The sequence below is a fragment of the Blastococcus sp. TML/C7B genome (assembly GCF_016612845.1).
In the GTDB taxonomy this organism is placed as follows: domain Bacteria; phylum Actinomycetota; class Actinomycetes; order Mycobacteriales; family Geodermatophilaceae; genus Blastococcus.
Genome location: NZ_JAEOAA010000002.1, coordinates 1 through 57,671, shown reverse-complemented (window position 1 = coordinate 57,671; position 57,671 = coordinate 1). Strand labels below are relative to the sequence as shown.

The 57,671-nt window shown below is 73.3% G+C and carries 49 protein-coding genes and 1 pseudogene; 18 read left to right on the top strand and 32 right to left on the bottom strand.

Features of this window, described 5'->3' with window-relative positions; all coding sequences use genetic code 11:
- Positions 1-107 precede the first annotated feature (107 nt).
- Genes JKP76_RS13290 through JKP76_RS13280 form a run of 3 tightly spaced genes read right to left on the bottom strand, consistent with a single transcriptional unit; the run spans position 108 to position 3,095 of the window.
- Positions 108-761 (bottom strand): methyltransferase, encoded by a 654-nt coding sequence (locus tag JKP76_RS13290; protein WP_200491480.1) that lies wholly within the window; start codon positions 759-761, stop codon positions 108-110.
- A 4-nt stretch (positions 762-765) separates the two neighbouring features.
- On the bottom strand, positions 766-1,614 hold the full coding sequence (locus JKP76_RS13285) for an SDR family oxidoreductase (RefSeq protein ID WP_242471936.1): 849 nt from the start codon (positions 1,612-1,614) through the stop codon (positions 766-768).
- Positions 1,614-3,095 (bottom strand): NAD(P)/FAD-dependent oxidoreductase, encoded by a 1,482-nt coding sequence (locus JKP76_RS13280; protein WP_200491479.1) that lies wholly within the window; start codon positions 3,093-3,095, stop codon positions 1,614-1,616. The genes JKP76_RS13285 and JKP76_RS13280 overlap by 1 nt, the downstream gene beginning before the upstream one ends.
- 163 nt (positions 3,096-3,258) lie before the next feature.
- On the opposite strand from JKP76_RS13280, the gene JKP76_RS13275 reads away from it, so the two are divergent.
- Positions 3,259-3,903 carry a TetR/AcrR family transcriptional regulator gene (locus JKP76_RS13275; protein WP_200491478.1) on the top strand — a complete coding sequence of 215 codons (645 nt, stop codon included), beginning with the start codon at positions 3,259-3,261 and terminating at the stop codon, positions 3,901-3,903.
- Between the two features lie 4 nt (positions 3,904-3,907).
- Here JKP76_RS13275 and JKP76_RS13270 read toward each other — a convergent pair whose 3' ends face one another.
- Both JKP76_RS13270 and JKP76_RS13265 read right to left on the bottom strand, forming a co-directional pair.
- Entirely contained in the window at positions 3,908-4,420 is a 513-nt protein-coding gene (locus JKP76_RS13270) for a universal stress protein (protein WP_200491477.1), read from the bottom strand.
- Between the two features lie 108 nt (positions 4,421-4,528).
- Entirely contained in the window at positions 4,529-5,314 is a 786-nt protein-coding gene (locus JKP76_RS13265) for a DivIVA domain-containing protein (protein ID WP_200491476.1), read from the bottom strand.
- Positions 5,315-5,607: 293 nt separating this feature from the next.
- Here JKP76_RS13265 and JKP76_RS13260 point away from each other — a divergent pair, with 293 nt between their 5' ends.
- Entirely contained in the window at positions 5,608-6,768 is a 1,161-nt protein-coding gene (locus JKP76_RS13260; protein ID WP_200491475.1) for an LLM class flavin-dependent oxidoreductase, read from the top strand.
- Positions 6,765-7,385: an FMN reductase gene (locus JKP76_RS13255; protein WP_200491474.1), complete on the top strand. Its 621-nt coding sequence runs from the start codon at positions 6,765-6,767 to the stop codon at positions 7,383-7,385. The genes JKP76_RS13260 and JKP76_RS13255 overlap by 4 nt, the downstream gene beginning before the upstream one ends.
- Before the next feature lie 70 nt (positions 7,386-7,455).
- On the opposite strand, the gene JKP76_RS13250 is transcribed toward JKP76_RS13255, so the two are convergent.
- From JKP76_RS13250 to JKP76_RS13225, 6 genes are all read right to left on the bottom strand, one after another.
- Positions 7,456-9,030, bottom strand: a complete 1,575-nt coding sequence (locus JKP76_RS13250; protein ID WP_200491473.1) for an FMN-binding glutamate synthase family protein — start codon at positions 9,028-9,030, stop codon at positions 7,456-7,458.
- 52 nt (positions 9,031-9,082) lie between these two features.
- Entirely contained in the window at positions 9,083-10,147 is a 1,065-nt protein-coding gene (locus tag JKP76_RS13245; protein ID WP_242471935.1) for a nitrate/nitrite transporter, read from the bottom strand.
- Between the two features lie 356 nt (positions 10,148-10,503).
- Positions 10,504-11,727, bottom strand: coding sequence for a DUF4185 domain-containing protein (locus JKP76_RS23500; protein WP_200491472.1), 1,224 nt, complete (start codon positions 11,725-11,727; stop codon positions 10,504-10,506).
- A gap of 28 nt (positions 11,728-11,755) precedes the next feature.
- The gene (locus JKP76_RS13235; RefSeq protein WP_200491471.1) at positions 11,756-16,012 is read right to left on the bottom strand and encodes an alpha-(1->3)-arabinofuranosyltransferase; all 4,257 of its coding nucleotides are present in this window, start codon (positions 16,010-16,012) and stop codon (positions 11,756-11,758) included.
- Between the two features lie 12 nt (positions 16,013-16,024).
- Positions 16,025-16,996, bottom strand: coding sequence for a DUF3068 domain-containing protein (locus JKP76_RS13230; protein ID WP_200491470.1), 972 nt, complete (start codon positions 16,994-16,996; stop codon positions 16,025-16,027).
- A 111-nt stretch (positions 16,997-17,107) separates the two neighbouring features.
- Entirely contained in the window at positions 17,108-17,836 is a 729-nt protein-coding gene (locus tag JKP76_RS13225) for a bifunctional 2-polyprenyl-6-hydroxyphenol methylase/3-demethylubiquinol 3-O-methyltransferase UbiG (protein WP_242471934.1), read from the bottom strand.
- Between the two features lie 110 nt (positions 17,837-17,946).
- On the opposite strand from JKP76_RS13225, the gene JKP76_RS13220 reads away from it, so the two are divergent.
- On the top strand, positions 17,947-19,176 hold the full coding sequence (locus tag JKP76_RS13220; RefSeq protein WP_200491468.1) for a glycosyltransferase family 4 protein: 1,230 nt from the start codon (positions 17,947-17,949) through the stop codon (positions 19,174-19,176).
- A 177-nt stretch (positions 19,177-19,353) separates the two neighbouring features.
- Here JKP76_RS13220 and JKP76_RS22525 read toward each other — a convergent pair whose 3' ends face one another.
- Positions 19,354-19,482, bottom strand: a complete 129-nt coding sequence (locus tag JKP76_RS22525) for a hypothetical protein (RefSeq protein WP_255522683.1) — start codon at positions 19,480-19,482, stop codon at positions 19,354-19,356.
- Positions 19,483-19,632: 150 nt separating this feature from the next.
- Here JKP76_RS22525 and JKP76_RS13215 point away from each other — a divergent pair, with 150 nt between their 5' ends.
- Complete coding sequence (locus JKP76_RS13215; RefSeq protein WP_200491467.1) at positions 19,633-20,523, top strand: hypothetical protein; 891 nt, start codon at positions 19,633-19,635, stop codon at positions 20,521-20,523.
- A 104-nt stretch (positions 20,524-20,627) separates the two neighbouring features.
- Here JKP76_RS13215 and JKP76_RS13210 read toward each other — a convergent pair whose 3' ends face one another.
- Positions 20,628-21,359, bottom strand: a complete 732-nt coding sequence (locus JKP76_RS13210; protein ID WP_200491466.1) for a class I SAM-dependent methyltransferase — start codon at positions 21,357-21,359, stop codon at positions 20,628-20,630.
- Between the two features lie 268 nt (positions 21,360-21,627).
- Between JKP76_RS13210 and JKP76_RS13205 the strand changes: the two genes are divergently transcribed.
- The gene (locus JKP76_RS13205; RefSeq protein ID WP_200491465.1) at positions 21,628-22,029 is read left to right on the top strand and encodes a cupin domain-containing protein; all 402 of its coding nucleotides are present in this window, start codon (positions 21,628-21,630) and stop codon (positions 22,027-22,029) included.
- 85 nt (positions 22,030-22,114) lie between these two features.
- Here the strand turns inward: JKP76_RS13205 and JKP76_RS13200 are convergent, their stop codons facing one another.
- Positions 22,115-23,089 carry a universal stress protein gene (locus JKP76_RS13200; protein WP_200491464.1) on the bottom strand — a complete coding sequence of 325 codons (975 nt, stop codon included), beginning with the start codon at positions 23,087-23,089 and terminating at the stop codon, positions 22,115-22,117.
- A gap of 136 nt (positions 23,090-23,225) precedes the next feature.
- Here JKP76_RS13200 and JKP76_RS13195 point away from each other — a divergent pair, with 136 nt between their 5' ends.
- The 5 genes from JKP76_RS13195 to JKP76_RS13175 all read left to right on the top strand — a co-directional run bounded on the left by JKP76_RS13195 (position 23,226) and on the right by JKP76_RS13175 (position 28,716).
- Positions 23,226-23,675, top strand: coding sequence for a universal stress protein (locus JKP76_RS13195; RefSeq protein ID WP_200491463.1), 450 nt, complete (start codon positions 23,226-23,228; stop codon positions 23,673-23,675).
- Positions 23,668-24,084, top strand: coding sequence for a universal stress protein (locus tag JKP76_RS13190; RefSeq protein WP_200491462.1), 417 nt, complete (start codon positions 23,668-23,670; stop codon positions 24,082-24,084). The genes JKP76_RS13195 and JKP76_RS13190 overlap by 8 nt, the downstream gene beginning before the upstream one ends.
- Positions 24,085-24,186: 102 nt before the next feature.
- Entirely contained in the window at positions 24,187-27,039 is a 2,853-nt protein-coding gene (locus JKP76_RS13185) for an FAD-binding and (Fe-S)-binding domain-containing protein (RefSeq protein ID WP_200491461.1), read from the top strand.
- Positions 27,040-27,062: 23 nt separating this feature from the next.
- Entirely contained in the window at positions 27,063-27,548 is a 486-nt protein-coding gene (locus tag JKP76_RS13180; protein ID WP_200491460.1) for a cation:proton antiporter regulatory subunit, read from the top strand.
- Between the two features lie 4 nt (positions 27,549-27,552).
- Positions 27,553-28,716 (top strand): cation:proton antiporter, encoded by a 1,164-nt coding sequence (locus tag JKP76_RS13175; RefSeq protein WP_200491459.1) that lies wholly within the window; start codon positions 27,553-27,555, stop codon positions 28,714-28,716.
- A gap of 85 nt (positions 28,717-28,801) precedes the next feature.
- Here JKP76_RS13175 and fabG read toward each other — a convergent pair whose 3' ends face one another.
- The 3 genes from fabG to JKP76_RS13160 form a co-directional block, all read right to left on the bottom strand.
- Complete coding sequence (gene fabG / locus JKP76_RS13170) at positions 28,802-29,569, bottom strand: 3-oxoacyl-ACP reductase FabG (RefSeq protein ID WP_200491458.1); 768 nt, start codon at positions 29,567-29,569, stop codon at positions 28,802-28,804.
- A gap of 115 nt (positions 29,570-29,684) precedes the next feature.
- Positions 29,685-30,104 (bottom strand): DUF350 domain-containing protein, encoded by a 420-nt coding sequence (locus JKP76_RS13165; protein ID WP_200491457.1) that lies wholly within the window; start codon positions 30,102-30,104, stop codon positions 29,685-29,687.
- An 87-nt stretch (positions 30,105-30,191) separates the two neighbouring features.
- Positions 30,192-31,538 (bottom strand): AI-2E family transporter, encoded by a 1,347-nt coding sequence (locus JKP76_RS13160; protein ID WP_309232980.1) that lies wholly within the window; start codon positions 31,536-31,538, stop codon positions 30,192-30,194.
- 238 nt (positions 31,539-31,776) lie between these two features.
- Between JKP76_RS13160 and JKP76_RS13155 the strand changes: the two genes are divergently transcribed.
- Positions 31,777-32,469 (top strand): DUF222 domain-containing protein, encoded by a 693-nt coding sequence (locus JKP76_RS13155; RefSeq protein ID WP_200491455.1) that lies wholly within the window; start codon positions 31,777-31,779, stop codon positions 32,467-32,469.
- Positions 32,470-32,474: 5 nt separating this feature from the next.
- On the opposite strand, the gene JKP76_RS13150 is transcribed toward JKP76_RS13155, so the two are convergent.
- Entirely contained in the window at positions 32,475-33,842 is a 1,368-nt protein-coding gene (locus JKP76_RS13150) for an IS256 family transposase (protein WP_375335624.1), read from the bottom strand.
- 69 nt (positions 33,843-33,911) lie between these two features.
- Between JKP76_RS13150 and JKP76_RS13145 the strand changes: the two genes are divergently transcribed.
- Positions 33,912-34,772 carry an HNH endonuclease signature motif containing protein gene (locus tag JKP76_RS13145; protein ID WP_200491454.1) on the top strand — a complete coding sequence of 287 codons (861 nt, stop codon included), beginning with the start codon at positions 33,912-33,914 and terminating at the stop codon, positions 34,770-34,772.
- A gap of 250 nt (positions 34,773-35,022) precedes the next feature.
- On the opposite strand, the gene JKP76_RS13140 is transcribed toward JKP76_RS13145, so the two are convergent.
- Genes JKP76_RS13140 through JKP76_RS13130 form a run of 3 tightly spaced genes read right to left on the bottom strand, consistent with a single transcriptional unit; the run spans position 35,023 to position 36,849 of the window.
- The gene (locus tag JKP76_RS13140; RefSeq protein ID WP_200491453.1) at positions 35,023-35,421 is read right to left on the bottom strand and encodes an ankyrin repeat domain-containing protein; all 399 of its coding nucleotides are present in this window, start codon (positions 35,419-35,421) and stop codon (positions 35,023-35,025) included.
- A 51-nt stretch (positions 35,422-35,472) separates the two neighbouring features.
- Complete coding sequence (locus JKP76_RS13135) at positions 35,473-35,868, bottom strand: ankyrin repeat domain-containing protein (RefSeq protein ID WP_200491452.1); 396 nt, start codon at positions 35,866-35,868, stop codon at positions 35,473-35,475.
- Positions 35,869-35,928: 60 nt separating this feature from the next.
- Entirely contained in the window at positions 35,929-36,849 is a 921-nt protein-coding gene (locus JKP76_RS13130; RefSeq protein WP_200491451.1) for an SDR family oxidoreductase, read from the bottom strand.
- Between the two features lie 108 nt (positions 36,850-36,957).
- On the opposite strand from JKP76_RS13130, the gene JKP76_RS13125 reads away from it, so the two are divergent.
- Positions 36,958-38,523, top strand: coding sequence for an MFS transporter (locus JKP76_RS13125; protein WP_200491450.1), 1,566 nt, complete (start codon positions 36,958-36,960; stop codon positions 38,521-38,523).
- Here JKP76_RS13125 and JKP76_RS13120 read toward each other — a convergent pair.
- Positions 38,492-39,109 (bottom strand): TetR/AcrR family transcriptional regulator, encoded by a 618-nt coding sequence (locus JKP76_RS13120; protein WP_200491449.1) that lies wholly within the window; start codon positions 39,107-39,109, stop codon positions 38,492-38,494. The two genes, JKP76_RS13125 and JKP76_RS13120, sit on opposite strands and share 32 nt — an antisense overlap.
- A 151-nt stretch (positions 39,110-39,260) precedes the next feature.
- Between JKP76_RS13120 and JKP76_RS13115 the strand changes: the two genes are divergently transcribed.
- The 4 genes from JKP76_RS13115 (at position 39,261) to JKP76_RS13100 (ending at position 44,670) form a co-directional block, all read left to right on the top strand.
- Complete coding sequence (locus JKP76_RS13115) at positions 39,261-41,345, top strand: AMP-binding protein (RefSeq protein WP_200491448.1); 2,085 nt, start codon at positions 39,261-39,263, stop codon at positions 41,343-41,345.
- 13 nt (positions 41,346-41,358) lie between these two features.
- Positions 41,359-42,621 carry an acyl-CoA dehydrogenase family protein gene (locus JKP76_RS13110; RefSeq protein ID WP_200491447.1) on the top strand — a complete coding sequence of 421 codons (1,263 nt, stop codon included), beginning with the start codon at positions 41,359-41,361 and terminating at the stop codon, positions 42,619-42,621.
- Between the two features lie 70 nt (positions 42,622-42,691).
- Positions 42,692-43,804, top strand: a complete 1,113-nt coding sequence (locus JKP76_RS13105) for an acyl-CoA dehydrogenase family protein (protein WP_200491446.1) — start codon at positions 42,692-42,694, stop codon at positions 43,802-43,804.
- A 164-nt stretch (positions 43,805-43,968) separates the two neighbouring features.
- Positions 43,969-44,670 carry a dienelactone hydrolase family protein gene (locus JKP76_RS13100; protein ID WP_309229749.1) on the top strand — a complete coding sequence of 234 codons (702 nt, stop codon included), beginning with the start codon at positions 43,969-43,971 and terminating at the stop codon, positions 44,668-44,670.
- Positions 44,671-44,755: 85 nt separating this feature from the next.
- Here JKP76_RS13100 and JKP76_RS13095 read toward each other — a convergent pair whose 3' ends face one another.
- The 10 genes and pseudogenes from JKP76_RS13095 to JKP76_RS13050 all read right to left on the bottom strand — a co-directional run.
- Entirely contained in the window at positions 44,756-45,787 is a 1,032-nt protein-coding gene (locus JKP76_RS13095; RefSeq protein ID WP_200491444.1) for an ABC transporter ATP-binding protein, read from the bottom strand.
- Entirely contained in the window at positions 45,787-46,713 is a 927-nt protein-coding gene (locus JKP76_RS13090) for an ABC transporter ATP-binding protein (RefSeq protein WP_309232979.1), read from the bottom strand. Before JKP76_RS13090 ends, JKP76_RS13095 begins: the two co-directional genes overlap by 1 nt.
- A 171-nt stretch (positions 46,714-46,884) precedes the next feature.
- The gene (locus JKP76_RS13085; protein WP_200491188.1) at positions 46,885-47,832 is read right to left on the bottom strand and encodes an ABC transporter permease; all 948 of its coding nucleotides are present in this window, start codon (positions 47,830-47,832) and stop codon (positions 46,885-46,887) included.
- Between the two features lie 42 nt (positions 47,833-47,874).
- Positions 47,875-48,834: an ABC transporter permease gene (locus JKP76_RS13080; protein WP_309229751.1), complete on the bottom strand. Its 960-nt coding sequence runs from the start codon at positions 48,832-48,834 to the stop codon at positions 47,875-47,877.
- A gap of 6 nt (positions 48,835-48,840) precedes the next feature.
- A complete protein-coding gene (locus JKP76_RS13075; RefSeq protein ID WP_200491443.1) occupies positions 48,841-50,460 on the bottom strand; it encodes an ABC transporter substrate-binding protein in 1,620 nt (539 codons plus the stop codon).
- A 285-nt stretch (positions 50,461-50,745) separates the two neighbouring features.
- A pseudogene (locus tag JKP76_RS21115) lies at positions 50,746-52,043 on the bottom strand (ABC transporter substrate-binding protein).
- Positions 52,044-52,763: 720 nt separating this feature from the next.
- Positions 52,764-54,389, bottom strand: coding sequence for an ABC transporter substrate-binding protein (locus JKP76_RS13065; RefSeq protein ID WP_200491185.1), 1,626 nt, complete (start codon positions 54,387-54,389; stop codon positions 52,764-52,766).
- A 302-nt stretch (positions 54,390-54,691) separates the two neighbouring features.
- Positions 54,692-56,368 carry an ABC transporter substrate-binding protein gene (locus JKP76_RS13060; protein ID WP_200491184.1) on the bottom strand — a complete coding sequence of 559 codons (1,677 nt, stop codon included), beginning with the start codon at positions 56,366-56,368 and terminating at the stop codon, positions 54,692-54,694.
- Between the two features lie 371 nt (positions 56,369-56,739).
- On the bottom strand, positions 56,740-57,108 hold the full coding sequence (locus tag JKP76_RS13055) for a hypothetical protein (RefSeq protein ID WP_200491183.1): 369 nt from the start codon (positions 57,106-57,108) through the stop codon (positions 56,740-56,742).
- On the bottom strand, positions 57,095-57,671 hold a 577-nt coding region (locus JKP76_RS13050), incomplete at its 5' end, for an ABC transporter substrate-binding protein (RefSeq protein WP_242471931.1). The genes JKP76_RS13055 and JKP76_RS13050, both read right to left, overlap by 14 nt.

Sequence of the window (57,671 nt, the reverse complement as noted above, 5' to 3'; positions counted from 1 at the left end):
GGGGGCCGCCTTCCGGACCGGTCCAACGTAACCGGCGTTATCGCGCCGTGACAAACGCTGGCGCGAATTCCTCGCGTGACGCATGTCAAATGCGTGAGGTGTTCCCGTCAGGGCAGGCGCCACACCGTGGTCCTCCGCACACGGGCCGGACCGGCCGCCGAGGCGTCCCCGTCGGGGATGTCGTGCACGGCGGCCTCGGTGAGCCGGTCGTGCGGCAGGTAGGGCCGGCCGGGGTCACCGACGAGCACCTCGGCGCCGGCGGCGCGGGCCGCCTCCAGGAAGGGCAGCACCTGCTCGGTCATGGTCCGGTCGTAGCAGACGTCCCCGGCCAGGACGACGTCCACGGCCGGTGGCGCCTCCCCCAGCAGGTCGCCGACCGGTTCGATCCCCGACACCCCGTTGAGCGCCGCGTTCTCCGGGATGGCCGCCCGGCCGAAGGGGTCGATCTCGCTCGCGATCACCCGGCCGGCACCGGCCACGACCGCGGCGACCGCCACCAGGCCGCTGCCGGCGCCGAGGTCGAGCACGGTGCGGCCGGCGACCAGCTCCGGGTGGTCGAGCACGTACCGCGCCAGCGCCTGGCCACCCGGCCAGGCCGCGGCCCAGAACGGCGGCTCCTGCGCCGTGCGGCCCTGCTCGACCGCCATCGCCTCCCAGAGCGCGACGACGTCGGCGGCGACCAGCAGCTGCACCTCCGGCACCAGCGAGGGCCGCTCGGGCCGGGTGTGGGCGCGGATGAAGGAGGCGGGGACCGACGTCACCCGGTCAGTCTCGCGCGGCCGCCGCGCGGCGCGCGCCGATCCCCCGGGCGACCAGCCGCCAGTAGGCGCCCGGCCGGAGCCGCACCAGCACGTCGGGCACCGTCGCGCTCAGGCCGATGAGCAGCCGGGGTCGGCGTCGCTCGATGGCGGTGACGATCCGGGCGGCCGCCTTCTCGGGCGGCATGCGCAGCAGCCGGGCCATCTGCTCGCGGCCGGCCGCGACCTCCTCGGGGTCCACCCCGGAGCCCAGCCGCGCGGTCTCGGCGATCCGCGTGCGGATGCCGCCGGGGTGGACGACGGTCACCCCGACGCCGTCGTCGGCGAGCTCGTGCCGCAGCGACTCGCTGAAGCCGCGGACGGCGAACTTGCTGGCGGCGTAGGCGGCCTGCCCGGGCGGGGCGAAGATGCCGAAGATGCTGGAGACGTTGACCAGGTGCGAGCCGGGGTTGGCCTTGAGCACCGGCAGCAGCGCCGCGGTCAGCCGGACGACGGCGCGGAAGTTGATCGCCAGGACCCAGTCGAACTCCTCGAGCGTCACCTGGTCGAAGCGCCCGCCGAGGGCGACGCCGGCGTTGTTGACCAGCAGCGTCGTCCCGGGGTGGGCGGCCGCGAGCTGCGCGCCCAGGGCGTCGGTGGCCGCCTCGTCCACGAGGTCGGCGACATAGGTCTCGACCTCGAGTCGAGGGTGAGACCGGCGGATCCTGTCGGCCACGCCGGCCAGCCGTTCGGCGTCCCGATCGACCAGCACGAGAGCGCTGCCGCGGTCGGCGAGCTGGACGGCGAGGGCCTCGCCGATGCCGCTGGCCGCGCCGGTGACGATCGCGGTGCCGCCGGCGAACTCGTAGCCGCGCATCAGGCGGCCGCCCGCTCGGCCCGGGCAGGAGCGGCGCTGAAGGTGATGCCCTCGTCCTCGAGCGGGCCGCGGCGCATGAGCTGCACGTCGCGGATGTAGTTCTGGTGCAGCCGCCACGGGGTGCGCCGCCCCTGCTTGGGCAGCTGGGCGAGGCTGCGCTGCACGTAGCCCGCCGCCAGGTCCAGGAAGGGCAGGTCCGCGCCCTCCGGCGGGGCGAGCGGGGTGGCGACGGCCAGGCCGCGGCGGTCCAGGTGCTGGAGCAGCCGGCAGACGTAGCGGTTCACCAGGTCGGCCTTGAGCGTCCAGGAGGCGTTCGTGTAGCCGATGACCATGGAGAAGTTCGGGACGCCGGAGAGCATCATCCCCTTGTAGGAGACCGTCTCCGAGACGTCGACGGGCTCGCCGTCGAGGCGCAGCTCCATGCCGCCCATCGCCAGCAGGTTGAGCCCGGTGGCGGTGATGACGACGTCGGCGTCGAGGTGCCCGCCGGACGCCAGCTCGATACCGGTCTCGGTGAAGGTCGCGATCCGGTCGGTGACGATCGAGGCCGAGCCCTCGCGCAGGCTGCGGAACAGGTCGCCGTCGGGGACGAGGCACAGCCGCTGGTCCCACGGGTCGTAGGGCGGGTTGAAGTGCTCGTCGACCGCGAAGCCGGCCGGCAGCTGCTTCTCGGTGAGCCGGCGGATCAGCTTCCGGACGCCGTTCGGCCAGCGCCGGCTGGCCTGGAACAGCGCGGTGGACGTGAGCACGTTCTTCCACCGCACGATCGGATAGGCGACCTTCGCGGGCAGCCGGCTGCGCAGGAGCTCGGCCAGCGGGTCCTTGCCGGGCAGCGACAGGATGTAGCTCGGCGTCCGCTGCAGCATGGTGACCGAGGCGGCGTCCTCGGCGAGGTTGGGCACCAGGGTGACCGCGGTGGCGCCGCTGCCGATGACGACGACGCGCTTGCCGGTGGCGTCGAAGTCCTCCGGCCAGTGCTGCGGGTGGATCAGCTCGCCGGCGAAGCGCTCCTCGCCGGGGAACTCCGGCCGGAAGCCCTCGTCGTAGCGGTAGTAGCCGGAGCAGACCGACAGCCAGGAGCAGGTCAGCTGCACCGTCTCCCCCGTGTCGGTGCGCCGGGCGGTGACCGTCCACCGCGCGTCGGCGCTCGACCAGTCGGCGGAGAGCACCTCGTGGTGGAAGCGGATCTTCTCCTCGACACCGTGTTCCCGGGCGGTCTCGACGATGTACTCGCGGATCGACTCACCGTCGGCGATCGACTTCGGGCCGGTCCAGGGCTTGAAGGCGTAGCCGAGGGTGAACATGTCGGAGTCCGAGCGGATGCCGGGGTAGCGGAAGAGGTCCCACGTGCCGCCGATGGCCCCGCGCGACTCCAGCACCGCGTAGGTCTTGCCGGGGCACTCGGCCTGCAGGTGGCAGGCGGCGCCGATGCCGGACAGGCCGGCGCCGATGATCAGGACGTCCACGTGCTCGGGACTCATGTCCACACTCCAGGAACGGGCCGGCCGCGGGGGTCGGCGGTTCGGGCTCGGGCGTCGGGCGTCCGGCGGCCGCGGAACTGCGCACCGCGGACGCTATCGACGCTCTGTCGAACGAGTCAACAGGGTGTCGAGTTACGCGTCGCGCGCCGGTAGCCTCGCCCGCATGTCCGACGACGCGGCACCGCCGGGAGGGCGCGGCCGGCGCCCGGCGCGCACCTCCGGCGACGACCGGGAGCTGGCCATCCTGGCGACGGCGGAGCGGTTGCTCGAGGAGCGGCCGCTGGGCGCCATCTCGGTCGACGACCTGGCGCGCGGCGCCGGCATCTCCCGACCCACCTTCTACTTCTACTTCCCGTCCAAGGACGCCGTGCTGCTGACGTTGCTGGACCGGGTGGTCGCCGAAGCCGACGCGGCGATGGACGCGGTCTTCGACGGCTCGGTGGTCGAGCCGCGCCAGGGCTGGCAGCGGGCGCTGGCCGCCTACCACGACACCTTCCGCACCCACCGCGCGCTGACCGTCGCCTGGGCAGAGGCCCGCGCGGGCAGCGCCGAGGTGCGCCGGCTGTGGGCCGAGGTCGTCGAGCGCTGGGTGCAGCGGTGCACCGCGGTCATCGAGGCCGAGCGGGACCGCGGCGCCGCACCGGGCGGCCCCGCGGCCCGCGACCTGGCGATCGCGCTGACCTCGATGAACGAGCGGGTCATCTACGGCTCGCTCAGCGGCGACGGGCCTGCGGTCGCCGCCGACGACGTCGTCCCCGTGCTGCTGCGGATCTGGCTGTCCGCCGTCTACGGCGACGAGCCGGGCTGACCGGTCAGAGCTCGACGGCGGCGTTCTCGCCGGTGACCGCTTCCAGCTCCCGGCCGGTGGCACCGGTGCGGACGACGGTGACCGGGCACGGCGCGTGCCGCACCAGCTTGTCGCTGACCGAACCGAGCAGCAGGCCGGCGAACCCACCACGGCCGCGAGCACCCATGACGACCAGGCTCGCGCCCTCGGCCGCCTGCATCAGCGCCTGCTCCGCGGGGCGGTGCACGACGTGGCAGGTCCAGCGCACCGACGACGGGAGGCCGGCGGCCCGGACGTGCGCCGTGAGCTCGTCGTGGACCGCCTGCTCCCACTCCGGCAGCGGGGGGACGTAGCCGGCCGACCAGCTGGCCGGCTGCGGCGCCGAGGTCATCGACCACGCGCGGACGACGTGCACCTCGACGTCGGCGCGGGCGGCCAGCCGACCGGCCCACACCAGGGCCTCCTGCGCGCACTTGGACCCGTCGTGACCGACGACGATCCCGCCGTCGATCTGCACGGTCTTGGCGACCTCGCTCACCGCTGACCTCCTGGACTCTGCTCCGGCGGCACGGCGCCGCACCAGCGGAAGACTCTCACTCCTCCACGAGCGAGCCACCGCCGGAGTGCCCGAACCGCTCCCCGGGGGTCAGGACGGGGTCGGTGCCGGCCGCCCGACCAGCACCAGCTCGTCCCCCGTGGCGCGCGGCGCACCGGTCGGCGCCACGTGGGCGGGGTCGTACTCCATCCCCTCGATCGCGACGTTGCCGGAGCCCGGCGCGTCGGGCACCGTCGCGGCGATCACCTCCAGGGCCTCGCCGATCCGGCCGCTGAGCCCGCGCAGCGACCGGCGGGCCTCGTCGCGCTGCCGGTTCAGCTCGGCCACCTGCGCCCGGAGCTCGGTGAGCTGCTCCGCGGCCAGCCGGTCGCGCTCCTCGGCGGCCGCGCGGAGCACCTCGGCGGCCTCGGTGCGGGCCCGCTCCAGGCTCGCCTGCGCCTCGGCCTGCTCCCTGCGGGCGTGGTCGCGCAGCTCGTCGGCGGCGCGCACGGCCATCTCCTTGATCTCGTGGGCCTTGCGCAGCCGCGCGTCGGCCTCGCTGCGCGCCTCGGCCACCAGGCGCTCGGCCTCGCGGGCACCGGCGTCGACGAGGGCAGCGGCCTCGTCGGCGGCGAGCTGCAGCATCTCCTCGACCCGCTCGGACACCGGGAACACCCGGCCCCGCGGAGCCTCGGCCAGCAGCCGGCGGGAGATCTCCAGCTCGGCGGAGCAGGCGCCGAACCGGGCGAGCAGGTCGTCGACCTGCCGGCGGACGGTGCGCAGCTCACCCTCGGCCCAGGCGACGTAGGTGTCGACCTCCACCGGGTCGTAGCCGCGCAGCTTGCCGCGGAAGACCGGCGCGGACCCCAGCAGCGCGTCCAGCGGTCCGGTGAACACCGGCTCCGGGCCGTCGCCCCCACCCGGTCCGCCGGCTCCGGTTCCCGATCGCTCGGCCATCGCGCCGCCCCCTCGCACCTCGCCGTTCTCCGATCCGGACAGTGCCAGACCCCGGCACCGAGAGCGGCGCGTCGTGACCGGACCGTGAACTACTCCCGGCATCGTCCGGCAGGCCGTGGCGAGTCGGCTACCCAGCGGGGTCGCCCCCCTCCCCCCAGCGCGGGGAATGCGGTGCGCCCCGCGGAGGTTCCGTGAGACAGTAGTTGCACTCTCAACCAAGTCGAGGAGCGGTCATGCAGTTCGGCGTCTTCACGGTCAGCGACATCACGCAGGACCCCACCACCGGGCGCACGCCGTCCGAGGCCGAGCGGCTGCAGGCGGTGCTGGCCATCGCGAAGAAGACCGAGGAGGTCGGCCTCGACGTCTTCGCCCTCGGCGAGCACCACAACCCGCCGTTCTTCTCCTCCTCCCCCACGACCACGCTGGCCTGGATCGCGGCGCAGACCTCCACGCTGCAGCTGTCCACGGCCACCACGCTCATCACGACCAACGACCCGGTGAAGATCGCCGAGGACTACGCGATGCTGCAGCACCTCGCCGGCGGGCGCGTGGACCTCACCCTGGGACGCGGCAACACCGGCCCGGTCTACCCGTGGTTCGGGCAGGACATCCGCAACGGCATCGAGCTCGCCGTCGAGAACTACGCGCTGCTGCGCCGGCTCTGGACCGAGGACGTCGTGGACTGGCAGGGGAAGTTCCGCACCCCGCTGCAGGGCTTCACCTCGACGCCGCGTCCGCTGGACGGCGTCCCGCCGTTCGTGTGGCACGGCTCGATCCGGTCCCCGCAGATCGCCGAGCAGGCCGCCTACTACGGCGACGGCTTCTTCCACAACCACATCTTCTGGCCGCCGGAGCACACCCAGCGAATGGTCGAGTTCTACCGGCGCCGCTTCGAGCACTACGGCCACGGCAGCGCCGACCAGGCCATCGTCGGCCTCGGCGGGCAGGTGTTCATGCGGAAGAACAGCCAGGACGCGGTGCGCGAGTTCCGGCCCTACTTCGACAACGCGCCGGTCTACGGCCACGGGCCATCGCTGGAGGAGTTCTCCAGCCAGACGCCGCTGACCGTCGGCAGCCCCCAGCAGGTCATCGAGCGCACGCTCGGGTTCCGCGAGTACGTGGGCGACTACCAGCGCCAGCTGTTCCTCATCGACCACGCCGGGCTGCCGCTGAAGACGGTGCTCGAGCAGCTGGACCTGCTCGGCGAGGAGGTCGTGCCGGTGCTCCGCCGCGAGTTCGCCGCCCGCAAGCCCGCGCACGTGCCCGACGCCCCCACCCACGCCGCCCGCGTCGCGGCCGCCGGCGGGAGCCGCGACCTCACGGTGCACGCCCCCGGCGACGACGTCACCGGCCAGGCGCGTGACGAGGCCCGCGAGGAGGTCGAGGTCCGATGAGCACGCGGACGCTCGCCGTCGTCAGCGCCGGGCTGGGCACCCCCAGCTCGACCCGGCTGCTGGCCGACCGGCTCACCGCGGCCACCGTCGCCGCGCTCCGCGAGCGCGGGATCACCGCCACCGTGGAGGTCGTCGAGCTGCGCGAGCACGCCCGGGACCTGGCCGACCACCTGCTCACCGGCTTCGCCAACGAGCCCCTGCGGGCCACGGTCGACACGGTCACCGGCGCGGACGCGGTCATCGCGGTGACGCCGATCTTCTCGGCGTCCTACAGCGGGCTGTTCAAGACGTTCTTCGACGTCCTGGACAAGGACGCGCTCGCCGGCACCCCGGTGCTCATGGGCGCCACTGCCGGCACGGCCCGGCACTCGCTGGCCCTCGAGCACGCCCTCCGCCCGCTGTTCGCCTACCTGCGGGCCACCGTCGTCCCCACCGCGGTCTTCGCCGCCTCGGAGGACTGGGCCGGCGGCGAGGGCACCGGTGGCGCGCTGGCCGACCGGGTCGACCGCGCGGCGGGCGAGCTCGCCGACCTGGTCGCCGGGCGGCCGCCGGCCGCGCCGGTGGACCCCTTCGCCGACCCGGCGACCTCCTTCGAGGACCTCCTCCGCGGCCGCTGACCCCCGTGGGGCAGAAACGGCCATTTCTGCCCCAGGGGGGCCGGGTCCGCCCTCGACCTCAGGGTGAGGGTCAGCCGACGGCGTCGGGGGACGGCGGGGCGCTGCCGCCCTGCGGCGACTCCCCCGCCATGATCGCGGCGATGGCCGCGCGGTCGGCCGCCGAGGGCAGCCCCCAGGACGGGTGGTAGCCGTACACCTCGTGCAGCGGGGACGACGCCGTCCGCCCGGTGAGCACCTCCACGGCGCCCGCGTCGATCAGCCCCGGGTGCTCCACCCCGCAGGCCTCGGCCACCTTGAGCAGGTCGCGGCGCAGGGTCTGGACGTAGTTGGCCGCCCGCACCGACTTCAGCGCCGGGTCCAGGCCGTGCGCCAGCCAGGCGTTCTGGGTGGCGATGCCGGTCGGGCAGGTGTCGGTGTGGCATTTCTGCGCCTGGATGCAGCCGATCGCCAGCATCGCCTCGCGGGCCACGTTCACCATGTCGCAGCCGAGCGCGAACGCCACGACCCCGTTGTCCGGCAGCCCCAGCTTGCCGCCGCCGATGAACACAACGTCCTCGTGCAGACCCTTGCGGGCGAAGGTGGCGTAGACGCGGGCGAAGCCGACCTGGAACGGCAGCGACACCGAGTCGGTGAAGATCAGCGGCGCGGCGCCCGTGCCGCCCTCTCCCCCGTCGATCGTCACGAAGTCGACCCCGCGGCCACCGGCGGCCATCCGGTCGGTGAGCTCCTCCCAGAACGCCATGTCGCCGACGGCGGACTTGATGCCGACCGGCAGGCCGGTCGCCTCGGCCAGCAGCTCCACCCAGTCCAGCAGGCTGTCGACGTCGGAGAACTCGGCGTGCCGCGAGGGGCTGATGCAGTCCCGGCCCTCGGGGATGCCGCGGGTGGCGGCGATCTCGGCGGAGACCTTCGCGGCCGGCAGCACTCCGCCGAGCCCCGGCTTGGCACCCTGGCTGAGCTTGATCTCCAGCGCGCGCACCGGCGCCCCGGCGACCAGGTCCTGCAGCCGCTGCAGGTCGAACCGGCCGTGCTCGTCGCGGCAGCCGAAGTAGGCCGTGCCCAGCTGGAAGACCAGCTCGCCGCCGTGCCGGTGGTGCGGGGACAACCCGCCCTCACCGGTGTTGTGCAGGCAGCCGGCCAGCGCGGCGCCCCGGTTGAGCGCCTCGACCGCGGCACCCGACAGCGAACCGAAGCTCATCGCCGAGATGTTGACGACCGACGCCGGGCGGAACGCGTGCCGGCGGCCCCGCGCGGCGCCGAGCACCTTGGCGGCGGGCAGGTTCACGCCGTGCCCGGCGTGCACGTCGGACGCCGGGACCGCCCGGCCGAAGGTCTTGTGCTTGATGACCGGGTACCCGGCGGTGTACTCGAGGTCGTTGTCGGTGCCGAAGCCGAAGTAGTTGTTCTCGCCCTTGGCCGAGGCGTAGACCCAGCGCCGCTGGTCACGCGTGAACGGGCGCTCCTCGTTGTTGCCGGCCACCAGGTACTGCCGGAGCTCGGGCCCGAGGGACTCGAGCAGGTAGCGGGCGTGCCCGACCACCGGGAAGTTGCGCAGCAGCGTGTGCTCGCGCTGCACCAGGTCGCGGGTGGCGACGGCGGCGACGGCGGCGAGCCCTGCGGCCGCCGCGCGGATTCCGCGGTTCATGCACCCACCATCGCAGCGCGACGCCGCGGGCGACAGCCGAACCGGCGACCGGTCAGCGGTAGGCGGACCCGCCGCGCAGCCGCGCGCGGACCGCGACGCCCAGCGGCGCGAGCACCACGCCGTCACGGGCAAGCCGCGCCCGCAGCTCGCGGCGGTGCCGCAGCACGCCGACCAGGCCGATCGCCCAGAAGACGTACTGGACGGCGAACGCCGCCCGGAAGGCGCTCAGCTCGTAGTCGGTGGAACCGCCCGGGGTGAGGACGTCGAGGACGGCGCCGATGGCGAGGATGGTCAGCAGCGAGGCGACGAACCCGCCGACGTTGACCACCCCGCTGGCGCTGCCCATCCGCTCGGCGGGGTTCTCCGTGCGCGCGTAGTCGAAGCCGATCATCGACCCGGGGCCGTTCGTGCCCAGGACGACGACGAGCGCGACCAGCAGCGGCAGCGGCGCCCGCCCGGGCCAGAGCAGCACGACGGTCCAGGCGGTGGCGGTCGCGCCGAGGATGGAGAAGACCAGCACCGATCGGCGCAGCGGCCAGCGCCCGCACAACCGCCCCAGCAGCGGGCCGACGCCCATGCCGACGAGGACCAGCAGGGTGAGCAGCCCGGCCGCCGTGCCCGGCGAGAGGCCCTGGCCGACAACGAGGAACGGGTAGCCCCACAGCAGCGCGAAGACCGTGCCGGAGAACTGGGTGACCAGGTGGGTGTAGAGCCCGATGCGGGTGCCGGGTTCCCGCCAGGTCTCCCCGAGGGTGGCGCGCAGGTGGGCCAGGCTCACCGCGGGACCCCGGACCGTGCCACCGGGGGCATCCCGCAACGCGACCAGCACCAGCACCGCGACCAGCAGGCCCATGGCGGCGGCGCCGAGGAAGGTCGTCTCCCACGAGGTGCCGTGCAGCATGGCGACCAGCGGGTAGGCGGCCAGCACCGATCCCAGCTGGCCGAGGATGCCGGTGAGCTGGGTGATCAGCGGCACGACGGTGCCGGGGAACCAGAACGAGACCACGCGCAGCACGCTGATGAACGTCATCGCGTCCCCGGCGCCGACGAGGACGCGCGCCGCGACGGCGGTGGGCACGTCGTGCGCCAGGGCGAGCACCAGCTGGCCGGCGGCCATCGTGACCGCGCCGGCCAGGATCAGGCCTCCGGGAGCCGAGCCGGTCGAGGGCCACCCCCACCGGGATCTGCAGGCCGGCGTACACCGCGAGCTGGAGGACGAGGAACAGCGAGACGGCCGAGGCGCCGGCGGAGAACCGCTCCTGCGCGTCCACGGCGGCGACGCCGAGCGACGAGCGGTGGAACACCGCGACGACGTAGGACAGCAGCGCCACGCCCCACACCGCGTAGGCGCGGGCGGGGGTCGGGGTGCTCACCCCTGTCCCGACACCTGGCACGGCGCCGATCTTCCGGCGCGCGCGGTGACCTCGCTCACCCGGTTTTCCCGAAACGCGTCACGGCCGGACCCCGACCGGGTCACGGCCGGGGCAGCGGCACCTCGGCGAACAGGACCCGGCCCCGCTGCGGCTCGTCGAACAGCAGCTCGATGTCGTCGGTGTTGCGGGAGACCGAGACCAGCAGCGCGCCGGACTGCGTGCGGATGTCGGGGTGGGACAGCGGGGTGTACTGCAGGTTCCGGCTGCCGGCCGGGGCGTCGTGGCCCGCCGGTGAGGACAGCACGGGGACGGGGTCCGACCAGGGCCCGGTCGGCGAGTCCGACGTCCACATCGAGATCCAGTCGGCCAGGTCGCCCCCCTCCTTGGAGATGATCACCCAGCGCCCGTCGATCTGGTCCACCGAGAGGGTCTGCGAGGTCCCCTGGACGGCCCCGATCATCGGCGCCGCGCGGCCCGGCTCGTCCTGCCAGCCGGTGCCGTCCCAGAACTCCTGCGCGGCGGCGTTCGTCGGGTCGCTCAGGGGCACCCGCGAAACGTACAGCTCGCGGCCGGTGATGTAGGCCTCCGCGGTGTACCGGGTGCCGTACAGGTAGATCCACTCGCCGTCGGGCTCGGCGGCCGCGCCCCAGTTGACCTGGTCGTAGTCGGAGCTGTCGGTGGTGAGCTGCACGGTCCGGTCCAGCCGCGGCACGCCGTCGGCGCCGACGAGCAGGACCGCGACCGAGGTGCCGCGGAAGAGGAAGTCCCACTGGCGGTCGCCGCGCTGGATGCGCGACTGGTAGACGAGGACGACGTCGGTGACGCCCTCGCCGTCGGCCGGCGTGGGGTCCAGCCGGACCACCGACATGGGCCACAGCGTCAGCTCGTCCGGGCCGCGCTGGAAGAAGGGGCCGTCCTCGTCGGTGAGCAGCTGCGAGAAGCAGTTGCCCGAGGAGATGAGCACCGAGTTGTCCACCAGCTGCGGGACGAAGTCCCTCTCGCGGCCGGTGTCACCCCAGGCCCAGAAGATCCGGCCGTCGGCGAGCGCGACGGTGGCCCCGAGGTCGGCGGACTGCCACTGGGGGAAGTCGATCCGGGACAGCGCCCGGTTGAGCGTGGTCGCCGAGACGACCTCCGCGGGGTCCGGCGCGGGGCAGGCGGGCTCCAGCCGCGTCGTGGCGGCGGCCTCGCCCGCGTCCAGCGAGGTCGGCAGGGCTTCCTGCCGGTCCACCTCGGTGACCTCCGGCGCCGGTGCCTCGAGCCGGATGCACCCGGTCAGGACCAGGCACAGGACCGGCAGCAGGACGGCAGAGCGACGGAGCACGCCGCCATGCTCCCTCATCGCCGCCACCTCATGCCTGCACCGGCGCGGACGGCGCGGCCGCGGTCTCCTGCGCGGACCGTCGGCGCAGGGGCAGCACCGGGAGCACCCCGGCGACGACGGCGGCCAGCGCCACGACGGCGAGCGCCTGGCCCGCGGCACCGGCGGTCTCGCCGTCGGCCACGAGCAGCGCCCCGGCGGCGAGCACCGATCCGCCGGCGACCGTCCCGAGCAGCGCCGGCGCGTACCGGCCGGTCAGCTGCCGCAGCACCCAGAATCCGGCCAGCGACCCGAGGCCCACCAGCCCGCCGACCAGCGCGGAACCGAACACCGCCGCGCCGACGACGACGGCCGCGGCCAGCACCGCCGGGACGCGGGCGCCCAGCCGGGGCAGCCGGAGCCGGCGGGTGCGGTCGGGCCGGACCCGGGCAGGCAGGAAGGCGAGCAGGAAGAGCAGCAGCACCGCGCCGGCGCCGATCGCCAGCGCCGTCCGGTACGCGGGGCCGGGGGTGAAGGAGAGCTCGACCGTGGCGGCGGCACCGGCCGGGACGACGTAGCCCTGCTGCCAGCCGTCGACGGTGACGGCGGGGAGCGGCTCGCCGTCCAGGCGCGCCTCCCACCCCGGGTTGGTGTTCTCCGGGATGACCAGCAGGGTCTCCTCGTCCCGGGCGGCCAGCTGCACCGTGCGGTGCTCGGCCTCCCAGCGCGTGGTCTCGACCGCGCCGCGCTGCCCCGGCGCGGTGGCCGCGCCCGCGCCGGTGCGGCTGAGCGCGACCGACTCGATCGCGAACGCCTCGTTGCTGCGCGCCAGCACCCGGTGCTCGCCGCCGGGGATCTTCAGCGTCGGCGCCGTGGCCGGCTCGCAGAACTCCAGCGCCAGCGGCTGCAGGGTCTGCAGCGCACCCACCGTCGAGCGCACCGAGGTCAGGTAGAGCGTGCCGTCGAGCCGGACCTCGGGGCCGGTGCCGCACTCGGTCACCACGGGGGTCTCCGGCGGCGTGACCGGGTTGGGCTGCCCGACCTCGATCTCGGCGATGCCCACGCCCAGCTGCTGGTTCCAGCGGGTTGCCGGGTCCAGCGACTGCAGGTCGTCGGGCACCTCGAAGGTGACCGACAGCCGGTCGGTGGTGATCGGGGTGAAGCGGACCGTGCCGTCCTCGGTCAGCCGCAGGGTGCGGGGCAGGCCGCCGGCCTCGATGGTGACCGCCTCGGGCGCGGCGCCGGCCTGCCGCTCGGTGGGCACCACCCGCAGCGAGTCGATGGTCCGCGGCTCGGGGAAGGTGAGCACCAGGGTCGGGCGGACGTCGTCGCCGGCCGCCAGCCAGGCGGTGGTCGGGTCGCCGTCGACCGCGGCCGCGGCGCTGGCGCGCGGATCGGTGACCGGCTCGCTGGTCGCCTCGACCGTCACGGTGCCCCGCACCGAGGTGAGCAGCTCGTCCAGCGCGCGGCCCGGCCGGGCGGTCGCGGTGCCGAAGACCTGGTACTCGGTCCAGTCGGTGACGAAGAAGGTGCGGTCCAGCCAGACCGCCTCCTCCGAGCCGGTGACCAGCGGCGCGGCGCACAGCGGCGCCCCGTCGCCGCCGGTCACGCAGCCGGGCCGTCCCCGGTCGGCCTCGAAGGCGTAGACGCTGGCGGGACCGGCCACCGGCGGGGTGACCGTCGAGCGGTGCACGGTCATCCCGAGGATCCGCACCTCGGCGAGCGCGAAGGCGGGGGCGTCCTCCGCGTTGCCGGGGGTGGTCGAGCTGATGGTGAGCTGCGAGGTGTACCCCTCGGGCAGGGGCAGGACCTGCTCCTCGCCGGTGTCGGCGACCGGCACGACGACCGAGCCGGTGTCCGTGGTGAGCCGCAGCTCCGACGGGCGCGGGACGCCGGGCTCGCCACCGAGGGAGACCACGACGGTCGAGGCCAGGAAGGCGCGGTCGGCGGTCACCTTCCACCAGGCCGGCTGCGGGTCCTCGCTCCACGGCGCGGGCCGCCAGGCGGTCATCGGGTCGGCGTCCACCGCCGACCAGGGCTGGGTGTCCATCCGGGTGCCGTTGAAGCCGTCCGGGTCCGACGCCGAGCTCGACGCGGTCGGGGTGCCCCCGACGTAGCGGACGACGCTCTCGGCCGCGGCCAGGTGCGGCAGGACGTAGTCGCGCACGGGGGCGTCCAGCCGCAGCGGGTCGTCGGCGGCCAGCGCCCCGGACTCGGCGTCGGCCATCCGGCCGAAGGTCCGCTCCCGGCGGACCAGCGCATCGGTGACCATCACGGTCTCCAGCGGCGCGCCGGGGCTGCCGGCCATCATCGTGGGCCGGTCGGTGACGACGCCGTGGTCCTCCAGCGGCAGCACGCCCTCGGGCCCGCCGTGCACGGTGACCACCGAGGACAGCGGCGCGGTCCACGCCCGCGGCGCGGGGTCGTCGACGGTCCAGATCTCGATCGCGGCGTCGGGCTCGTCCAGCCCGGCGTCGAAGACGGTGGCGTCCTCCGGCACCTCGACGACGGTGGTCGGCCCGAAGGTGGTCAGCGGGGTGATACCCGGCGACTCGCGGAGCGCCTCGCGGACGAGCACCGAGCGGGTGGCGCCGGTGGCCCCGTTGTCGAGGTCGTTGCGCAGCACGAGGTGCGAGATGCCGGCGCGGGCCAGGTAGCGCGCCAGGCCGGCCGAGCCCTGCCCCCGCTCCAGCCGCTCCTCGATCGCGTCGAGCATGCGGATGTGGCCCTCGGGCGTCAGCGGGATGGCGTTGCGCACGTCCCACGGCGAGTCGGCCAGCGGCTGCAACGGCTCGTCGGTGGGCGTGCCCCACTCGTAGACCGGGAAGTTCGCACCGGGCAGCAGCAGCGCGCGGCCCTCGACGCTGTCCGAGGCCAGGAAGTCGGCCGTCTCCTGCCAGTAGTCGGGGACGTCCTCGAACCCGCGCGGCGGGGCGAGCCGCCCGGCCAGGGCCGGGGTCACGCTCGCCACGAGCGCGGCCGCGAGGAGGACGAGCACGACGCGCGACGCCGCGCGCACCAGCGGCCGGGGACGGCGCTCCGGGGCGGCGTGCGCGCCGCGCCGCTCCCGCAGCGCCTCGAGCAGGACGCCGCCGAGGTGGGCCAGGGCCAGCACCAGCGGCAGCCGGAGCACGGGGTCGAACTTGTGCACGTTGCGCAGCGGGGCGAGCGGCCCGTCGAGGGCGTCGTGCAGCGGACCGGCCCACATGCCCTCGACCGAGGCGAGGTGGCCCAGGGACACCAGGCCGACGCCGGCCAGCACGCCCAGCACCAGCCAGGTGCGCTCGGGCAGGTCGCGCCGGCACAGCCCGACCAGGCCGGCCGCGGCCAGGACGACGGTGCCGACCACCGGGACGACGTCGTGCACGAGGGACCAGCCGGCCGGCCACGCGGGCCCCGACGGCGAGGCCATGGTGGCGACCCAGTGCGACGCCCCGCGCAGCACGCTGAGCACGTCGGTGGGGCCGGTCGTCGCCTCGGCGTTCTCGATGTAGAAGAGGAACGGCGGGCTGTACTGCCCGAGCAGGACCAGCGGGCCCGCCCACCAGGCGGCGGCCAGCCCGACGGCCAGCCCCCACCAGAGCACCAGCCTTCGCCGGAACGGCCCCCCGGGGCGGGTGACGAGCCACAGCGCGGCCAGCGGGAGGACGGCGGCGGTGGCGACGGCGTTGACGCCGCCGACGCAGAAGACGGCCACCCCGGACAGCGCCGCGGCCCTGCGCGCCGAGCCGTGCCGCTCGGCGCCGACCAGCGGGACGAGCACCCACGGCGCCAGCGCCATGGGGATCAGCTCGGCCGAGGTGGTGCCGATGGCGGTGAGCATGCGCGGTGCGAGCGCGTAGGCGATGCCGGCGACCAGCACGGTGGACGGCGTGCCGATCCGCAGCCGGCGGGCGAGCACCACGACGCCGAGGAACGCCACGCTCATCAGCAGCGCGAACCAGAGCCGCTGGGTCACCCACACCGGCAGCCCGGCGAGCTGGCCGAGGGCGAAGAACGGCCCCATCGGGAAGAAGTAGCCGTACGCCTGGTTCTGCAGCTGCCCGGCGGCGCCCTCGGGCTCCCACAGGGTGAGGGCCCGGCCGAGGAACGCCAGCGGATCGACCGCGAGGTCCAGCTTCGTGTCGCCGATGATCTTCCCCGGCGACTGGAGCAACGCGAGGACGAGGAATCCCGCGCACACCACCGCGAGGTGGGCGCGCACGAGCAGCTCCAGCGCGCGCTCCCCGAGCGGCCGGCGCGGCGCCCTTGCACCGTCCTCGTGGGCCGGGGCGAGGTCCGCCGAGCGGCCGGTGACCACCGTTGCCATGCGCCCGCCCGCTCAGGCGGCGGGGACGGGCGCGCGCACGGGCTCGTCCTCCGCGGTCTCGGTGCGGGCCGGGCGGGCTCTGGCGAGCAGCAGCGCGCCGGCGAGGAGCAGGGCAGCGCCGACGCCGCCGGCGGCCCACGGGACGACCGAGCGCAGGACCTCGCGCTCGCCGCGGATCTGCTCGACCCGGTCCAGCGCCTCGTCGACCGTCTCGTCGGTGCTGGTGAAGGAGCCCGACAGCAGGAAGGCGCCGGGCAGCCCCTCCGGGCCGCGCAGCCAGGTGTTCGGCGACTCGGTGCTGGACACGATGACGCCGGTGACCGGCTCGACGAGCAGCGTGCGGGTGCCGCTGTGGACGACGTCGGCCTGGACGTCCGCGGTCGAGGTGCCGCCGGCGAGCGTGCCGGGCACGGTTACCGAGGCGACCACCTGCGCGGGCACCTCCTGCTCGAAGCGGTACACCTGCAGGCCGCGGATGCGCTCGTCGCCCGCGAAGCGGGCGGGGTACGCCTGCTGGGTCCGGGCGTCCCAGACATCGTAGTCGCGGCGGGCGGTGTCGATCGGGAAACGAACCGTCAGGCCGCGGACGTCCGCGCGCCGGCCGTCCACCGACTCGCTCACGCAGTCCACGGCCTCGGCGGTGCGCCGGTCCAGGCAGGCCACCGTGGTCATCGTGCTGATCAGCGTGCCGTCGGCGTCGTCGGCGGTGGCCGCGAGCTCCCACACCGCGACGTCGTCGCCGGCGTCGCCGGTGTCGGGGTTGCCGCGGACCCGCAGCCACGCGGACGTGTCCCCGCTGGTCCGCTGCGAGAGGTCGACCGGGTCGACGAAGCTGACCTCGCCCCCCTCGGCCCCGGTGCGGAACGCCGCGTCCAGCTCGAGGTCGACCGGCAGCAGCGGCGCCGCGGTCCGCGCGAGGACGGCGACGACCACCGCGATCGCGCCGAGCACGATGAGGGTCACCCCGACGATCCGCGCCCGCATGCAGCTCCTCCCGCCGCAGAAGGGTCGCGGCACAGCACCCCCGAGGGTACGGGAGCGGGCCGTCCCGGCCGGAGCGACGCACCGGCCGGGACGACCCGGGGAACCCGCTGGTCAGGCCCTGCGGCGCAGCACGACGACGTAGTTCCAGCTGGCGAACTCGCGCAGCACGGGCACCTTGGCCACCCACGCCGCCCACCAGGGGTGGTACCGCGGCAGCACGGCGAGCAGGTCGGCGTCCGGGCAGTTCTTCGCCCACTTCGCCGCACCGCCGGCCTTCGCGACGAACAGCGACTCGCCGAACTTGTTCTTGGGCTCGACGCCGTTGCGGCGCGCGTAGCGGCGCCGCGCCCGGTGCCCGCCCAGGTAGTGCCACGGCGCCGTCTCGTGCCCGCCCCAGGGCGAGAACCACGGGGTGAAGGAGAGGTAGACGATGCCGCCGGGTTTGGTCACACGCACCATCTCGTCGGCCATCACCCAGGGGCGCCGGACGTGCTCGAGCACGTTGGACGAGTAGCAGACGTCGAGGGCGCCGCTGCGGATCGGCAGCTCCTCGCCGCTGCCCCGCAGCGTCCCGGGCTCGGGCTCCCCGCGGGCGGTCATCTCGCCGGCGTCCGGCTCGAGGCCGATGTAGGTGGCGCCGGCGGCGCGGAAGGCGTCGGCGAAGTAGCCCGCCCCTCCCCCGACGTCGAGGACGGTGGCGCCCGAGAGGTCCGCCCACCGGCTGAGTTGCGCCACCGAGTCGGCGGCGAGGACGCTGTAGAAACCGTCGGGGTCGTCCTGCTCGTGCAGGAAGGCCCGGAACAGCGTGACCGACCGGGAGAGGGTGGCCGACCGGCTCATTCTTTCGCACTCCATCGTGTCGTGGGACTCACAGCGGGTCGAAGTGGCCGCGTGGGTGCATTAGTGTGCCGCGGGTGTTGCACCGAACGACGGACATCGATGTTCTCTTCGTGAACTGGCGTGATGTCAGCCACCCGGAGGGCGGCGGATCGGAACGGTACGTGCAGCGGATCGCGGAGGGTCTGGCCGCCACCGGTCTGCGCGTGACGCTGCTGTGCGCCGCCCACGGCCGCGCCCCCGCCGAGGAGACCATCAACGGCGTCCACATCGTCCGGCGCGGCGGCCGGCTGAGCATCTACCCGCGCGCGATGGCCTTCGTCCGCAAGCACAAGCCGCGCCTGGTCGTCGACATCCAGAACGGCATCCCCTTCTGCAGCACCCTGGTCACCCGCGCTCCGGTGACCAACGTGGTCTTCCACGTGCACAAGGAGCAGTGGCCGATCGTCTTCGGCCCGGTCGGCGGCCGCATCGGCTGGTGGCTGGAGTCCTTCCTCGCGCCCAAGATCTACCGGCGCACCCCCTACGTGACGATCTCCGACGCCACCGGCCGCGAGCTCGCCGGCCTGGGCGTCGAGGCCGAGCGGGTCACGCTGGTCCCCGTCGGCACCGAGCCGATCGTGCAGGTCGACACGCCGCGCTCGCCGTCGCCGCGGCTGATCACGCTGGGCCGGCTGGTGCCGCACAAGCAGGTCGAGCACTCCCTGGAGATCCTCGCCCGGCTCAGCGACCGCTGGCCCGACCTCACGCTCTCGGTCGTCGGCGAGGGCTGGTGGGAGGACTCGCTGCGCGCGGAGGCCGAGCGGCTCGGCGTCGCCGACCGCGTGGAGTTCACCGGCTTCCTCGACGAGACCGCCAAGCACGAGCAGCTCGCCGCCGCCTGGGTGTTCGTCTGCCCGTCGGTGAAGGAGGGCTGGGGCATGGTGGTCATCGAGGCCGGCGGCCACGGCGTCCCCACCGTCGGCTACCACTCCTCCGGCGGCCTGCAGGAGTCCGTGGTCGACGGCGTCAGCGGCGTGCTCGTCGACGACCTCGACCAGATGACCGACGCCGTCGCCCGCCTGCTGGAGGACGACGAGGCCCGCCGCGCCATGGGCGAGGCCGCGGTCCGCCACGCCGCCACCTTCGAGTGGTCGGCCAGCGTGCGCACCTTCGCCGGCGTGCTGGCCCGCTCGGCCCGGGGCTCGAAGGCCGGCCACGGCGACGCCGCCGACCTCGTCGACCTGCTCGAGCGCATCGAGCACGGCCGGGACGACGCCACGCACACCCTCGCGGTGCCGCTCGGGGTGGACGACCTCGCGCCGGCGCTCCCCCTCGGAGCCGCCTCCTCAGGGTCGGCGTGACCCGGGGCGGCCACCCGGGCAACCGCCGGCGGGCGCTCCTCCGGGGTCCCCGTCGCGCGGTGCTGGGATGACCGCCACCGAGACCGCGGCGGCCTCCGGGGCCGCCCGCAGGCGCCGCGAGGCCGCCGTCCCGGCCGCGCTGGTCTCCCTGGCGCTGCTGGGCGTCAACGGCCTGGCCTACGTCATGACCGTGGTGGCGGCCCGCGCGCTCGCCCCCGAGGCGTTCGGCGAGCTCGCCGCCCTGCTCGGCGTCATGTTCATCGGCGTCGTGCCGGCCACCGCGCTGCAGACCGCGTCCGCGCTCACCCTGGGCGCCAACCCGGCCGACCGCGCCGCCGTCCTGGCCCGGCTGCACACCGCCACCTGGGTCGGCGCCGCCGCCGTCGGCGTCCTGGGGCTGGTCGCCGTCGCCCCGCTGGTCTCGCTGCTGCACCTCTCGGGGCCCTCGACCGTGCTGTGGCTGATCGCGGTGCTGGTCCCCCACACCCTCGTCGCGGCGGCTACGACGGCCTGCTGCAGGGCAACCGCCGCTACGGCCGGCTCGCGCTGGTCAACACCACGTTCGGGCTGCTCAAGTCCGGCGGCGGCATCGCCGGCCTGCTCATCGGTGGCACGCCGGAGGCCGCGCTGGTCGGCATGGCGATCGGCTGCGCCTGCAGCGCCGTCGTCGGGTGGTCCTTCAACGGCCGGCCCGGGTTCACCCGCGGCATCCGCCGGCACGTGGTCTCCGCCGCGAAGGCGTCCGGGGCGCTGCTGGGCCTGGTGCTCATGGTCAACCTGGACCTGCTCCTGGCCCGCCACCACCTGCCCGCCTCGCTGGCCGGCGAGTACGCGGTCGCCTCGATCTTCGCCAAGGTCGCCTTCTGGCTGCCCCAGGGCGTCAGCGTCGTGCTGCTGCCCCGGCTGGCGCACGCGCGCGGCCGCCGCCGGCTGCTCCCGGTCGCCGCCACGCTGGTCGCGCTGGTGGGCGCGCTGCTCACCGCCGCCACCGCCGTGCTGGGCGCCCGGGCCCTGCCGCTGGTCGGCGGAGCGGAGTACGGGGACGCCCTCGGCGGGGCGACCTGGGTGTTCGCGATGCTGGGCACGCTGTTCGCGCTGGCCCAGCTGCTGCTCTACTCCGGCATCGCGGCCTCGGACCGCGTCGCGGCGGTGGCCGTGTGGTGCGCCGTCGCGCTGGAGGCCGCGGCCGTCGAGGTGCTCGCCGCGCGCGAGGGGCTGACCGTGCTCACGGTCGCCGGGATCGCCGTCGGCGCCAGCGTGCTGCTGGTGAGCACCGGTCTGCTGCGCCTCTGGCGCACGCACGCCCGCGAGGGGCTCGAGCTGCGCAACGCGGCGGCGACGGCCTAGCTCCTACGGGATCCGCCTGGCTCCTACGGGTCCGACTGGTTCCCGCAGGGCGGACTGCCACGGCGGGGTGGGGGCCGGGGGCCGGCCCACCCCGCCGGGTGCGATCAGTACGGGTCGTACGGGGAGTCGTGCTTGAACACGACCTTGGCGACCGGGCGCAGCTTGAGCCGCAGCAGCACCTTCACCAGCACGTTGCGGATCCACCACGGCATCTCGGCCAGGATGCGCAGCCGGTCGGCGCGGGAGGGCTTGCCGACGCGGAACAGCGCCATCGAACCGGCCCGCCGCTCGTAGCGGAGGTCCTTGGCCGGCAGCACCTTGAGCAGCGTGCCGAGCGTGACGCCGATCGAGGAGAAGCAGTCGTGCACCAGCACCGGGGCGCCCTCGGGCAGGTGCACCCGCCACTTGAGGTCGTCGGTGTAGGTCCAGTAGTCGTGCTTGCCGTCGATGTAGAGCATCTGGAACGGCTTGTCCCACGAGGCGCGGATCTTCGTGGAGTAGTCGCAGACCAGCTCCACGGTGTCCTGGACCCCGGCCTCGGCGATGTGCGCCTCGAAGGAGTCCTTGGTCTTGCGGCCGCCGAAGAGCTTGCCGTCGATGAACGGGTCGACCGCGTAGACGCGACCGCCCTTGGCCTGCATGACGCGGCCGATCATCACCGTCGAGCGCCCCTGGTGGGAGCCGATCTCGAGCACCGCGGAGCCGTCGGGCAGGCGGCGGGCCTGCTCGTCGAGCAGCTCGGCCTGGCCCTTGGTCATCCACCCGGGGATCCGGTCCGCGACGGCCCAGACCTCGTCGAACGTCTGGCCCGAGGGCGTCAGGGAAGAATCCGGCACCTTACCTCCATCACAGGGGTGTCACGATCGCGGGAACGGTACATGGCGGAGCGCCCCGCAGCGGAGTGCGGCCACCCTTTCCCGCCCGTACGGTCCCACGCCCGGGCGCGCGGGCGGGGCTGCGACCCCGCGCCTCCCGGAAGATCAGCTTTCCGGGTGAGCCGAGGACTACTCGGCCGGGAACGGGGGCAGGACCAGCGCAGTCGCCCACCCGGTGCCCCGGGCGGGCCGCCTGCTGAACCGCGCCGAGACGAGAGGAGCGCCATCCATGGCGTCCGTCATCCACTACACGATCGCGACCGAGGCCGAGAAGAGCCCGGACTTCCGCCGCGTCCTCTGGACCGGGGAGCACACCCAGCTGGTCATCATGACCATCCCCAAGGGCGGCGAGATCGGCGAGGAGGTCCACGAGGTGGACCAGATCCTCACCTTCGTCAGCGGCACCGGGAAGGCGATCATCTCCGGCTCGGAGAAGGCCGTGGCCCAGGGCGACCTGGTCGTCGTCCCGGCCGGGAAGAAGCACAACTTCCTGAACACCGGTGAGAACCCGCTGATCCTCTACACCGTCTACGGCCCGGCCGAGCACGCCGACGGCGCGGTGCACAAGACCAAGGAGGAGGCCGACGAGCTCGAGGAGGCCGGCAAGGACGAGCCCCCGACGTCCGACTGACCTCCTCGCCGGACCCCGGAGGGGCCGCCGTCCCCGGACGGCGGCCCCTCCGTCACGTCCGGGGGCTCGCGACCCGGGGGGTCGCTCAGGCCTCGGTGGCGTGCCGCCCGCCCTCGTGCGGCTCCGGGACCACCATGACCGGGCACGGCCCGGAGAGGACGCAGTGCAGCGCCACCGAGCCCATGAGCAGCCCGCGGACGGCGCCCTGCCCGTGCCCGCCCAGGACCAGGAGCCGGGCGCCCCGCGCCGCCGCGACCAGCACGTGCCCGGCCGGGCCCTCGAGGCTCTCAACGCGCACCGGCACCCCGCCGGGCAGCTGCGCGGCCGCCACCTGGCGCTCGGCGGCAACCCGCACCTCCTCGGCGAGCTGCTCCGGCGGCGGCAGGACGACCGCGTAGGCGTCGCTCCAGTAGCTCGCCGACGAGTACGCCGACACCGCGTGCACCTCGGCGCCGAGCAGCGCGGCCTCCCGCGCCGCGCGCTCCAGGGCGAGGGTGGAGGCCGCGGACCCGTCCAGGCCGACGACGACGCGCGGCGGCCCGGCGGGCGCCTCCCCCTCGGCCGCCTCCCCCTCGGCCGCCGCCCCGTCGGGCACCTCCCCGTCTGCTGCCGGGTGCACGACGACGACGGGCACCCGGGCGTGGGTGACGCTGCTCAGCGCCACCGAACCGAGCACCAGGCTGCGCACCGCGCCGCGGCCGCGGCTGCCCACGACGAGCATCCCGGCGTCCTCCGACGCGGCGAGCAGCATCGGGGCCGGTGGCCCGGCGACGGCCAGCACCTCGACGGGGACGTCGGTCAGCCGCGTCTCGGCGCGCACCTCCGCGACCTGGGCCCGCGCACGCGACAGCGTGTCGGCGCGCACCGCCTCCAGCTGGCCGGCGTCGAGGGTGAACGGATCGGCGAGGAAGAGCTGCACCGGGAAGGTGCTCACCACCTCGACCGGCACGTCCCTCCGTACCGCGTCGGTCAGCGCCCACACGAGCGCCTCGCGGGCGCCGGGCGAGCCGTCCACGCCCACGACCGTCCGGTCGGCGTTCCCCTGCGCGTCCTCCGCCACCACAGCTCCTCGTCGTCGGTACCCCGGTCCGTCCCCGAGGCTGCCGGGAACGCGTCCCCGGCACAAGGCCCGCCCCGCTAGCCTGGGCAGCGGCCAGGACCTCCCCCCGACGGCAGCACCGTGCAGAGGAGCGCCCGTGACGACCGCACCGCCGCTCCCCGTCGTGGCCGGCGTCGACGGCTCGGAGGTCTCCGTGCGGGCGGCCCGCTTCGCCGCCGAGACCGCCCGCCGGCGCGGGGCGCCGCTGCAGCTCGTGCACGCCGCGCTCGACGTCGCGGACCTGCTCGGGTCGCGTGCGGACCGCACCCTGCAGGCGGTCACCGCCTCGCTGGGCACGGCCTGCGCACCGGTGCAGGTGCGCTGGGCGGTCGAGCAGGGCGATCCGGTGGACGTGCTCCGCTCCGCGTCCGCGTCCGCGCAGCTGGTCGTGGTCGGCGGCCAGGGCGCCGGCGGGACGACGGCGCCACGGGTCGGCAGCACCGCCGGCGACCTCGCGGCCTCGGCGGGCTGCCCCGTCGTCGTGCTGCCCGACAACACCACCTCGATCGTCGTGCGCGGCCGGCGCTCCGTCGTCGTCGGTGTGTGACGGGCACCCGAGCGGGCACGCGGTCCTCGCCTTCGCCTTCCGGGAGGCGGCGGCGCGCGGCACCGACCTGGTCGCGGTGCACACGTGGCGCGCGGTCTCCCCCGCCCGGTTCGAGTCCGACGGCCCGGTCATCGACTGGGCCGCGGTGCGCGCCGACGAGGAGCGGCTGCTCAGCGAGACGCTGCACGACTGGCAGGAGCGCTGGCCCGGCGTCGTCGTCCGCGAGGTGATCGCCCGCGGCCGCGCCGCGCGCAGCCTGCTCGCCGCCGGGCTCACCGCCGAGCTGCTGGTCATCGGCCACCGGCGGCGCGGCGTCTTCGCGACCCGCCGCTCGACCACCCGCGCCGTGCTGCGCCAGGCCACGGGGCCGGTCGCGGTGGTCCCGATCGAGCCCGCCCTGGAGGACTGAGCGGGGGCGCACGGACGCCGGGAGGGGGGCGGGCTGGCCTCGCCGGAGGCCGGGCAGCAGACTCGTGCTCGCCCCGCCCGCGACCACCTCCGGAGAGCCACGATGACCGCGACCACCCGGGGTGGCGTCGACGCACCCGGCCTGCTGGACGCCCTGACCCGGGCCGGGATCGGCGACGTCGACGACTCCGGGCTGGCCCGGGCGCTGTACTCCTCCGACGCCTCCCTCTACCGGGTGCTGCCGCGCGCCGTCGTCCGCCCCCGGGACACCGACGAGGTGCTGGCGACCCTGGCGGTCTGCCGCGAGCTCGGCGTCCCGCTGACCGCCCGCGGCGCGGGCACCTCCATCGCCGGCAACGCCGTCGGCCCGGGCGTCGTGCTGGACACCAGCCGCCACCTGAACCGGGTGCTGGCCATCGACCCCGAGCAGCGGACGGCCACCGTCGAGCCCGGCCTCGTGCAGGCCGCGCTGCAGACCGCCGCGCGCCCGGCGGGTCTGCGGTTCGGCCCCGATCCGAGCACGCACAACCGCTGCACGATCGGCGGGATGATCGGCAACAACGCCTGCGGCTCGCGGGCGCTGGGCTACGGGCGCACCTCCGACAACGTCGTCGGCCTCGACGTCGTCACCGGGAGCGGCGCCCGGCTCGCCCTCGGCCCCGGCACACCGGCCGCCGACGGCGTCCTGGGCGACCTCTCCGCGCTGGTGGCCGGTGAGCTCGCGACGATCCGCACCGAGCTCGGCCGCTTCGGCCGCCAGGTGTCGGGCTACTCGCTGGAGCACCTGCTGCCGGAGAACGGGTTCGACGTCGCCCGTGCGCTGGTCGGCAGCGAGGGGACGCTCGGGCTGGTGCTGGGCGCCACGGTGCGGCTGGTCGCCGACGCCCCGTTCCGCGGGCTGGTCGTGCTCGGCTACCCGTCGATGGCCGAGGCGGCCGACGCCACGCCGGCGCTGCTCCCCCACCGGCCGACCGCCGTCGAGGGCCTGGACGCCCGCATGGTGCAGCGGCTGCGCGACGTGCCGGCCGCCGTCGTCCCCGACCTGCCGCGCGGCGGGGGCTGGCTGGTCGTCGAGCTCACCGGTGACAGCGTCGCCGAGATCGAGGACGCCGCCCGGGGGGTGCTGGCCGACGCCGGCGCGCTGGACTCGCTGGTGGTCACCGACGTCGCCGAGGCGGCGGCGATCTGGCGGATCCGCGAGGACGGCGCCGGGCTGGCGGCGCGCACCTCCGACGGGCACCCGGCGCACGCCGGCTGGGAGGACGCCGCCGTCCCGCCCGAGCGGCTCGGCGCCTACCTGCGCGAGTTCGAGGCGCTGCTGGACCAGCACGGGCTGCAGTGCGTGCCCTACGGGCACTTCGGCGACGGCTGCGTGCACGGCCGGATCGACTTCCCGTTCGGCGCCGGCGGCGAGCGCGACCGGGCCCGGAGCCGCTACCGGGCGTTCGTGGAGGACGCCGCCCGCCTGGTCGCCGGCTACGGGGGCTCGCTGTCCGGGGAGCACGGCGACGGCCGGGCCCGCAGCGAGCTGCTGCCGCTCATGTACTCCCCCGCCGTCATCTCGCTGTTCGAACGGGTCAAGGCGGTGTTCGACCCCGACGACGTGCTCAACCCGGGCGTGCTCGTCCGGCCGGACCGGCTCGACGACGACATCCGGATGGCCGCGGCACCGGCGCTGACCCGCGCGGAGCGGCCGGCCCTCGCCCTGGCCTACCGGCACGACGGCGGGGACTTCTCCGCGGCGGTGCACCGCTGCACCGGCGTCGGCAAGTGCCGGGCCGACCTGCAGTCCTCCGGCGGGGTCATGTGCCCCTCGTGGCCGGCGACCCGCGAGGAGAAGGACTCCACCCGCGGCCGCGCCCGGGTGCTGCAGGAGATGCTCGCGCCCGGCGGGCCGGTGCGGAACTGGCGCTCGCCGGAGGTGCACGACGCGCTGGACCTGTGCCTGTCGTGCAAGGGCTGCTCCTCGGACTGCCCGACCGGCGTGGACATGGCGTCGTACAAGACCGAGGTGCTGCACCAGTCCTACCGGCGGCGGCTGCGGCCGCGCCCGCACTACACGCTGGGCTGGCTGCCGCGCTGGGCCGACCTCGCCGCGCGGGCGCCCCGGGTGGTCAACGCGGTGCTGGGCACCCGCGTCGGCGGCCGGCTGGCCAAGTGGGGCGCCGGCATGGACCAGCGGCGCTCGGTGCCCGAGTTCGCCCGGCGCACCTTCCGGCAGCAGTGGGCGCAGCGGGCGCCCGGCGCGGACGGGGCGCCCGTGGCGCTGTGGGTGGACTCGTTCACCGACCACTTCGACCCGGACGTCGCGATGGCCGCCGCCGAGGTGCTCGAGGCCGCGGGCTACCGGGTGGAGGTGCCCGGCGCGGACACCTGCTGCGGGCTGACCTGGATCACCACCGGCCAGCTGGACGCCGCCCGCCGCATCCTGGGGCACACCGTCGCCGAGCTCGCCCCCTACGCGGCGACCGGCGTCCCGGTCGTCGGCGTCGAGCCCTCGTGCACGGCGGTGCTGCGGGCCGAGGCGCTCGAGGTGGTGGGCGGCGCCGACGCCGAGCGGGTGGCGGCTGCCACCCGCACCCTCGCCGAGCTGCTCACCGACACCCCGGGCTGGGAGCCGCCGTCCCTCGCGGGCCTGCGGATCGTCGCCCAGCCGCACTGCCACCACACCTCGGTGCTGGGCTGGTCGGCCGACGCCGCCCTGCTGCGGAAGGCCGGCGCCGAGGTCACCCGGCTCGGCGGCTGCTGCGGGCTGGCCGGCAACTGGGGCGTGGAGCAGGGCCACCACGACGTCTCGGTGGCCATCGCCGGGCAGCAGCTGCTGCCGGCGGTCGCCGACCTGGCCGACGACGCCGTCGTCCTCGCCGACGGGTTCTCCTGCCGCACCCAGCTCGACCAGCTGGCCGGCCGCCGAGGCCGGCACCTCGCCGAGCTGCTCGCCGGGCACCGGCCGTAGGCGGGTTCTGCGACGATGGGCGCGTGGACCTCGAGGAGACCCTGCTGCCGGGCGTCGGCGTCCGGTACGAGCTGACCACCGGGTCCGGGCAGCTGCTGGGCGTCGTGGTCGGCCGTGCGGGCGGCGCCGAGCTGAGCGTCTACGACGCGCGCGACCCCGACCGCGCGCGCAGCATGCTCCGGCTGTCCCCCGAGGAGGCCGACGCGCTCGCCGAGGTGCTGGGCGCGCCGCGGCTGACGCAGCGGTTCGCCGACCTGTCCAAGGAGGTCCCCGGGCTCGAGTCCGGCCGGTTCACGGTGCCCTCGGGCTCCCCGTTCGCCGGCCGGCCGCTCGGCGACACGCGCGCCCGCACCCTCACCGGCTGCTCCATCGTGGCGATCGTCCGCGGCGCCGACGTCGTCCCCTCCCCCGGGCCGCAGGACGAGCTCCGCGCCGGCGACGTGCTGGTGGCGGTCGGGTCGAGGAACGGGCTCGAGCAGTTGGAGCGGCGGCTCTCCGGGCGGGCCTGACCGGGTGGACCACGTCGCCGCCCTGCTGGTCGAGCTCGGGCTCCTGTTCCTGGGGCTGTCCGTCCTGGGCGTCGTCGCCCGCCGCGCCGGCCTCACGCCGATCCCCTTCGTGCTCGTCGCGGCACTGGCGTTCGGGGAGGGCGGGGCCGCGTCGCTGGAGACGTCGGAGCCCTTCCTCACCGCCGCGGCGGAGATCGGCGTCGTCCTGCTGCTGCTGACGCTGGGGCTGGAGTTCTCCGCCGAGGAGCTCTTCGGCTCGCTGCGCCGCCACGCGCCGTCAGGTGCGGTCGACCTGCTGCTGAACTTCCCTCCGGGCTTCGTCGCCGGGCTGCTCCTCGGCCTGCCGTGGCCGGCCGCGCTCGCACTCGGCGGCATCACCTGGATCTCGTCGTCGGGCATCGTGGCGCAGCTGCTCGGCGACCTGGGCCGGTTGGCCAACCGCGAAACCCCGGCGGTCCTGTCCGTGCTGGTCCTCGAGGACCTGGCCATGGCCCTGTTCCTCCCGCTGCTCGTGGTCGCGCTGGCCGGCGAGGGGCCGGCGCAGGCCGCCGGCGGCATCGCACTCGCGGTGACCGCCGTCCTCCTGGCGCTGTTCGCCGCGCAGCGGCACGGGCACCGGCTGGGTCGCATCCTCAGTTCCCGCCACGACGAGCAGGTGCTGCTCCGGCTGGTCGGCCTCACGCTCCTCGTCGCCGGGCTGGCCCAGGCCGGCGGCGCCTCGGCCGCCGTGGGGGCCTTCCTGGTCGGCATCGCGCTGCCGGCGTCCTTCGCCGACCGGGCCCGGGACCTGCTCTCCCCGCTGCGCGAGGTCTTCGCCGCCACCTTCTTCGTGGCCTTCGGGCTGAGCACCGATCCCGGCGAGATCCTCCCGGTCCTGCCGGCCGCGCTCGCGCTGGCGGTCGTCACCTGCGCCACCAAGCTGGGCACGGGCTGGTTCGCCGCCCGTCGCGACGGCGTCGCCGTCCCCGGCAGGCTGCGGGCCGGGTCCGCGCTGGTGGCCCGCGGCGAGTTCTCCATCGTCATCGCCGGGCTGGCCGTCGCAGCCGGGCACGAGTCGCTCGGCCCGGTGGCCACCGGCTACGTGCTGCTCCTCGCCGTGGCCGGCCCGGTGCTCACCCGGTTCGTGGATCCGCTGTCGGCCCGGTTCGTGCCGGCCCCCACGCGCTGACCTGCCGTGCGGGCCGTGCAGCGGGGCCGGGCAGCCAACGGCTGCCCGGCCCCGGTCGTGCGCCCCGCTGCGCGGGGGTCGTGCATCAGGCCTTCGGGCCACCCGCGGCGTAGACGACCTGGCCGGAGATGAAGCCCGCGCCCTCGCTGGCGAAGAACGAGACGAGGTGCGCGATGTCCTCGGGCTGGCCGACGCGCTGGACCGGGATCTGCGACCCGGCGCCCTTGATGAAGTCGTCGAAGGGGATCCCCATGCGGTCGGCGGTCGCCTTGGTCATCTCGGTCTGGATGAAGCCGGGGGCGATGGCGTTGGAGGTGACGCCGAACTTGCCGAGCTCGATGGCGAGGGTCTTGGTGAAGCCCTGCAGACCGGCCTTGGCGGTGGAGTAGTTGGCCTGACCGCGGTTGCCGAGCGCCGAGGTGCTGGACAGGTTGACGATCCGGCCCCACTTCTGCTCGATCATGTACTTCTGCGCGGCCCGCGCCATGAGGAAGGCACCGCGGAGGTGCACGTTCATGACGATGTCCCAGTCGGAGTCCGACATCTTGAACAGCATGTTGTCGCGCAGCACGCCGGCGTTGTTGACCAGCACGACCGGCGCACCGAGCTCGGTGGCGATGCGGTCGACGGCGGCCTGGACCTGCTCGGCGTCGCTCACGTCGGCACCGACGGCCAGGGCCTGACCACCGTCGGCCTTGATGGCGTCCACGGTGACCTGGGCGGCCGACTCGTCGAGGTCCAGGACCGCGACGGCGAACCCGTCCTTGGCCAGCCGCTTCGCCGTCGCGGCACCGATGCCGCGCGCGCCGCCGGTGACGATGGCGGCACGGGTGCCGCTCACTGCCTCGCTCATGTTGTTTCCTCTCGTCAGGTCTGCGCTGCCGTCGTCCCGACCGAGGGGAGCGGCAACGCCCGGCACCTTACGGGGACCGCGTGAGGCAGCCGTCACACGGGGCAGCGGCGGGCCGTCAGGGCCAGATCGAGGCGACGATGATCGCGGCGACCGCGAGCTGACCCGCGGCGCTCACCAGGCTGGCCGGGTGGAAGCGCACCTGGACCAACGCCTTCCCCAGCGATCCGGGTGTCACCAGGTTCAGCACCAGGAAGGCGACCGCCTGGAGCAGCACGCCCAGGACGCCGAAGACCACCGTCCACCACAGCGCCCGGCCGAAGCCGTCGGTCGCGTTGGTCCAGATGGTGGTGAACGCGATCGCGCCCTGGCCGAGGAAGCCCGCGGCCAGCACGATGCCGGCGTTGACCGACCCCTCCTCGTAGATGTGCCGCCCCAGGTGCCCGGGGGTGAGCAGGTCGAGCGCCACGAAGCCCAACATGAGCAGGGCGATGCCCACGCCCGTGTAGGCGGCGGCGTAGCCGATGCTGGCCAGCACGAGAGCGACCTCCGGGGTGTCGGGACGGGTGCCGGGAACGGCCTGCCGTGTCTACCGCACCGGCATCCGGCGGTGCACCCGGCGCGCTCAGGTGGTCGGCGTCGTCCCGGAGCCGTCGGGCGGTCCGGCGTCCTCGGCCGGCAGGTGCTCGGCGTCCTGGTCACGGCGCGGGTGGTGCAGCCGGCGGACCGACGCCAGCGCGGAGCGGCGGGCGTTCATCCGGCGGCGCGCACGGGAGGTGCGCGGTGCGCGCGGCTCCTCGCGGAGCAGCGCGTCGAGCCAGTGGCCGCGCGGGTCGACGTCCACCAGCAGGGCCTTGACCAGCAGCGTGAGCGGGATGGCGAGCAGCGCGCCGAGGGCGCCGAGCACCCAGCCCCAGAACAGCAGGGCGATGAAGGTGACCGTCATCGACAGGCCGACCGAGTCGCCGACGAAGCGCGGCTGGACGAGCGTCTGGACGACGAAGTTGAGCAGCGTGTAGATGACCACGATCGCGGTCAGCTCGCCCCATCCCCCGGCGAGCAGGCCGAGCAGCGCCGGCGGGACGACGCCCAGCACGAACCCGATGTTCGGCACGTAGTTGGTGATGAACGCCAACAGCCCCCACAGCGCCGCCGCGGGCACGCCGAGGATGGCCAGCGCGATCCCGTCACCCACGGCGACGATCGCCCCGAACACGGTGCTGACGAGCAGGTAGCTGCGGGTGCCCGAGGCGAAGAGGCTGAAGGCCAACGGCAGGTGCGGTCGTTCCCGGGCGATCAGCGCCAGCCGCTGCCCGTAGCCGCTGGACTCGATGGCCATGAACACCAGGGCCGAGAGCAGCAGGATCAGCGTGCTGGCGGCCGCCGTGATCCGGCCCAGCAGGTCGGTGGCCAGCCCGACGACCGCGCCGTAGTCGATCTGCCCGACCCAGTCCGAGAGCTGCCCGGAGACGATCCCTCGGTCGTTGAGGTCGTTGACGACGCCGTCGATGAGCTCCTGGGCCCGGTCGGAGTAGTCCGGGAGCAGGGCGGCGAGCTGGGCGACGCTGAGCACCAGCAACGCGACGAAGCCGAGCAGCACCGCCCACACGAGGACCAGCAGCACCGTCGTCGCCACCCAGCGCGGGGCGCCGTGGCGGCGCAGCCAGCTCGAGACCGGCATGAGGCCCACGACGACGACGAGCGCGAGCAGGATCGGCGCGGCCAGCCAGGCGACGGCACGCAGCCCGGCGATCGCGATCGTCGCGGCGGCCAGCCCGCCCAGCAGGAGCAGCCAGCGCGGCAGACCCGTGGGCGAGCCTTCGACGGCGCCGGCCGGCGGGGTCGCTCCCGAGGCCGGTGGCGGGGTCCCGCCCGCCAGGTCCGCCGGGACCGGCTCGACGGGCTCCCCGGCAGACCGGAGATCGCGAGCCGCCTCGCGGCCGGTGCCGTGCACCTCCGGTCGCAGCACCACGCGCGCTCCCTCCCAGGACGGGCGCCCCGTACCCCCTGAGAGTGCACCCATGCCCGCTGCGGCGCACACCACTCGGTGCGTGCGGGTGGGGGCTGATCGGTTGCGCCCCCCTTGACGTCGAGGGGGTGGCCGCAGCCGGGGGCGACGGCGTCCGCCACCTCACGGCCCGTCGGAGAATCTCCGGTCGGCAGGCCGCTGAGCAGCGGAAACTGTCAGACCCTCTCCGTAGCTTGGGTGCATGACGGTGACCGCGGAGCAGCCCCAGGGTGGGTTGATCGAGTGGTTGCTGTGGCGGGAGCCGTCGGTCGAGCGGTTGCCGGTGGCGCGGTTGACCGCCGAGCAGAAGGTCACCGAGTTGCAGCGGGTGCGGGCGCGCAAGGGGATGGACGACGCCTACGAGGCCGCCCTGCTGATGTCGCTGGCCGCGGATCGGCCGGACATCGACGATCCGCCGCCGGGGCATCCGGGTGCGCGGCGCCGCGGTGGCGGGTCGCCGGTGCCGGGCACGTCGGAGTTCCTGCCCGACGAGGTGGCGTTGGTGCTGAACTGCGGACGGCCGTACGCCGTCGGCCTGCTGGCGGATGCGTTCCAGGTGGTGGAGCGGATGCCGGCGGTGCACGCCGCGTGCGCGGCGGGGCGGTTGGACTGGTTCCGGGCGCGGGTGTTCGCCGACGTGCTGGCCGGCGCCACGAACGAGGTGGCTGCCGCGGTGGTGGCGGCGGTGCTGCCGGAGGCGGCGGGCCTGTCGTCGGGGAAGCTGCGCACCCGGCTGGTCGCCGCCGGGGTCGCCGCGGATGAGGAGTTCGCCGAACGGCGCCGGATCGAGGCCGAACGGCGCGCCGCCGTGCGGGTCTCCCCGACCGGGGACGGGATGTCGGCGTTGACCACGAGCTTGTCAACTTCTCTGTGTAAGACCTGCAGTCGATCTTGATGTTGTCAGCTGAGGTAAGGCTCGATGCGGTCGCCGAAGGCGATCATCATCTCGGCCATGGCCGGCTTCCAGCCCTGGGTGACCGCGCCCTCGACGAGCTTGCCGGGTGCGGTGCGCTGGTTGGCCGGCTTGCCGCGGTCCTTGAGCCGCTCCCGGGCCCGCTTGTCCTCGATGTCGCGGATCGCCAGCCAGAGCAGCTTGATCACCGCGGCGTCGTTGGGGAAGTGCCCCCGGTTCTTGATGATCTTCCGGAGCTGGTAGTTCAGCGACTCGATCATGTTCGTCGTGTAGATGATCTTGCGGAGCGCGGGTCCGAAGGCGAGGAACGGGATGAACCGCTCCCAGGCGTTCTGCCAGGTCGCCACCGCCGCCGGGTATTTGCGTCCCAGGTCGGAGTCGGCGAACTCCAGCAGCGTGGTCTCGGCGGCATCGGCGGTCGGGGCGGTGTAGACGCCCTTGAGCGCGGCGGCCACCTTCTTGCGGTCGCCGTAGGACACGAACCGCATCGAGGCGCGGATCAGGTGCACCACGCAGGTCTGCACGGTCGTGTGCGGAAAGGTCGCCTCGATCGCCTCGGGCAGGCCGGTCAGCCCGTCACAGCAGGCGATGAGGATGTCCCGCACGCCGCGGTTGGCCAGTTCGGCCACCACGCCGGCCCAGAACTTCGCGCCCTCGGTGGCCTGCACCCAGATCCCCAGCACGTGCTTGATGCCGTCGAGGTCCACTCCGACCACGATGTGCGCGGCCCGGTTGCGCACCTGATGGCCGTCGCGGATCTTCACCACCAGCGCGTCGACGTAGACGATCGGGTAGATCGGCTCCAGCGGCCGAGCCTGCCATGCGCCGACCTCGTCGAGCACCGCGTCGGTGATCTTGCTGATCGTGTCGTGGGACAGCTCGGTGCCGATCGTGCGGGCCAGATGGTGCTGGATGTCGCGCACCGTCATCCCACCCGCGTAGAGCGAGATGATCATGTCGTCCAGGCCGCCGAGGCGGCGTTCGCCCTTGGGCACCAGCTGCGGGGTGAAACTGCCCGCCCGGTCCCGGGGCACGGCCAGCGGCAGCGGGCCGACCTCGGACTGCACCGTCTTGGGCGTGCTGCCGTTGCGGCTGTTCGGCGAGCCCCGGCCGACCGGATCGCCCCGCTCGTAGCCGACGTGCTCGGTCAGCTCAGCGGCCAGTCCCCGCTCGAGGACGGCCTTGACCAGCTCCGGAAGGAACCCGCCCTCCCCGGTCAGCGCCACTCCGCCGGTCTCGGCCCGGTCGATCAACGCATCCAGCCACGTGTCATCGGCCAACAGCTGCCGCAGCTGCGCCCCGCTCACCCGGCCCGGGCCACCCGGGTCGCCGGCCTGCTCATCGGTCACGGTCATCAGGGTGCTCCCTCCCGAGGCCACAGCCCCAGGCTCACGCAGCTCCTACACAGACCATCTGACACGCCCTTGACCACCGAGGCTCCCTCGGCGGTGGCCGCGGCGATGTGGTCGGTGATCGACCAGGCCGCCCAGCTGGCCCGCACCGCCGGGGACGACCGGCCGATCGGGGTGCTGCGCGCCGAGGCGCACGCCGCGCTGGTGCTGCGCACCGGCGCCGACGGCCCGGCCGTGACCGGGCACCTCACCCTCACCGCCCCGCTGTCCGCGCTCCGCCCGCCGGGAACAGCGGCCAGCGCCGAGCGGACGGACCTGGGCGGGCCGGTGCCGCAGCTGGGCAGCACCCCCATCACCACCGCGCACCTGCGCGAACTGCTCGCCCAGCTCGGCGCGCTCGGCGTCCAGGCACCCCCGGGTGGCAGCCTGGCCTTGGCGCTGACCGACGACGACGGCGCGCTGCTGGCCACCACCACCCCCGCCGAACTCGCACGACTGGCCGCCCGGGGCTGCCCAGCGCACGGCAAGAACGCCGACTGCGGCTGCCCCGCCCTCGGCCCACCACCGGCAGTGCCCGGCTACACCCACACCGCCGCCCAGGAACGCTTCCTGCGGCTGCGCGACCGCACCTGCCGCCACCCCGGCTGCGGCCAACCCGCCGGCCGCACCGACGCCGACCACGTCCTGCCCTACGACTGCGGCGGCCGCACCACCTGCCACAACCTGTGCTGCCTGTGCCGCACCCACCACCGGCTCAAGACCTTCGCCCGCGGCTGGCGCTACCGCCTGCACCCCGACGGCACCCTCACCGTCACCACACCCTCTGGCGTCACCCGCACCACCCGACCACCCGGCCTGCGACACCCCCAGACCCAACGAGCCCTGCCCCCACCCCGACCCAGCCCGGTCGACGAGGACACCCCGCCCTTCTGAACCCGACCCCGCCCTCCCCAGCACCGACCCGGCGCGCGGATGCGTCACCCGGCGGCCCGGAACGACGCATCCGCGCGCCCGGTCGGGCGCCGCCGCCGGCCCGGACTCGAACGGCGGACAAGGACAACCGCGCCTGGTGGACCCCGACCCGGCGCACGGATGCGTCATCCAGCAGCCCGGGACGACGCATCCGCGCGCCCGGTCGGACGTGCTTGCGCGCCGGGCTGTCGGTCCAGCGGGAGCAGCCGGGTCAGCGCGGGGCGTCGAGGAGCTCGGTCATGGCGGTGAGGCCGAAGAACTGCGCTGTCATGCGCGCGGTCATCTCGCCGGCGTCCGGGTCGGCGCCGGCGGCCAGCAGGTGGCGGACGGCGTCCTCGGCCTGCTTGAACACCGCCGCGGCCAGCGCCGTCTGACCCTTGTCGTTGATCCGCGCGTGGTCGGCACCGCGCTCGAGCAGCGCCGCCACCGTCTCGCCGTGGCTGTAGTACGCCGCCAGCACCAGCAGCGTGTCCCCCGAGCTGTTGGTCAGGTCCACGGGCACGCCGGCGTCGATGTACGCCGCGAGCACCTCGGTGTTCCCCTGACGGGCCAGGTCGAACAGGTGCCCGGCGGGAACCGTGCCGGTGGTGGAACTGCCTCCGCTGGTCATGGAGGGCACCCTAGGAGGCCGCGCCGCCGCGGCGGTAGTGCGGCCCGCGGGTCAGCGCGGGGCGTCCAGCAGCTCGGTCATCGCCGTGAGCCCGAAGAACTGTGCCGTCGCCCGGGCGCTCTGCCCACCCTGGTCGGGGTCCGCGCCCGCCGCCAGCAGGTCCCCGACCGCCTCGGCGGACTGCTTGAACACCGCCGCCGCCAGCGCCGTCTGCCCCTTGTCGTTCACCCGGCCGTGGTCGGCGCCGCGGGCCAGGAGCGCCGCCACGGTCGGCGCCTGGCCGTAGTAGGCCGCCAGCAGCAGGAGCGTGTCGCCCTTGTCGTTGGTCAGGTTCGCCGGCACCCCGGCATCCAGGTAGGCGACCAGCTCGTCGGTGTGCCCGAACCGCGCCAGGTCGAACAGTCGGCCGGCCAGCTCGATGACCTCGGGGTCGATCGGTCCGCTCACTCCCCCAGCCTAGGAGGGGACGGGGCGCGGCACCGGAGCCCGGCACCGCGCCCCGCACGGTCAGTCCGCGATCGCCGGGCGGATGCCGCGCTGGTCGGCGTTCGGCGCCGCCTTCGCGACCAGCCCGGGCAGGACGTCGTCCAGCTCCTCGACCGTCCACCGCGCGCCCTTGTCGACGCCCGGTCCGGCCTGCCAGCCCTCGGCGACGCTGATCGTGCCGCCGCGGACGTTGAACACCCGGCCGGTCACCTCGCGGGCCGACGGCCCGGCAAGCCACACCACCAGCGGGGCGATGTTGTCGGGGGCGGAGGGGTCGAAGGCGTTCGGGTCGGGGTTCTGCCGGTCCGGCATCAGGTTCTCCGTCATCCGGGTCAGGGCGGCCGGCGCCACCGCGTTGACAGTGACGCCGTAGCGCCCCAGCTCCATCGCGGTGATCACGGTCATCGCCGCGATCCCGGCCTTGGCCGCCCCGTAGTTGGACTGCCCCGGGTTGCCGTAGATGCCCGAGGACGACGTGGTGTTGATGACCCGGGCGTCCACCGGACGCCCGGCCTTGTGCTCCTCGCGCCAGTAGGCAGCCGCGTGGCGCATCGGGCCGAACGTGCCCTTGAGGTGCACCTGGATGACCGAGTCCCACTCCTGCTCGCTCATGTTGACCAGCATCCGGTCGCGCAGGATGCCGGCGTTGTTGACCAGCACGTCCAGCCGGCCGAAGTGGTCGATGGTGGAGCGGACCAGGCGCTCGGCGGCGGCGAAGTCCGAGACGTCGTCCCCGTTGGCGATGGCCTGTCCGCCCTGGGCGCGGATCTCGTCGACCACCTCACCGGCCGGGCCGGTCGAGCCGCCCGTACCGTCCACCTCGGCGCCCAGGTCGTTGACCACGACGGCATAGCCGTGCCGGGCGAACTCCAGGGCGTGACCCCGGCCGATCCCCCGGGCCGCACCCGTCACGATGACCACGCGTTGCTCGTTGGACTGCATCAGGCAGGCCTCCTTCTCGTCGGTGCCCCTAGAATCCAGTTCCAGGATTGCCGGAGTCAACCGGCTGGGCCGCCGGACGGGCGACCGCTCGACCTGCGAGGGGATGCATTGGCTGCCGACGCGCGGACCACCAGCAGCGAGGGTGCCGCACCCCCGCCGCCGGCCGCTCCGGAGGGGGTGGGCGCCGAGGAGGCGCCCGACGAACCCGCCGTCATGAAGGAGGCCTGGCGGACCCTCTCGGTCGTCAGCCTGGCCAGCATCTTCTCGGGCATGTCGGGCAGCGCCCTCAACGTCGCCCTGCCCACCGTCGTGCGGCACTTCGAGGCCAGCGCCACCGCGGCGAGCTGGATGCTGCTGGCCTTCATGCTGGCCAACACCGGCCTGATGATCTTCTTCGGCCGGCTGGCCGACATGTTCGGGCGCCGGCAGATGTACTTGATGGGCCTGGCCACCTTCACCCTCGCCAGCTTCCTGTGCGGTCTGGCCCCCAACGCCTGGATCGTCGTCGGCCTGCGCGTGCTCCAGGCCGCGGGCGCCGCGATGCTGCTGACCAACAGCGCCGCGCTCGTCACTGCCGCCTTCCCCCGCGCCCGGCTCGGCCAGGGCATGGGCATCTACCTCGCCTCCTTCTCGGTCGCCCAGCTGCTGGGCCCGACGGTCGGCGGCGTGCTAGCCGAGCACGCCGGCTGGCGCTGGGTGTTCTGGTTCAACGTGCCGATCGGCCTGCTCTGCCTGGCCTGGGGCGCCTGGGCCCTCCCCCGGGTCGCGCGCTCCGGCGAGCGCCAGGGCATCGACGTCCCCGGCAACCTGCTCGTGCTGGTCGCGCTGGGCAGCGGCCTGGCCGCGCTCTCGCAGGCGACCACGCTGGGCTGGACCAGCTGGGTGGTCGTCGGCGGGCTGGCCGTCTTCACCCTCGGCATGCCGCTGTTCGTGCTCTTCGAGCGCCGGGTCGCCCACCCGCTGGTCGACATGACGCTGTTCCGCGACCGGCCCTTCGCCCTGGGCCTGCTCGCCTCGTTCCTGAACTCGACGTCGCAGGCCGGCGTGCTGCTGCTGTTCTCGCTGTACTTCCAAGCCGTGCAGGGCGTGGACCCGCTGTCGGCCGGTCTGCGCGTCCTGCCGCTGGCGGTGGCGACGCTGATCTTCTCGTCGTCCTCGGGCCTGTTCCAGCGGCACATCTCCCCGCGTGCCCTCGCCGTCGTCGGCAACGTGTGCACCGGCGCCGGCCTGCTGGTGCTGTTCACGTCGGTGGTCACCGGCGCCGCCTACCCGGCGATCGCCGGGGGCCTGGTGCTCGCCGGCGCCGGGTCGGGGCTGTTCATGCCGTCGAACACCACCGCGCTCATGGGAGCCATGCCGCACAACCGGCTGGGCATCGCCAACGCGATGCGGCTGATGCTGCAGCAGAGCGGCTTCGTCGTCGGCACCGCCGTCGTCCTGTCGGTGCTCACCGCCCCGCTGGCCCCCGAGCTGCGGCAGTACGCCTTCGCCGGGACGCTCTCCGGCGTCTCGGCCGACGGACTGGCCGACCTGCTGCGCGGCTACCGCTGGACGCTGCTCACCATGCTCGCCGTCAATGCCGCCACGGCGCTGACATCGCTGGCCGCCCTGCGGGCCAGCCGGCGCGCCGACGCCGAAGCGGTCAGCCCGCCCGGGGGTCCGACAGCCGGCTGATGATCGCCAGCGCACTCTCGGTGACCGCGGTGGCCTGGTCCTCGCTGGTGCAGCCGATGATCTGTCGTCCGGCCTCGCCCATCGCCGCGGTTAGGATGGAGACCAGCAGCCGGTCCGCAGGGCCGGTGCCCACCGCCAGCAGCACCGCGTTCTGCCGCACCCAGTCGTTGCGCCGGCGGCTGCGGACGAGGAAGAAACCTGGTGGCCCGTCGCCGTCGCGGAACAACCGGGCCAGCGCGCGCCGCTCCCACGTGGTCTCGAGGTACGCGCGCGCGCCGACGAGAAAGAGCTCTGTGCGCGAGGTCGTACCGGCCTGCCGGGCACGTGCGACCGCGGTGGCCGCCTGCTCCTCGTAGGCGGCCTGGTGGTCCTCCCACACGGCCAGGAACAGCTCGGACTTCCCGCCGTAGTGGTGGTACAGGCTGCCCACGCTCAGCCCGGCGCGCTCGACGACGTCGGCCACGCTGCACTCGGCGAACCCGCGCTCGGCGAACACCTGGCCGGCAGCGGCGATGAGCGCCCGGCGCGCTTCGGCGGTGCGGTTCCACTGCCTGGCGCTGCCCTCAGGCTCTTCGGTGGTCCGCACCGGCGCACACCCCTCGACCCGACGATCCCGCGATCGAGCGCGACCCTAATGGGGGATAGTGGGCTGCGTCACCCTCCGCTCACGCCGCAGTACGGACGGGCTGGACCGAAAGCCTTGCCAAAGAACTTCGAAACCTGAATGGTTGGTGGCTGTGACCGAGCCCACGGCGAGCGGAGCTCGCACGGTCGCCCGTCTGGCCCGGCACGTCGAGGTGGCCCTGGCGGGCTGCGAGCTCTCCGTGCCTCAGTACCGGCTGCTCAGCCTGCTGTCCGAGGGCTCGGTGAACGCCTCCACCCTCGCCCAGCGGCTCGTGGTCAGCCGGCCGAGCGTCACCGCGCTGGTCGACGGCCTGGTCGCCCGCGGGATGGTCGCCCGCGGGATGGTCGAGCGCGGCACCGACCCAGCAGACCGCCGGCACGTCACCCACCTGGTCACCGAGCTGGGCGGGCAGGTCCTCGCCGAGGCCGACCGCGCCGCGGCCGCCCGGCTCCGTGACCTGGCCACGCACCTCGTCCCCGACGACTTCCCGGACGCATCCGCGGGCCTGGCCGCCTGGGGACGTGCCCTGGACTCCTACCGCGACACCGCCGCCCGCGCACCCCACTGGCCCGCCCCCTCCCCGTCAGGAGACAGCATGTCGTCCCCCTCCGCTCCCCAGGTCGCCCCGCTGACACCAGACGTGGAGGCCCTCGTCGAGCGCGCCGCCGCCACTGGAACCCTGCTCGCTCTGTGGGCGGCCCGTCAGCCCGACGCACCGGCCATCCGATCCGCGCAGGGCGACTCCACGTACTCAGAGCTCAACGGCCGCGTCAACCAGGTCGCCCGGGCCCTGCGCGCCCGGGGCCTCGTTGCCGGCGACTCGATCGCCCTCATCAGCTCCAACCGCCCCGAGTTCGTGGAGACGCTCTACGCCGCTCAGCGCACGGGGCTGCGGCTCACACCGGTCAACTGGCACTTCACCGCGGACGAGATCAACTACATCCTCCGCGACTGCGGCGCCCGGGCGGTCGTGGTCGACGGCCGTTTCGCCGACACGGTCAGCCGGGCGCTGGACGGCGTGGACGCCCGCGCCCTGCTCGTCGTCGACGGCACCGGCGACGGCTTCGAGGACTACGAGCAGGCGCTGGCGAAGGAATCCACCGAGAACATCGAGGATCCCCAACTGGGGAGCACGATGCTGTACACCTCCGGGACGACCGGCCGCCCGAAGGGCGTGTACCGCCCCTCGGGGACGCCGGCGTCGACGGCGTTCTCCGATGCCACGGATTACGTCGCGGGCCAGGACCTCAATTTGGTCACCGGCCCGCTGTACCACTCCGCTCCGCTGGCCTTCTCGCTCAACCTGCCGATGGCACGGGGCGCCGGCGTGGTGCTCATGGACAAGTGGGACGCCGAGGAGACGCTGCGGCTGATCGAGCAGCACCGGATCACGCACACCCACCTGGTGCCCACGATGTTCCACAGGCTGATCTCGCTGCCCCAGGAGGTCAAGGACCGGTACGACGTGAGCAGCCTTCGCCACGTCTGGCACGGGGCCGCGCCCTGTCCTGTCCCGGTCAAGCAGGCGTTCATGGACTGGCTGGGCCCGATCGCATGGGAGTACTACGCGGCCACCGAAGGCATCGGCACCATCGTCGGGCCGCACGAGTGGCTCGCGCGACCCGGGACCGTGGGGCATCCGGAACCCGGACACATCCGGATCCTCGACGAGTCCGGCGAGGAGTGCCCGGCCGGCGTCCCCGGGACCATCTACATGCGTGCACCCGACGTCGGCCGGTTCGAGTACTACGGCGACGAGGGGAAGACCTCGTCGTCGTACAAGGGCGACCACTTCACCCTCGGCGACGTCGGCTACCTCGATGAGGAGGGCTGGCTCTTCCTCACCGACCGCAGCGTCGACCTGATCATCTCCGGCGGCGTCAACGTCTACCCCGCCGAGGTCGAGGCAGTGCTCATCACCCACCCCTCCGTGGGCGACGTCGGCGTCATCGGCGTGCCGGACCCGGAGTGGGGCGAGTCGGTGAAGGCCGTCGTCGAGGTGCAGCCGGGCTACGAGCCCTCCCCCGCGCTCGCCGAGGAGCTCCTGACCTGGGCCCGGGATCGGCTGGCCCACTTCAAGTGCCCCCGCACGATCGACTTCGTCGAGGAATTGCCGCGCACCCCGTCCGGGAAGCTGTCCAAGCGGGTCCTGCGGGAGAACTTCCGGCAGCAGGCCGCCGCCGGCACGGACGCCTGAAGGGGCCGCCCCCGTGCCCCTGACCGTCCGGCCGATCCCCACGCTCGACGACCGCATCAACGACATCCGCATGCGCACCGCGGAGATCGTGAACGAGGACATCCTGCCGCGGGAGCGCGAGCTCTGGCGCTCCGCGCACGGCGGCGCCGTCGAGACCGAACCGTCGGTCATCGACGCGAAGGCCGCCCGCGAGGAGATCAAGCAGAAGGTCAAGAAGGCGGGCCTGTGGGCGCCGCACCTGCCCCCGGAGTACGGCGGCATGGGCCTGGATTTCCTGGCGCACGCCTACATGAACGAGGTGCTCGCCTACGCGATGGGCGCGGCCTCCCTCTTCGGCGTGGTCGCTCCCAACTCGGGCAACCAGACGATCCTGCTCAAGTACGGCACCGAAGAACAGAAGGAGCGGTGGCTGCGCCCGCTCGTCGAAGGCGAGCTGGAGTCCGGCTTCTCGATGACCGAGCCGGAGAACCCGGGCTCCGACCCGCGCTCGCTGACCACGACAGCGGTCCGCGACGGCGACGAGCTCGTCCTCAACGGGCACAAGTGGTTCACCTCGAACGGTCACGCCGCCGACTTCTTCATCGTCATGACCCGCGTGGTCGAGGCCGATCACGACCCGGCGTCGGGCCGCGGCCAGATGGCGCAGCTGATCGTGCCGACCGACGCGCCCGGCGTGAACATCGTCCGCGGCGTGGGCATCTGGGGGCGGCCGACGTCGGACCACGTGGAGGTCCGCTACGAGGACGTGCGGGTGCCGGCGAGCAACCTGCTCGGCGCCGTCGGGCAGGGCCACCAGGCCGCCCAGGACCGGCTCGGCGCCGGCCGCGTCTTCCACTGCATGAACTCGATCGGGCAGATGTGGCGCGCTTTCGACCTCATGGTCGAGCGGGCCACCACCCGCACCGTCCACGGGGGCCCGCTCCAGGACAAGCAGTTCGTGCAGGGCTTCATCGCCGACAGCTACATGGACATCAGCGCAGCCCGGCTGATGACCATCCAGGCCGCCGAGCGCGTCGCGCGCAACGACCGCGGAGCACGCACCGACATCTCCTCGATCAAGGTGTTCGTGCCCGCGGCGTACTCGCGCGTCGTCGACCGGGCCATCCAGGTGTGGGGCGCGGCCGGGGTCTCCAGCGACCTCCCGCTCTCCGGTATGTACCTCGGCGCGCGCACCCTGCGTCTCGCCGACGGACCGGACGAGGTGCACAAGGTGCTGATCGCCAAGCACGTGCTCGACCGGTACGCCACGGAGGGCGGCTGGGACTTCGGGAACTGATCCACCCGCGCACTCCGCGCACCCCCCACGTCACTTGTCCTGACCGCACGACTTCTGAGAGGTTCACCCCATGCTGATGCAGTTCGACAAGGAGCAGGAAGAGCTACGCCGGACCCTGCGCCGCTTCCTCGAGACCAGGTCCTCCTCGCAGGAGGTCCGCCGCCTCATGGAGACCGACGAGGGCTACGACGCCGGCGTCTGGAAGCAGATGGCCGAGCAGCTCGGCCTCCAGGGCCTCGCCATCCCCGAGGAGTTCGGCGGCTCCGGTTTCAGCATCCTGGAGACCGCCCTGGTCACCGAGGAGATGGGCCGCGCGCTGCTGCCCGCCCCCTACCTGGCCACCGTGATCGCGGCCAACCTGCTCCAGCTGTCGGACGACCAGCAGGCCAAGTCCGACCTGCTGCCCGGCATCGCCGAGGGCTCGACGATCGCCACTGTCGCGCTGGCCGAGGCCGACGGCAGGTGGACGGCGGAGAACCTGTCGACCACCGCCACCCGGGCCGGCGAGGGCTGGACCATCGACGGCACCAAGTCCTTCGTCCTCGACGGCACCACCGCGGGCCTGCTCCTCGTCGTCGCCCAGGCCCCCGGTGGCCCCAGCGTCTTCGCGGTCGACGCCTCGGCCTCCGGCCTGACCCGCAAGGCGCTCACCACCCTCGACATGACCCGCAAGCTGGCCGAGGTCCGCTTCTCGGGCACCCCGGCCCGCCTGGTCGGTGCCGAGGGCGACGCCGCGACGCTGGTCCCCCAGCTCATGCGCATCGCCATCGTCCTGCTCGCCACCGAACAGGTCGGCGGCGCCCAGCGCTGCCTCGAGCGCACGGTCGAGTACGTCAACCTGCGCTACCAGTTCGGCCGCCCCGTCGGCAGCTTCCAGGCCGTCAAGCACCGCTGCGCCGACATGCTGCTCGAGGTCGAGTCCGCCCGCTCCGCGGCCTACTACGCCCTGTGGGCGCTGGCCGAGGGTGCCGAGGACGCCGAGATCTCGGTCGACCTCGCCAAGGCGTACTGCTCAGAAGCCTACTGGCTGGCCGCCTCCGACTCGATCCAGCTGCACGGTGGCATCGCGTTCACGTGGGAGCACGACGCCCACCTGTACTACCGCCGCGCCAAGTCCACGGGTCTGCTCTTCGGCACCCCGACCGAGCACTGGGACGCCGTGGCCGAGCAGCTGCTCGCCTGACCTCCCGCGCACCTCGGCCCCCGTGCCGGCCACCCGGCCGGCACGGGGGCCGTCGCACGTCCGGGGTCCGCCACCGACGGGCGGCCGCCCCCGAGAACGGCTACAACGGACTCATGTGCCATGACCACGACAGCCGCCCGCCCGCCCCACCCCGCAGCGGTGAGGTGGCAGAACGCGCCTCCCTCACCCTGACCGCCGCCGACGGCACGCAGTTCGCCGCCGCCTACGCCGCGCCGGCGGACACGCCGGGCACCGGCGTGGTCGTCCTCCCTGACATCCGCGGCCTGCACCCCTACTACGTGGCGCTGACCGAGCGCTTCGCCGAGGCCGGAGTCGCCGCCGTCGCGATCGACTGGTTCGGGCGCACCGCCGGCCTGCCCGAGGGCGGAACCCGCGGGGAGGACTTCGGCTGGCAGGAGCACATCCCGCAGACGACGCCTGAGGGCATCGACGCCGACATCGCCGCCGCCATCGCCGCGCTGCGGGAGCGGCACGGCGCCGATCTGCCCGTGGTCACGGTCGGTTTCTGCTTCGGCGGCAGCCACTCCTGGCGGCAGTCCGGCGGCGACCTGGGTCTGGCCGGGTGCGCGGGGTTCTACGGCCGGCCCTCGATGGTCGGCGACGCCGCCGAGCGGGCCGCCCTGCCCACCGTCATGGTCATCGCCGGCGCCGACGCGGCGACGCCGGTCGAGGACCAGCTCGCCCTGGCCGGGAGGATGCGCGCCGCCGGCGCCGACGTGGACGCCCCCGTTTACGAGGGCGCGCCGCACTCCTTCTTCGACCGCGCCTTCGGAGACTGGGCCGACGCCTGCCAAGACGCCTGGCAGCACGTCCTGGCGCTCACCGACCGCGTGTCCCGGTCCTGACCTGGACGAACCGAGCCCGGACGCACGACCGCGGCTGAGCCGACCGGGGAACCGGTCGGCTCAGCCGCGGTGGGTGCTGCTGGGCTCAGGCGGGGGTCGACGCCATCGCCCGGTCGCCCTCGGGTGCCTGCTCCCCCACCAGCGGGAAGTGGCAGGCGACGTACTGGCCCTGGGCGACCTCGCGCATCTGCGGCTCCTCCCCGGCGCACAGGTCCGCGGCCCGCGGGCAGCGGGTCCGGAACCGGCAGCCGCTCGGCGGATCGACCGGGGAGGGCAGCTCGCCACCCAGGCCGGCGTCGCTGTGCTTGGCGTCCGGATCCGGCTCCGGGATGGAGGCCAGCAGGGCAGCCGTGTACGGGTGCGCCGGCTGCGCGTACAGCTGGTCGGACGGTGCCACCTCGCAGATCTTGCCGAGGTACATGACAGCCACCCGGTCGCTGATGTTCTTCACGACGGCGAGGTCGTGGGCGATGAACACCATCGTCAGGTTGTACTCGGCCTTGAGGTCCTCGAGCAGGTTGAGGATCTGCGCCTGCACGGAGACGTCGAGCGCCGACACCGGCTCGTCGCAGATGAGCACCTCGGGCCGCATGATCAGCGACCGCGCGATGGAGACGCGCTGGCACTGGCCACCGGACATCTCGTGCGGACGTCGCGAGCCGGCCCGCTCGGGGTCCAGCCCGACCTCCGCCAGCATGTCGTTGACCCGCGGGTCGTCGCTGCCCTTGCCCTCCCAGATCGACAGCCCCTCGGCCACGATGTCCTTCACCCGGCGCCGGGGGTTCAGCGACGAGATCGGGTCCTGGTAGATCATCTGCAGCTTCGTGCGGCTGCGGCGGAGCTCGTCGGCGGACAGACCGCTGAGGTCCTTGTCGTCGAAGAGGATCTTGCCGCCGGTCGGGCGGGGAGCCTGCATGATCGCCCGCCCGGTCGTCGACTTGCCACAGCCGGACTCACCGACCAGGCCCAGCGTCTCGCCCTTGGCGATGTCGAAGCTGATGCCCGAGACGGCGTGGACCTTCTGCCCCTTCTCCAGCGGGAACTCCACGACCAGGCCCTCGACACGCAGGACGATGTCGTCCTGGTCCCGCAGGTGCGCGGTACCACTTCCGGCCATCAGGCTGCTCCTGCCGTTGCGAGAACCGTCTCATCGAGGGGGGTGCCGGCGGCGGTGCGCCCGGCGGCCACGTTCCGCGCGAGCGCCTCCTGGCCGGCGGCCGTCCCCACCGGGAAGTGGCAGGCCGCCTCGTGCCCGGCGGCATGCGGCGCCAGCGGCGGCGTCTCCGTCAGGCACTTGTCCTGCGCGTAGTTGCACCGCGGGGCGAACGCGCACCCGGCCGGCGGGTCCACCAGGTCCGGCGGGCGCCCCGGGATGGCCTGCAGCCTGGTGTGGCTGGGCTGGTGCAGCCGCGGGATGGACCGCAACAGCCCCTCCGTGTACGGGTGCCGATGGCGGGCGAAGAGCTCCCGGGTGGGCGCCCGCTCGACGACCCGGCCCGCGTACATGACGGCGATCTCGTCCGCTCGCCCGGCGACGACACCGAGGTCGTGGGTGATGATGATCAGACCCATGTTGCGCTGGCTCTGCTGGGACTCGAGCAGGTCCAGGATCTGGCGCTGCACGGTGACGTCCAGCGCCGTCGTCGGCTCGTCGGCGACCAGCAGCTTGGGGCCGCAGGCCAGCGCGATCGCGATGGTCACGCGCTGCCGCATGCCGCCCGACAGCTGGTGGGGGTACTCCCCCAGCCGCCGCTCGGCGGCCGGGATGCCCACCGACTTGAGCAGCTCGACGGCGTGCGCCCGCGCGACCTTGCCCTTCTCACCCAGGTGGATGCCCAGGGACTCGGTGATCTGCTCGCCGATCTTGGTGACCGGGTTCAGCGAGGTCATCGGGTCCTGCAGGATCATCGCCAGCTCGGCGCCCCAGATGGTCCGCATCTCCTTGTTCTTCATGGTCGTGAGCTCACGACCCTCGAAGCGCACGGAGCCCTCGCGGATGGTGTTCGTGCGGGGCAGCAGGTTCATGATCGACCGCGACAGCACGGTCTTCCCCGACCGGACTCCCCACGATGCCGAGTGTCTTGCCCCGGTCCACCCGGAGGGAGACCCCGTCCACCGCCTTGACGATGCCTCGCGGCGTGTCGAAGTAGGTGCGGAGGTCGTCCACCTCGAGCAGGGGCTCGTTCGCTCGGCCGTCCAGCGGCGGCGCGGTCGTCACAGGTTGCTCCCTCGGACGTCGAAGCGGCTGCGGAGCGAGTCGCCGACCAGGTTCAGCGACAGCACCGTGAGGAACATGGCGATCGAGGGGATCAGCACGACGTGCGGGGCCTCGCTGAGGTACCGCTTGCCGTCGAAGATCATGCCGCCCCAGGTGGGCGCCGGCTGCTGGACGCTGAGGCCCAGGAAGGCCAGCGTCCCTTCCAGCACGATCACCACGCCCATGGCCACCAGGCCGAACGCGGCCACCGGGAGCACGACGTTGGGCAGGATCTCGCGGGCCAGGACTCGCGAGTTCTTCGCGCCCATCGTCCGGGCCGCCCGGACGAACTCGCGCTCGGCGACGGCCAGCGTGGTCGCCCGGGCCACACGGGTGTAGATCGGGATGGACAGGAAGCCGACGATCAGGGAGATCACGACGAGGCTGCGGCCGACGAAGGCCAGCAGGACCAGCAGCAGCACCAGGGCCGGGAAGGCCAGGATGACGTTGATGATCGTCATGAGGACGGTCTCCAGCTTGCCGCGGAAGAAGCCCGCGACGATGCCGATGAAGCCACCGACCACCATGCCGATGGCCACCGCCGTGACGCTGATCGTCACCGAGACGCGCGCACCGTGGACCAGCCGGGCCAGGTTGTCACGGCCCAGGCCGTCGGTACCGAGCCAGTGCTCGGGACCGGGGTAGGCCAGCTTGTTGATGACGTCCGGGGTGAGCGGGTCCTTGACCGGCAGCAGGTCGGCGAAGACAGCGCAGATGAGCACCACCACCAGCCAGGCCGTGGCCAGCCAGAAGCTGATGCCGTAGCCGCGCTTCTTCCGCTTCGCCGCGGGTGCCGCGGCAGCCGCGGCACCGCCGCTGGTCTCGGCGACGAGACCGTCGCCGAGCGCCAGCTCCGAGGTGGCCCCCGGGTGCGGAGCGCCGAGATTGGGCACAGGGGTGCTCATGCGTCGTCCCGTTCGGTCGAGAGGTGCGCGGCGGACAGGGGGTCAGACTCGTGCCGCAGAGCGTCCATGCGAGATCCTCGGGTCGAGATACGAGTACAGGATGTCGACGGTGAAGTTCACGACGACGTAGCTGATGGCGATCACCAGTGCGACGCCCTGGACCATGAGCAGGTCGCGGACGAGTACCGCCTCGAGCAGCAGGCGACCGACCCCGGGCAGCGCGAACAGCGTCTCGATGACGACCGAGCCGCCGATGATCGCCCCGACCTGCACGCCCGCGACCGTCATCAGGGAGAACGACGACGGGCGCAGTGCGTGCCGGAAGAGGATCCGCCGGTTCGAGACGCCCTTGACGCGCGCCATCGTCACGAAGTCCTGCTGCAGCGTTGCGATCATGTCCGTGCGGAGCAGTCGGGTGTAGACCGCCATCTCCGCGATCGCGAGGGACAACGCCGGGAGCAACGCCGATCTGAGGTTCTGCACCGGGTCGTCGGTGAAGTTCACCCAGCCCGTGGCGGGCAGCACGCCCAACCACACGGCGAAGATCAGGATCAGGAAGATCGCCACCATGAAGTTCGGCACCGCGAGGAGGCCGAAGCTCGTGCTGCTGATCAGCTTGTCGGTCCGCGTGCCGGCCCGGTAGGCCGACAGCATCCCGACCGGGATGGCCACGAGCAGCGCGATGACGATCGCGAGGATGCCGATCTCGGCGGTGACCGGCAGCCGGTCCAGGATGGCGTCGCTGACCGGCTCGTTGGTCCGGTAGGAGCGACCGAAGTCGCCGGTCAGCGCGTCACCGATCCAGTGCAGGTAGCGCACGGGGAGCGGGTCGTCGAGGCCGAGATCGGCGCGGACGGCCGCGATCGCCTCGGGCGTTGCGTTCTCCGCACCCAGGATCTGCAGCGCCGGGTCACCGGGCAGCAGACTGGTCATGAGGAAGGTCAGCAACGACACCGCGAAGAGCGTGGCCAGCAACGACGGGAGCCTGCGGAGGACGTACACGGGCGGTTACTCCACTCGCCAGACGTGGCCCCACATGGCCGTCGAGGCGTTCGCCCCGTTGCCCATGGTGCCGTCGGGGAAGGTCCAGCCGTCCAGGTTCCGGACCGACTCGTCGGTGGCCAGGACGGTGAGCGTGCCGCCGCTGAACGCGTTGGGGACGTTCTCGTTCAGGACCAGGCCGATCTCCTCGACGGCTGCCTTGCGCGCGTCGACGTCGGTCGTCGTGCGCAGGATCTCGAGCTGCTCGTCGATCTCGGGGCTCTGGAAGGCGGTCATGTTCAGCGGGCCCTCGGTGAAGGCGTCGTCGAACACGAGGTAGGGGTCACGGTCGGCACCGACGCGGGTGCAGCCGGTGTCGTAGTCGCGGGCGATCATGTCCTGGATCCAGGCGGCCTGCTCGGTCTGCTGCAGCTCGACCTCGGCACCCAGGTTGCCCCACAGCGCCTGGTAGAGCTGGGAGAGCTCGTTGAGGCTGGGGTCCGGCGGGCACTGGAAGGTGAAGGACAGCGGCGTGCCGACCGGCTTGCCGTCGGAGCGCTCCGGGTCGTTGACGTAGTCGTCGTAGAGCTCCTGGGCCTTCTCCGGGTCGAACGCCGGGTAGGCCTCGGCGACCCTCTCGGAGTACCAGGGGCTGTCCGGGCTCCAGAACTGCGTCTGCGGGGGCGTGACGCCGGAGCCACCGAGGACCTCGATCAGGCCCTCCTGGTCGACGGCGTACACCAGCGCCTGGCGCACGCGGATGTCGTCGAACGGCGCCCGGCTGACGTTGAGCGTCAGGGCGCCGGCGTTGCTGCCCAGGTGCTCGAAGTTGTTCACGCCGTCCAGCTCGCGCGCCTTGATGACGGTACTCTGGCGCAGCGACTGCATGACGTCGATGTCACCGCTGCGGAGGCTCGACAGGCGGGTGTCCTCGTCGGGGATCGGCCGGAACGTGATCTTGTCCAGGTAGGGCTTGCCCTCCTGCCAGTAGTTCTCGTTCTTCTGCACGACGAGGTTGGAGTCGCGCTGCCAGGAGACGAACGTGAACGGGCCGGTGCCGACCGGGTTGGCGCCGGCGTCGGGGCCGGCCGCCGCGGCGGCGGTGGGGGAGAACGGCCAGCCGGCGGCACCGACCAGGATGTCGGGGAAGGCCGCGTTGGTCTGCGCGAGCTTGTAGCTGACGGTCAGGTCGTCGACGACGTCCAGCGAGGTGACCTCGGCGAGCTGCGCGGAGAGCCGCGAGCCGGGCGCCTTGAGGTAGGTGTCGAACACAGTCTTCAGCGCCTCGGCGTTCAGCGGGGTGCCGTCGTGGAACTGCACGTCCGGGCGGAGCTTCAGCGTCCACTCGGTGAGGTCGTCGTTCGGCGTGAGCGACTCGGCGAGATAGGGCTCGACGGGACCGTCCTCGCTGCGCTGCATCAGCGGGTCGTAGATCGCGTACGCCACGTTGAGCCCGGGCTGGTTGAACGTGCCCTCGCTGGGCAGCCAGCTGTTGGTCTCGGCCTCCAGGCCGACGACGATCTCACCGCCCTCGACCGGGTCACCGGCCTCCACCGACTCGCTGACCGCACCGGCCTCGGCGTCGCCGCCCTCGTCGTCGCCACCGCCGCAGGCGGCGCTCCCGAGCAGCACTCCCACGAGCCCCACGGAAGCGACAGCCTGCTTCCACGGGCCTCGCATCGGGCGCCGATGTCCTCGCATCAAATTTCTCCTTGACCAGTGTCGTACCGGCACAGCGACCAGGCCGGCGAACGGCGCGTCGATGTGCGAGCGCCCACAGCGCGTGCTGGGAGTCTGTCCTACGGCAGTGGGCTGCGTCACTAGGCGGCTCGCCACTCTCGTCGGGTGTCGAACTATGCGATGCGCACAACGTCTCCGGGCGCCCGGGAGAGTGCCACCACGGGCCCCCTCCCGGGCCGCGCAGGCGCTCCGTCAGCCGGCCAGCCAGACGTGGCCCCACATGACCTGCGCGGAGGCCGCGCCGTTGCCCCGGGGGCCGCCGTCCGGGAACACCCAGCCGTCGACGTTCTTGACGGCCTCCCGGGTCGCCATGACCGTCAGCGTCCCGCCGCTGAACGTGTTGGGCACGTTCTCGTTGACGATCAGCCCGATCTCCTCCACGGCTGCCTTGCGCAGGTCGAGGTCGGTCGTCGTCCGCAGGATGTCCAGCTGCTCGTCGATCTCCGGGCTCTGGAAGGCCGTCATGTTCAGCGGCCCCTCGGTGAAGGCCGCGTCGAACACGATGTAGGGGTCGCTGTCGGCCCCGACGCGGGTGCATCCTGTGTCGTAGTCGCGCGCCAGCATCTTCTGGATCCAGGTGGCCTGCTCGACCTGCTCGAGCTCCACCTGGGCGCCCAGCGCACCGTAGAGCGACTGCACCAGCTGGGCGACCTCGTTCAGGCTGGGGTCGGGCGGGCAGCTGTAGGTGAAGGCGAGGTCGGTGCCGACCGGCTTGCCGTCGGAGCGCTCGGGGTCGTTCACGTACTCGTCGTAGAGCTCCTGCGCCTTCTCCGGGTCGTAGGACGGGTATGCCTCGGCGACCTTCTCGGAGTAGTAGGGGCTGTCCTCGCTGAAGAACTGCGTCGTCGGCGGGGTGACGCCGGCACCGCCCAGCACCTCGATGATCGCCTCCTGGTCCAGCGCGTGGGCCAGCGCCCGGCGGACGCGGACGTCGTCGAACGGCGGCTTGCTGGTGTTGAGCGTCCCCGCGCCGGAATTGCTGCCGAGGTGCTCGTAGCTGTCGATGCCGTCCAGGTCGCGGGCGCGGATGACGGTGCTCTGCCGCAGCGACTGCATCGCGTCGATGTCACCGCTGCGCAGGCTGGCCAGCCGGGTGTCCTCGTCGGGCATGGGCCGGAACGTGATACGACCAGCTGGCTGTCGCGCTGCCAGGAGACGAACCGGAAGGGGCCGGTGCCCACCGGCCGGGCGCCGGCGTCCTCGCCGGCCGCGGCGGCCGCCGTGGGCGAGAAGGGCCAGCCGGGCGAGGAGATGAGCAGCACCGGGAAGGCGGCGTTGGCCTCCCGCAGCCGGTAGACGACGGTGAGTTGGTCGACGACGTCCAGCGCCGTGACCTCGTCGAGCGAGGCGGCGGTGTTCGCCCCCGGCGCGGTCAGGTAGTCGTCGAAGATGGTCTTGAGCGCCTGCGCGTCCAGGGGCGTGCCGTCGTGGAAGCGCACGCCGGGGCGCAGCGTGAGCGTCCACTCGGTGAGCTCGGCGTTGGGCTCCATCGACTCGGCCAGGTACGGCTCGACCTCGCCCTCGGCGGTGCGGTGCATGAGCGGGTCGTAGATCGAGTAGGCGACATTCACGCCGGGCTGGTTGAAGGTGCCCTGGCCGGGCAGCCAGCTGCTGGTCTCCGCTTCCAGGCCCACGACGATCTCGCCGCCGTCGACCGGGTCGCCCTGCTCCGAGACGTCGGTGACCGCACCGACCTCCCGCTCCCCGCCGCCGTCGCCGCCCCCGTCGTCGTCCCCACCGCCGCAGGCGGCGGAGCCGAGCAGCAGGGCCGCCAGGCCGGCCGAGACGACGACCCGCGTCCACGGGCCGTCCTGCGGACGTCGATGTCCTCGCATGTGGATCTCCCCGACCGGAGGTGCGTACCGCACGACGACGCCGTGAAGGCCGGCGCGTCGACGCGTGCGCGCCGATGCGCGCGGACGCAGTGTGACCCACGCAGTGAGCCACGTCACCACGTGTCGACGTGTCGCGGATCGCCCGGGCCCCGACGCACGACGGCCTCCGACCCGACGACGAGCTCGCCGTCGACGGGCTCCTGAACGGGCGCCGAGGTGCTCGCACGCATCGTCGGGGACGTGCGCGTGGCTGCCCACCGCAGCAGCGTGCGCCAGGAGGTGACCTGGGTCAGCGCCGCACGCGGGAGCGCCGTGGCGGAACGCGACGGCGGCCCGGGCGCGGTGCGCCCGGGCCGCCGTGGGCGAGGTCGGAGCCTAGTCGGCCAGCCAGGCGTGGCCCCACATGGCGGAGCCGCTCGGGACGCCGTCACCCGGCGTACCGTCCGGGAACGTCCAGCCGTCGACGTTCTTGACCACTTCCCGCACCGCGATGTCGGTCAGGTTGTGGCCGGTGAAGAGGTTCGGCACGTTCTCCGAGACCTCCATGCTGATCGCCTCCACCGCATCCTTGCGCGCCTCGAGGTCCGTCGTGGTGCGGAGCACCTGGAGTTGTTCGTCGATCTCCGGGCTGGTGTAACCGGTGAAGTTCAGCGCGCCCGGGGTGAAGGCCCGACTGAGGGTGAACCCCGGATCGGCCTGGCTGCCGGCCCGGAAGCACTGGACGTCGTAGTCCTTCGCGATGGCGTTCTGGATGTGAGCTGCCTGCTCGACGGTGTTGAGGCTCACCTCCATGCCGAGCGAGCTCCAGAACGACTGGTAGAGCTGGGAGAGCTCGTTGAGGCTGGGGTCGGGCGGGCAGTTGAACGTGAACGAGAGGTCGGTTCCCACCGGCTGGCCGTCGGAGCGCTGCGGGTCGTTGATGTACTCGTCGTAGAGCTCCTGGGCCCGCTCCACGTCGTAGGTGGGGAATGCCTCCGCCGCCTCCTCGGAGTAGAACGGGCTGTCCGGGCTGAAGTACTGGGTGGCCTCCGGCGTCAGGCCGGTGCCGCCGAGCACGTCGATCAGCGCCGGCTGGTCGATCGCGTGGGCCAGGGCCTGGCGCACCCGGACGTCGTCGAACGGCGGCCGGGTGGTGTTGATCAGCGAGACGGTGCTGCTGTTGCCCAGGTACTCGTAGTTGTCCACGCCGTCGAACTCACGGGCGCGTCCGACGGTGCTCTGCCGCAGGGTCTGCAGCGCGTCGATGTCGCCGCTCTGCAGGCTGGACAGCCGGGTGTCCTCGTCGGGGATCGGGCGGAAGGTGATCTTGTCCAGGTGGGGTAGCCCCTCTTGCCAGTAGTTCTCGTTCCGCTCCACCACCAGGGCGCTGTCCCGCTGCCAGCTGACGAACCGGAAGGGGCCGGTGCCGACCGGGTTGGCCCCGGCGTCCGGGCCGGCGGCGGCCGCGGCGGTGGGCGAGAACGGCATGCCCGAGGCGCTGGTGAGCACGTCGGGGAAGGCGGCATCGGGCGCGGCGAGGTTGTACCGCACGGTCAGGTCGTCCACCACGTCCAGCGAGGTCACCGCGGCCAGGGAGGCGGCCACGTTGGACGTCGGCGCGGTCAGGTACTCGTCGAAGTTGCTCTTGAGCGCCTCGGCGTTCAACGGCGTGCCGTCGTGGAACTGGACGTCCGGTCGCAGCGTCAGCGTCCAGACGGTGAGCTCCTCGTTGGGCTCCATGGACTCGGCGAGGTAGGGCTTGAGCTCGCCGTCCGCCGTGCGCTTCATCAGCGGGTCGTAGATGGCGAACGCCACGTTGGTGCCCGGCTCGGCGAACAAACCCTCCCCGGGCAGCCAGCTGTTGGTCTCCGCCTCCAGGCCGATCGTGATCTCACCGCCCTCGACCGGCTCGCCCTGCTCGGAGATCTCGTCGGTCCCCGCTCCCCCGGACGACGTGTCCTCGTTCCCGCCGTCGTCACCGCCACAGGCGGCCGTGCCGAGCAGCAGTGCCGCGGCCCCCATCGAGGCGAGCCTGCGCCTCCAGGGACGTCTCGTCGGGCGGCGAAGTCCTCGCATGTCCACACTCCTCACAGCAGATGCGCCAGGCCCCGGCAGCCGGTCGACCAGCGCGTTGGCAGCGCCCTCGGGGGCGTGGTCGGAGTGTGGACCACGACTGTGAACTGCGCCACCGGGCCGGCGCACGGCTCGATGCCAAGTCTGTGTGACGCAGCACACAACCCTGCCCGCCGGGTGACCCGTCCGGGTGGCGGATGCACGACGGCCCGGGCGCGGTGCGCCCGGGCAAGTCGTGACGAGGTCAGGGCCTAGTCGGCCAGCCAGACGAAGCCCCACATGGTGGTGGCGTCCGCCGCCCCGTTCCCCATCGTGCCGTCGGGGAAGGTCCAGCCGTCGACGTTCTTCACCTCGTCGCGCACGGCCACGTCGGTGAGCGTGTACCCGGTGAAGACGTTGGGCACGTTCTCGGCCAGGTCGAGGCTGATCTCCTCGACCGCGGCCCGCCGCGCTTCCACGCCCGTGGTCGTGCGGAGGATCTCCAGGTTCTCGTCGATCACCGGGCTCGTGTAGCCGGTGACGTTGAGTGGGCCGGGGGTGAACGCATCCCCGAGCACGACGTAGGGGTCCCGCTGGGAGCCGACCCGGTAGCACTGGGCGTCGTAGTCCTTGGCGAGCGCGTTCTGGATGTGGGCGGCCTGCTCCACCGTGTTGAGCTGCACGTCCATGCCCAGCGCGCTCCAGAACGACTGGTAGAGCTGGGAGAGCTCGTTGAGGCTGGGGTCGGGCGGGCAGTTGTAGGTGAAGGAGAGGTCAGTGCCCACCGGTTGCCCGTCGGAGCGCTCCGGGTCGTTGATGTAGTCGTCGTAGAGCTCCTGGGCCCGCTCCACGTCGTAGGTCGGGTACGCCTCGGCCGCCTTCTCCGAGTAGTAGGGGCTGTCCGGGCTGAAGTACTGGGTGGCCTCCGGGGTCAGCCCGGTGCCGCCGAGTACGTCGATGAGCGCCGGCTGGTCGATGGAGTACGCCAGCGCCTGCCGCACCCGCACGTCGTCGAACGGCGGCCTGGAGGTGTTGATCAGCGACACACCGCTGTTGTTGCCCAGGAACTCGTAGTTGTCCACGCCGTCGAACTCCCGGGCACGCGCCACGGTGCTCTGCCGCAGCGTCTGCAGCGCGTGGATGTCACCGCTCTGCAGGCTTGCCAGCCGGGTGTCCTCGTCCGGGATCGGCCGGAAGGTGATCCCGTCGAGGTAGGGCAGGCCCTCCTGCCAGTAGTCCTCGTTGCGTTCCACCTCCAGTGCGCTGTCCCGCTGCCAGCTGACGAACCTGAACGGGCCGGTCCCCACCGGGTTGGCGCCGGCGTCCGGACCGAACCGTGCGGCCGCGGTCGGCGAGAACGGCCAGCCCGGGGCAAGCGTGAGGACGTCGGGGAAGGCGGCGTTGGGCGCCTCGAGGACGTAACGCACGGTGAGGTCGTCCACGACCTCCAGCGAGGTCACCTCGGCCAGCGTGGTGGCGACGTTCGACGTCGGGGCCGTGAGGTAGGTGTCGAAGATGGTCTTCAGCGCCTGGGCGTTCAGCGGGGTGCCGTCATGGAAGAGCACGTCGGGACGCAACGTCAGCGTCCACTGGCTGAGGTCCTCGTTGGGCTCCATCGACTCGGCGAGGTAGGGCTGGAGCTCACCGTCCTCCGAGCGCTTGATCAACGGGTCGTAGATGGCATAGGCGACCGTGGTGCCCGGGTTGCCGAAGCTGCCCTCACCCGGGAGCCAGCTGTTGGTCTCCGCCTCCAGGCCCACCTCGATGGTTCCCCCGGTGACCGGCTCGCCCTGCTCGGAGATCTCATCCGACTGGGCCCCACCGCTCGAGTCACCCCCGTCCCCGTCATCACCGCCACAAGCGGCCGCGCCCAGCAGCAGAGCCGCGGCCCCGAGCGAGACGACGGAACGCCTCCAGGGCCGTCTCGTCGGGCGGTGCATTGCTCGCATCTCCACACTCCTCAACCAGTTCCGGCTGCCCGGCCTGCCGGCCGGGCGGCGCGTCCTCGGCGCCCTCGGGGGCGTCCTGGGAAGTGTGGCCCCTACTCGTGATCTGCGTCACTGAGCGACCCGCCACACCGCCGATCCCCTGGGTGAGGCGTTGCGCACAACGGCGTGCCGTGCTCGTACCGGTCGGGCAGGGAACGCAGCGGCCCGGACGGGGGTCTGCACCGCAGTGACGCGCGTCGCCCTGCGCTGCCGCCACGCAGAGTCCGTCACGCGCTGTGCACAGCCGTTGCCCTGTCCGTGCAGCTCCGGGACCTGCACAGCGGCCCGGGCGAGGATCCCGCCCGGGCCGCTGCGTGGTGCGGAGCGTCAGATCAGTCGGTGACCCACACGTGTCCCCACATGACCTGCGAGTTGCTGGCACCGTTCCCCGCCGTGCCGTCCGGGAAGACCCAGCCGTCGAGGTTCTTCACCGCGTCGCGGGTGGCCATGACCGTCAGGGTGCCGGCGGTGAAGGTGTTGGGCACGTTCTCGTTGATCACTTCGCCGATGGCCTCGACGGCCGCCTTGCGCGCGTCGATGTCGGTCGTCGTCTTCAGGATCTCCAGCTGCTCGTCGATCTGCGGGCTCTGGAAGGCAGTCATGTTCAGCGGGTTCTCCTGGAAGGCCTGGCTGAACACGATGTACGGGTCGCGGTCGGCACCCACGCGGGTGCAGCCGGCCTCGTAGTCACGGGCGAGCATGTCCTGGATCCAGGCGGCCTGCTCGGTCTGCTGGAGCTCGACCTCGGCACCCAGTGCGCTGAAATAGCTGCGAGAGCTCGTTGAGGCTCGGGTCCGGCGGGCACTGGAAGGTGAAGGAGATCGGCTCGCCGACCGCCTTGCCGTCGGAGCGGTCGGCGTCGTTCACGTACTCGTCGTAGAGCTCCTGGGCCTTCTCCGGGTCGTACTTCGGGTAGCTCTCCTCGAGGGCCTCCGAGTAGTACGGGCTGTCCGGGCTGAAGAACTGCGTCTGCGGCGGGGTGACGCCGGCGCCACCGAGGACCTCGATCAGCGCCTCCTGATCCATGGCGTAGGCCATGGCCCGGCGGACGCGGACGTCGTCGAACGGCGGCTTGCTGGTGTTCATCGTCATGGCACCGGAGTTGCTGCCCAGGTGTTCGTAGTTGCTGACGCCGTCGAGCTCGCGCGCCTTCACCACGGTGCTCTGCCGCAGGGACTGCAGGACGTCGATGTCACCGGTCTGCAGGCTGGACAGACGGGTGTCCTCGTCCGGGATCGGCCGGAAGGTGATCTTGTCCAGGTGC

Excerpts from the sequence above, each read along its gene's own strand:
- JKP76_RS13285 (WP_242471936.1), bottom strand. The coding sequence starts at position 1,614 with ATGCGCGGCTACGAGTTCGCCGGCGGCACCGCGATCGTCACCGGCGCG.
- JKP76_RS13280 (WP_200491479.1), bottom strand. The coding sequence starts at position 3,095 with ATGAGTCCCGAGCACGTGGACGTCCTGATCATCGGCGCCGGCCTGTCC.
- JKP76_RS13275 (WP_200491478.1), top strand. The coding sequence starts at position 3,259 with ATGTCCGACGACGCGGCACCGCCGGGAGGGCGCGGCCGGCGCCCGGCG.
- JKP76_RS13260 (WP_200491475.1), top strand. The coding sequence starts at position 5,608 with ATGCAGTTCGGCGTCTTCACGGTCAGCGACATCACGCAGGACCCCACC.
- JKP76_RS13255 (WP_200491474.1), top strand. The coding sequence starts at position 6,765 with ATGAGCACGCGGACGCTCGCCGTCGTCAGCGCCGGGCTGGGCACCCCC.
- JKP76_RS13250 (WP_200491473.1), bottom strand. The coding sequence starts at position 9,030 with ATGAACCGCGGAATCCGCGCGGCGGCCGCAGGGCTCGCCGCCGTCGCC.
- JKP76_RS13245 (WP_242471935.1), bottom strand. The coding sequence starts at position 10,147 with ATGGCCGCCGGCCAGCTGGTGCTCGCCCTGGCGCACGACGTGCCCACC.
- JKP76_RS13235 (WP_200491471.1), bottom strand. The coding sequence starts at position 16,012 with ATGGCAACGGTGGTCACCGGCCGCTCGGCGGACCTCGCCCCGGCCCAC.
- JKP76_RS13230 (WP_200491470.1), bottom strand. The coding sequence starts at position 16,996 with ATGCGGGCGCGGATCGTCGGGGTGACCCTCATCGTGCTCGGCGCGATC.
- JKP76_RS13225 (WP_242471934.1), bottom strand. The coding sequence starts at position 17,836 with ATGAGCCGGTCGGCCACCCTCTCCCGGTCGGTCACGCTGTTCCGGGCC.
- JKP76_RS13205 (WP_200491465.1), top strand. The coding sequence starts at position 21,628 with ATGGCGTCCGTCATCCACTACACGATCGCGACCGAGGCCGAGAAGAGC.
- JKP76_RS13185 (WP_200491461.1), top strand. The coding sequence starts at position 24,187 with ATGACCGCGACCACCCGGGGTGGCGTCGACGCACCCGGCCTGCTGGAC.
- fabG (WP_200491458.1), bottom strand. The coding sequence starts at position 29,569 with ATGAGCGAGGCAGTGAGCGGCACCCGTGCCGCCATCGTCACCGGCGGC.
- JKP76_RS13155 (WP_200491455.1), top strand. The coding sequence starts at position 31,777 with ATGACGGTGACCGCGGAGCAGCCCCAGGGTGGGTTGATCGAGTGGTTG.
- JKP76_RS13150 (WP_375335624.1), bottom strand. The coding sequence starts at position 33,842 with ATGACCGTGACCGATGAGCAGGCCGGCGACCCGGGTGGCCCGGGCCGG.
- JKP76_RS13140 (WP_200491453.1), bottom strand. The coding sequence starts at position 35,421 with ATGACCAGCGGAGGCAGTTCCACCACCGGCACGGTTCCCGCCGGGCAC.
- JKP76_RS13130 (WP_200491451.1), bottom strand. The coding sequence starts at position 36,849 with ATGCAGTCCAACGAGCAACGCGTGGTCATCGTGACGGGTGCGGCCCGG.
- JKP76_RS13105 (WP_200491446.1), top strand. The coding sequence starts at position 42,692 with ATGCTGATGCAGTTCGACAAGGAGCAGGAAGAGCTACGCCGGACCCTG.
- JKP76_RS13095 (WP_200491444.1), bottom strand. The coding sequence starts at position 45,787 with ATGGCCGGAAGTGGTACCGCGCACCTGCGGGACCAGGACGACATCGTC.
- JKP76_RS13085 (WP_200491188.1), bottom strand. The coding sequence starts at position 47,832 with ATGAGCACCCCTGTGCCCAATCTCGGCGCTCCGCACCCGGGGGCCACC.
- JKP76_RS13065 (WP_200491185.1), bottom strand. The coding sequence starts at position 54,389 with ATGGGGGCCGCGGCACTGCTGCTCGGCACGGCCGCCTGTGGCGGTGAC.
- JKP76_RS13060 (WP_200491184.1), bottom strand. The coding sequence starts at position 56,368 with ATGCGAGCAATGCACCGCCCGACGAGACGGCCCTGGAGGCGTTCCGTC.
- JKP76_RS13055 (WP_200491183.1), bottom strand. The coding sequence starts at position 57,108 with ATGCTCGCCCGTGACTACGAGGCCGGCTGCACCCGCGTGGGTGCCGAC.